Source organism: Streptomyces sp. SUK 48 (assembly GCF_009650765.1).
Taxonomy (GTDB): domain Bacteria; phylum Actinomycetota; class Actinomycetes; order Streptomycetales; family Streptomycetaceae; genus Streptomyces.
In genome coordinates this window covers 5700746-5756404 of record NZ_CP045740.1, presented here as the reverse complement: position 1 = coordinate 5756404, position 55659 = coordinate 5700746, and the positions used below count along the sequence as shown (strand labels likewise).

The window sequence follows — 55659 nt, the reverse complement described above, 5'->3', positions numbered from 1 at the left end:
ACCCGCAGGTCCCAGCCGTGGCGGTCGGAGATCTCGTCGAGCTGGCCGGCGGCCTGCTCGCACCAGGGCCACTCGGTGGCCCAGTGCGCCGCGTCGAGGAGCGCGAGCGGGGACTGCGCGACGGCCTCGGAGGCCGGGTGGTGGCGCAGGTCGGCGGTGAGGAAGGCGTCGGCACCGGCCGCGCGCACCTGCTCGAAGAGGCTGTCGCCCGAGCCGCCGCTGACCACGAGGGTGCGCACGACGGTGTCGGGGTCGCCGGCCACCCGGATGCCCTGCGCGGTGGCGGGCAGCCGCTCGGCGGCGCGCGCGGCCAGTTCCCGCAGGGTGAGCGGATGATCGAGCTCGCACACCCGGCCGAGGCCCCGGCGCCCGTTCGGGTCGGTGGGGTCCGGCACGAGGGGGCGTACGACCCGGACGTCGAGCGCGCCCGCGAGGGCGTCGGAGACGCCCGGGTCGGCGGTGTCGGCGTTGGTGTGGGCGACGTGCAGCGCGATGTCGTTCTTGATCAGCGTGTGCACGACCCGGCCCTTGAAGTGCGAGGCCGCGACCGTGGTCGTGCCGCGCAGATAGAGCGGGTGGTGGGTGACCAGCAGGTCGGCGCCGAGCCCGACGGCCTCGTCGACGATCTCCTGGACGGGGTCGACGGCGAACAGGACCCGGGTGACCTCCTGGCCGGGGTCGCCCACGACCGTGCCGACCGCGTCCCAGGACTCGGCCCGCTCGGCGGGCCACAGGTTCTCCAGCGCGGCGATGACTTCAGACAGACGGGGCACGGGAAAAGGCTACCTGGCTGTTCGGCGGGGCCGTACCGCGTCCGCCCCTTCCGGCCCACCCGCAGCACAGTCATGCCCGCTCCCTCGGAGGAATCGGTTCTGCGCCACCCATATGTGTGAAGCGACGGTCGGCCCCCCGCACGGCCGTGCGTTCAAAACTAGCTTCGTCGCCGGAGGTGACCGAACGATGACGGTCTGTGCCATCGAGTCCCCGTCCGCCGGTACGGACGACCGCTCCCCGGCGCGCGGTTGCGTGCTCACGGCGGACGGCGCGTACGCCGCGCGGCTCACGCGGGACGGTGACTCCTGGTTCCCGGAGCGCTGGACACTGGACGGCCCGGAGCCGTACGCGGTGCCGCTGCCCGGCAACCAGCCGGAGGAGCCCGGCACCGAGTTGCAGCCGCTGGGCGACGGACGGGTCCTGATCCACCGGCGGGCGGGGGTACGGCACCTCTTCGCGCTGCTGTATCCGACCGGGCCCGGCACCGGGGAGCTGCCGCTGGGCGCCATGGAGTGCGCCGGGCCCGGGGTCCGGCTCGACCTGCTGCCCCCGGCGCCGGGGGGCGCGCGGGCCTACGCCGTCACGGTCGGCCCCCGCAGCAGCGCGGTGTGGCAGGTGACGGGCGGGCCGGGCGGGCCCGAGCGGCTGGCGGAGGTGCCGGGGCGCTGCTCGGGCGGGGTCTGGCTGGACCGCACCGGGCGGCTGCTGGCGCTGGACCGGGAGCTGGAGGGGTGCGTCAAGACGGTCGTGGTGGACCTGGAGCTGGGCGAGGTGACGCCGCTGCTCCAGATCACGCCGGGCAGCGACGACCGGCTGCTGATGGCCGACCCGGACAGCGGGCTGCTGCTGATCTCCTCCGACGCGCCCTCGCCGGGGCGGGAACGACTGGGCTGGGGCGTCCTCGGTTCCACCCTGCCGGTGCGCTTCCCCACCTCGCTGCTGCTGCCGGAGTGCACGGCGGTGCCGTTCGCGATCCAGCCGGGGCAGGTGCTGGAGCCGGAGAGCTGCGCGGTGGCGCTGCGCATCGAGGGGCCGGTGGGCACCTGGGTGGGCATCTGGCGGCCGGCCGAGCGGCGGGTACGGCATCTCGCCGCGCCCAAGGGCTGGCTGACCGGGTCGGGGCTGTGGACCCCGGAGGGGGTGCTGCGGCTGCCGTACGCCACCCGGGAGACGCCGTGCGGGGTGGCCGAGCTGCGGGCGCCCGCGGGCGAGCCGCGCACGCGTCCGGGCGGGGCGGACCGGACCCGCGCCGGGGCCGCCGGGGCGCCGGCCGACGCGCTCGCCGACGCACCCTCCGGGGAGATCGCCGAAGCGGCCGGTGCGGGCGCGGCGGAACCGGTGGCGCCGCGTCCGGTGCCCTTGGCGCAAGCACCTCTGGGACGTCTTGTAACGAACTAGTGCCGGTTGGCGTGTGCGCCTGGATTGGGCCCGTGGTGTGCCGGTTACACTCCTCCGGCTGTACGAAAGATGATGTTGACGGGGTGAATACGTCCAATGAGCGACACCAGCACGACGGAGCAGCTGTCTGCCGACTCTCTGGAAGACGCCGGCCACGGCCGGCACCGCGGCCAGGTCTCGGCCACGGAGACGGACACGTCTCCGCACGGCCGGCACCGCAAGACCGCCGAGGAGACCACCGAGGCGGCTGCCTGAAAGCAGTGAGAGGAGGAGGGGGCACCCGCCAGGGTGCCCCCTCCTCGCGCTTCCCGCGCCACCGAGCGCTATCGCCCCCGTTTCAGGGCCAGCACCTCCGCCGCCGCGAACGTCTCCTCCGGCGGCCTGCGCGCGTAGTGCGGGGTGAGCAGCGCGTCGAGTTCGTCGTACGTGAACGTCTCCTGCTTGCTGTCGAACCGCTCCCGGACCCTGGGCCGTTCGACGATCGCCACCATGCCGCCGTGCACCACGAGCAGCTGTCCGTTGACGCGGGCGGCGGCCGGTGCGGCCAAGTAGCCGACGAGCGGGGCGACATGCTCGGGGGCGAGCGGGTCGAGACCCTCGTCCGGTGCCTTCAGGCCCGCGAAGACGTCCTCGGTCATCCGGGTGCGGGCGCGCGGGCAGATGGCGTTGGCGGTGACGCCGTACTTGGCGAGGGCGAGGGCCGTGGAGGTGGTGAGGCCGACGATCCCGCCCTTGGCCGCCGCGTAGTTGGGCTGCCCCGCTGATCCGGCGAGGAACGCCTCCGAGGAGGTGTTGACGATCCGCCCGTAGACCGGTTCCCCGGCGGCCTTGGAGCGCTCCCGCCAGTGCGCGGCGGCCCAGCGGGTGGTGTTGAAGTGCCCCTTGAGATGGACGCGGAGCACCGAGTCCCATTCGTCCTCGGTCATGGAGAAGATCATGCGGTCGCGCAGGATGCCCGCGTTGTTGACGAGGATGTCCAGCTTGCCGAACGCGCCGATCGCCAGCTCGACGAGTTCCTCGGCCTGTCGGGAGTCCGCGACGTCCCCGGTGTGGGCGACGGCGGTGCCGCCGAGGGTGTCGCGGATCTCGGCGACGACCTGTTCGGCGGGTCCGGCCGAGGCGTCCCCGGTCCCGTCCCGGCCCGGGCGGCCGTAGTCGTTGACGACGACGGCGGCGCCGAGGCGGGCGAGTTCGAGGGCCTCGGCCCGGCCGAGCCCGCGCCCGGCCCCGGTGACGACGGCGGACAGCCCCTGAAGTGGCAGTGTCATGGGCGGTGTTCCTCAGATCTCGATGCACGTACGCAGGGCGGTCCCGGTACGCATCTGGTCCAGTGCCTCGTTGACCGCGGCGAGCGGGACCCGGTGGGTGATCAGCCCGGCCAGGTCGATGCGGCCGGCCCGCCACAGGGCGATGGCACGCTCGTAGGAACGGACCACGTCCCCGCCGCCGTAGAGGGACGGCAGGATGCGCTTCTCGTCGAAGAACAGCTCGAACATGTTGAGTTGGAGGAAGTCGTCCATGGCGCCTGCGCCGACCACCACGAGGGTGCCGCCGCGCCGGGTGTTCTCGTAGGCGGTGCGGGCGGTCGCGGACCTGCCGACGACCTCGAAGACGTAGTCGAAGCCCTCGCCGCCGGTGACCTGCTGCTTGGCCTCGGTCAGCCCGTCGGGGGAGACGGCCCTGGTGGCGCCGAACCCGAGGGCGGCCTCACGGCGGGCGGGGACCGGGTCGACGGCGACGATCTCGGCGGCGCCCTTCAGCCGGGCCCCCTGGATCGCGGAGATGCCGACGCCCCCGCAGCCGATGACGGCGACCGACGAACCGGCCGCCAGATCGGCGGTGTTGAGGGCGGCGCCGAGTCCGGTGGTGACCCCGCAGCCGATCAGGGCGGCGATGTCGTACGGCACGTCGTCCGGGAGGGGGACGGCGCAGCCGGCGTCCAGCACGACCTCCTCGGCGAAGGTGCCGGTGCCCGCGAAGCCGAAGACATCGCCGCCGGGGCGGCGGAAGTTGGGGGTGCCCGCGTTCAGGAACCCGGCCAGGCACAGCTCGGTCTGGCCGCGCCGGCACGCCGGGCAGGCGCCGCAGGCGGGCAGCCAGCAGACGACCACCCGGTCACCGGGCTTCACGTGCCGTACTCCCTCGCCGACTTCGAGCACCTCGCCCGCGCCCTCGTGGCCCGGCACGAACGGCGCGGGCTGGGGCAGTACGCCGTTCATCGCGGACAGGTCCGAGTGGCACAGCCCGGTGGCCCGTACCCTGACGCGGACCTTGCCCGGGCCGAACCCGGCCGCCTCGATGTCGTCGAGGACGTCGAGCTTGTCCTGGCCGATCTCGTGCAGTACGGCTGCGCGCATGCCGAAACTCCCCTCGCGATCATCGCGGTACTGGCGTACCGGCGGTACTGGCGTGCTGGGTCAAGGAGTGCTTCAGGAGTGCTCGACGACGGTGTCAGCGAGCACCGGTGCCTCGTCCCGCTCGACGGCCGCGACGGCGACCCGCACCCGGTCCCCCGGCTCGCGCCACATGCGGATGCGCAGGGTCTCGCCGGGGAAGACGACGCCCGCGAACCGGGTGGTGTACGAGCGCACCCGGCCCACGTCGCCGTCGAGGAGGGTGTCGGTCACGGCCTTGAGCGTCATGCCGTAGGTGCACAGCCCGTGCAGGATGGGCCGGTCGAACCCGGCGAGCTTGGCGAACTCGGGGTCGGCGTGCAGGGGGTTGAGGTCGCCGGAGAGCCGGTAGAGCAGGGCCTGGTCGGGGCGGACCGGGCGCTCGACGGTCCGGTCCGGCTCGCCGTCCGGCTCCGGCAGCCGGGCAGATGGGCCGCGGTCGCCGCCCCAGCCGCCCTCGCCGCGGACGAAGATCTGCGCGTCGTTGGTCCACAACGGGCCCTCGGCGTCGGCCGCTTCGGTGCGCAGCACCAGGACGGCGGCCTTGCCCTTGTCGTACACGGCCGCGATACGGGACGTGGCCGTGGCACCGCCCTCGACCGGGATGGGCCGGTGCACCCGCAGGGTCTGCCCGCCGTGCAGCACCCGGGCGAGATCGACGTCGACGCCCGGCATGGACAGCCCGCCGGTCACCCCGGGTTTGCCGGCGCCCGCGACGGTGGCGAAGCTCGGCAGCACGTGCAGCCGGGACTCCAGCGTGTAGCGCAGCTCGTCCGGGTCGGTTGCGGGGCGGCCCGCGCCGATGCCCAGGTGGTAGAGCTGGACGTCCTTCGCGGTCCAGGTGATCGCACCCGAGCGGGGTTCGGCGGCGAGGGCCTTGGCTGCGTCGATGGGCATAGGGCTCCCAAGAGGTATCGAGACCTCGGCGCGGTCGTCCGCACCGTCGGCCGCGCCGAGGTCGTCCACGGGCGGACGCGGAACGCCGTACGGCCGACGGGAGTGCGCCGCACGGTCGACGGGCCTAGAACTCGTTCCAGTCCGGCGCCCCTTGTATAGCCCAGCCCTCCGCAGTTGTGAAGGCTCCTGACGGTACGTCAGCTCGGCTGGAGCCGTGGCCCCAGGACCCGTGACATTTGTCCTGCCCGAGTCCGTACAACCGCCTCTGCCGGTGCGCCGGGCCCGGCTTCTACCGTCGTAGGCATGACACAGAGGGACGAGGACACCGCCGCCGTGTCCTTCACGGGGGCGGTCCGCGCGTTCGGGTCCGTGCGCGCCGTGGACGGGGTGGACCTGAGGATCGGGCGCGGCGAGACCGTGGCCCTGCTGGGCCGCAACGGCGCCGGCAAGTCGACCACCATCGGGATGCTGCTGGGGCTGTACCCGCCGGACGCCGGCCGGGTGGAGCTGTTCGGGACCGAACCGGAGCGCGCGGTGCGGGCCGGCCGGGTGGGCGCGATGCTCCAGGACGCCCGGCCGGTGCCCCGGGTCACCGTGGGCGAGCTGGTCGGCTTCGTGGCCTCGCGCTATCCGGCGCCGATGCCGGTGGCGCGGGCCCTGGAGCTGGCCGGGATCTCGGCGCTGGCCGGGCGCCGGGTGGACCGGCTGTCCGGCGGGCAGGTGCAGCGGGTGCGGTTCGCGGTGGCGCTGGCCGGCGATCCCTCGCTGCTGGTCCTGGACGAGCCGACGGCGGCGCTGGACGTGGCGGCGCGGCAGGTGTTCTGGGAGTCGATGCGGGGGTACGCCCGGCGCGGGCACACCGTGCTGTTCTCCACCCACTATCTGGAGGAGGCGGACTCCTTCGCCGACCGGATCGTGGTCATGGACCGGGGCCGGATCGTGGCCGACGGCACGGGCGAGGAGCTGCGGCGGGCCGCGGGCGGCAGCCTGGTCTGTGTGGACCTCGCCGGACGCGCCCCGGACGACCTCGCCCTGCTGCCCGGCGTCCGCTCGCTGGAGGTGGACGGCGACCGGGCCCGGCTGCGCACGGACGACTCCGACGCGACGGTGATCGCGCTGGCGGAACGGGGCGCGATCCGCCGCCTGGAGGTGGCTCCGGCCTCGCTGGACGACGCGTTCCTGACGCTGACCTCCCCGGCGCGGCACCCCGCCGGCCCCGAGAGCCGGGTATCCGTTCCCCTCGACACCGTGAAGGCTCTGTGATGCTCGCCTACGTCCGGCTGGAGATCCGTCGCACCCTGCGCGACCCGGGATTCGTGATCGGCGGGATCTTCATGCCCGTCATGATGTATCTGCTGTTCACCAACGTCGGCGAGAACGACGGGACATGGCGGACCGCGGCGATGGTCGGCATGGCGGCGTACGGCGCCGTCGGCTCCGCCCTGAACACCGGCGGCGCGGTCGCCGAGGACCGCGCGGTGGGCTGGCTGCGGCAGCTGCGGGTGACGCCGATGACCCCGCGCGAGGTGGTGGCCGGGCGGACGCTGACCGGTGTGGTGACGGTGCTGCCCGCGATCGTCGCCGTGCTGGCGGCGGGCGGCCTGGTCGACGGGGTGCGGCTCGCGGTGTGGCAGTGGGCGGCGATCGCGCTGCTGCTGTGGGTGGGCTCGGTGCCGTTCACCCTGCTGGGCCTCGGCAACGGCTACCGGCTGACCGGTCCCGCCACGGGCGTGGCCAACATGGCGTGCAATCTGGGCCTGGCCGTGCTGGGCGGGCTGTGGTTCCCGACCACACTGTTCCCGGGGTGGCTGCGGTCGGTCTCGGGGTACACACCGGCCAACCGGTTCGCCGAGCTGGGCGGCGCGGTCGCGGCCGGGCACGCCCCCGGTGCCGGTGCGATCATCGTGCTGACGGGCTGGCTGCTGGTGTTCGGATCGTACGCCGTGCTGTCGTACCGCCGTGCGGCGGGGACCGTCTGACCTGGGGGAACGTGGATATGACGGGATGGCGGAGGATGCGCTGCCAGGCGCGGTCCTGGCAGACGGCGCGGCGGGAGTGGAAGGCGGACCTGGCGCGCTGGAAGGCGGAGCACGAGCGGTTCAAGGCCGCCGCGCGCGCCGCCCGGAAGCGGGGCGAGACACCGGCCGTCAGCGATCCCGGGCCGCCGCCCACCGGCTTCGCGCTGCTGCCCTGGCTGCTGATGGGGATGGGGGCCTTCGCCAATCTGCTCCAGGGGCGGACCCCGAACCCGCTGATCGGCGGGCTGGGCCTGTTCGCCTTCAACTCCCTGTACATCTACGTCACCTTCCGCTCCTTCGACCGCGCCAAGCGCGAGGAGCCGCGCACCCGGGTGGCGCTGCTGCTCATGGGCCTGCTGACCACGGGGCTCGCGCTCGGCTACGGCGGCAACTGGCTGATGTTCTTCCCGCTGCTGGGCCTGGCCGCGGGCGCCGCCCTGCGCGGACCGTGGCTGGGCCGCTCGGGAATCCTGCTGGCCGTCTACGCGGCCGCGCTCTCCGGGGCGCACGGCGGCTGGTCGGACGCGACGAACATCGGGTACGCCACCTTCCTGTCCACCATGGTGACCGCCGCGATCCTCGGACTGGCCGAGGCGGTACGGGAGTTGCGTGCCGCCCGGGAGGAACTGGCCCGGCGCGCGGTGGAGAAGGAGCGGCTGCGCTTCTCCCGCGATCTGCACGATCTGCTGGGCCACACCCTGTCGGTGATCGTGGTGAAGTCGGAGGCGGCCCGGCGGCTGGCCCCGCGCGACATGGACGCGGCGCTGGGCCAGATCACGGACATCGAGTCGGTGGGCCGGCAGGCGCTCACCGAGATCCGCGAGGCGGTCACCGGCTATCGCGAGGGCAGCCTGGCGACCGAACTGGACCGCGCCCGCTCGGCGTTGACGGCGGCGGGCGTCGAGCCGGTCGTCCGCCGGTCCGGCACCCCGCTCGCGCCCCAGCCGGAGGCCCTGCTGGGCTGGGTGGTCCGCGAGGCGGTCACCAATGTGATCCGGCACAGCGACGCGGGCCGCTGCGAGATCGCCGTGACCGGTGCCGCGGAACGCGTCCGGCTGACGGTCACCGACGACGGCTCCGGCACCCCGGTCAGCCGCCCCGCCCCGGGCATCGGCGGCACCGGTTTGACGGGCCTCACCGAACGCCTGGCCGCCGCGGGCGGCTCCCTCACGGCCGGACCCGCGCCCCGCGGCGGCTTCACGGTGACGGCGGAACTCCCGCTGCCGGCCGGGGAACCGGCGGCGGCCGGGGTGACGGCGCCGGATCCCTCCTGAGGCGGTCGGCCGTACGCTGCCCCCATGAACGAGACACCCCGGGGGACGGTCCGGGTCCTGCTCGCCGAGGACCAGGGCATGATGCGCGGCGCGCTCGCCCTGCTGCTCGGGCTGGAGGAGGACATCGAGGTCGTGGCGCAGGTGGCCGCGGGGGACGCCATCGTGGCCGCCGTGCTGCGGCACGAGCCGGATGTCGCGCTGCTGGACATCGAGCTGCCCGGGATGAGCGGCCTCGACGCGGCGGAGGAGCTGCGGGCGCGGGCGCCGGGCTGCCGGGTGCTGATCCTGACGACCTTCGGGCGGCCGGGGTATCTGCGCCGGGCCCTGGAGTCCGGGGCGGCCGGGTTCCTGGTCAAGGACGGGCCGGTGGAGGAGCTGGCGGTGGCGATCCGGCGGGTGCTGGCCGGGGAGACCGTGGTCGATCCGGCCCTGGCGACGGCCGCGCTCAGCGCCGGGCCGAACCCGCTCACCCCGCGCGAGCGCGAGGTGCTGAAGGCGTCCGTGGACGGCGCGACGGTCGCCGATGTCGCGGGCCGGCTGCATCTGTCCGAGTCCACCGTGCGCAACTACCTGTCCTCGGCGATCGGCAAGACCGGCACCCGCAACCGCGCGGAGGCGGTGCGGGAGGCCCGTCAGCAGGGGTGGTTGTGAGACCGGAGGCGGTGCGACGTGCGGTCGTGGGACTCGTGACCGTGGGACTCATGGCCATGGGACTCGTGGCCGTGCGGCCGGAGGCGGCGGAGGCGCCCCCGGCGGACGCTCACCTGTGCGGCAGATGGCGCGGCAGCCACAGCGCCATCAGCAGCGCCCCGCCCAGCAGCACCGCCGTGGAGGCGCGGAAGGCCAGCGCGTAGCCGTCGGTCAGGGCCTGCGGTCCGGTGCCGGTGCCCGTGCCGGTGGCGGCGATGGTCGACATCACGGCGAGACCGAGCGAACCGCCCATCGTGCGCGAGGTGTTGACCAGCCCGGAGACCACCCCTGCCTCGCCGGGCGCCGCCCCCGAGGTCGCCAGCGCGGCCAGCGGCGTCATCGCCAGACCGCCGCCCAGCATCATCAGGATGCCCGGGAACATGATCGCGGTGACGTACGCCTCGTGCGCGCTCATCGTGGACTGCCAGGCGAACCCGCTCGCGCCGATCAGCGTGCCCAGCACCGCCACGAGGCGCGGTCCCGCCGTGCGCATCAGCCGGGGCGCCACCTTGGAGCCGATGATCACGGCCAGCGAGCTGGGCACGAGCGCGGCACCGGCCGCCAGCGGGGAGTAGCCGAGCACGTTCTGCGCGTACAGCGTCATGAAGTACCACATGCAGAACATCGCCGAACCGGACACCAGCATCGCCGCGTTCGCCGAGGCCACCGAGCGCCGCCGCAGCAGCCCGAGCGGCATCAGCGGGGCCTGGGTGCGCGCCTCGACCAGCAGGAACAGGGCGATCAGCAGCACTCCGGCGGCCAGCGGCAGCAGGCTCGCCGGGGCGGTCCAGCCCGTCTCCTGGGTGCGCGAGATGCCGTACGCGAGCGTGGCGAGACCGGCGGTGACCAGCAGTGCGCCGGGCAGGTCGAGCCGGCGCCGGTTCCCGGCGCGGCTCTCCACCAGCCAGCGCAGCGAGCCGGCCAGCACGACCGCGCCCACCGGCACGTTGATCAGCAGCACCCAGCGCCAGGACAGCACGTCCACCAGGACCCCGCCGACGAGTCCGCCCGCGGCGCCGCCGCCCGCGCCGACCGCGGCCCAGGTGGCGATGGCCCGCGCGCGTGCGGCGCCCTCCGGCACCGCGGCGGTCAGCAGGGTGAGCGTGGAGGGCGCGAGGACCGCCGCGCCGAGGCCCTGCACGGCGCGGGCGAGCAGCAGTTGCCAGCCCTCCTGGGCGAGGCCGCCGCCCAGCGAGGCCAGGGTGAACAGGCCGAGGCCGACGAGGAACATCCGCTTGCGGCCGTACAGGTCGCCGGCCCGGCCGCCGAGGAGCATGAACCCGGCGAAGGCGATCGCGTACGCGTTGACCACCCATTGCAGGCCGGAGGCGCTGAGACCGAGGTCGGTGCGCATGGACGGCAGCGCGACGTTCACCACGGAGACGTCCAGCACCACCAGGAACTGTCCGGCGCAGGCCAGAGCCACCACCAACCAGGTCGGGGGCGTCGTACGTCGGGATATGAGGGGCGGGGTGTCGGCGGTCTCCAGCATGAATGTCATGGTCTCAGGCCGGTTGCGGTCCTTGCATCGGCATTTCGGACCAGGGGTCCTACTCCGCGCGGACTACGTCACCCGGCCCGGCCTGATCACACCGCCCTCAGTACGGTCACCACCGCCGCCCCGCCGAGACCGATGTTGTGCGCGAGCCCCACCCGCGCCCCCTCGGCCTGCCGCAGGCCCGCCTCGCCCCGCAGCTGCCAGACCAGTTCGGCAATCTGGGCGAGGCCCGTCGCGCCCAGCGGATGCCCCTTGGAGATCAGGCCCCCGACGGGTTCACCACCCACCGGCCGCCGTACGTCGTCGCGCCGGACTCGGCCAGCTTCCCCGACTCCCCCGGCTCGCACATGCCCAACGCCTCGTACGTGAGCAGCTCGTTGACCGAGAAGCAGTCGTGCAGCTCGATCACGTCCACGTCCTCGATGCCGAGCCCGGCGCGGTCGTACGCCTGCCGGGCGGCCGCGCGGGACAGCGGCTGCCCGACGACGTCGATACAGGAGCCGGACGCGAAGGACTCCTCGGTGTCGGTGGCCATCGCCTGCCCGGCGATCTCGACGAGGCCGGTCAGGGACCGCCGCTCGGCGAACCGTTCGGAGACGACCACGGCGGCCGCGGCGCCGTCGGAGGTGGGCGAGCACTGGAGCCGGGTCAGCGGCGGGTGCACCATCGGCGCGGCGAGGATGCCGGCGATGTCGTACACCTCCCGGAACTGGGCGCGGGGTTGTGCGCGGAGTGCCGGTGGTTCTTGGCGGCCACGGCGGCGAGCTGCGCGTCGGTGGTGCCGTACCGCTCCCGGTGCTCGCGGGCCGCGGCGGCGAAGAGCTGGGCGGTGGGCGGGGTGCGCGCGAAGCCGTGCCGGGCGGCCAGGACGCCGTAGTGCCGGGCGACCGGGGACGCGGCGAGGTCGCCGGAGCCGGCTCCGCCGCCGAGCGAGCCCCTGCTCATCTTCTCGAAGCCCAGGGCGAGCACGCAGTCGGCGGCGCCGCCCTCGACCAACTGGCGGGCGAGCATCAGCGCGGTGGCGCCGGTGGCGCAGTTGTTGTTGACGTTGTAGACGGGGATGCCGGTGAGCCCCAGTTCGTAGACGGCGCGCTGGCCCGCTGTCGAGGGCTGGAAGCAGTATCCGACGGGAACGTGTTCCACCTCGTCGTATCCGATCCGGGCGTCCGCGAGCGCGGCTCCACCGGCCTCGCGCACCATGTCCCAGTACTGCCAGTCACGGGTCTCGGGCTTCTCGAACCTGGTCATCCCGACCCCGGCTACATAGGCCGTCATGGCCCGCAGACTAGAACGTGTTCCACAATATGGCCATCCCTGACGACGACTCAGAAACCCATGGGATGGTCAAATAAACATTAGAGGCCCGAAGCAACGGAATAGTTGCCTGTGCATACGAGGTTTACCCCGCACTTATGTCTACGGGAGGCCGCCCTCAATGACCCACACGACGACCGACGAACCGCGCCGCGAGGCCAGCGGGGCCGTCGTCCCGGTGCTCGCCTTCGCGGGCATCGTGGTCGCGGTGATGCAGACCCTGCTCGTGCCGGTCATCAAAGACCTGCCCCAACTGCTGCACACCGCGCCCAGCAACGCCACCTGGGTGCTCACCTCGACCCTGCTGTCCGGCGCCGTCGCCACCCCGATCATGGGCCGGCTCGGCGACCTGTACGGCAAGCGGCGCATGCTGATCGCCAGCCTCGCCGTGATGGTGATCGGCGCGCTGGTCAGCGCGCTCACCAGCCAGCTGCTCGTCATGATCGCGGGCCGTACCCTCCAGGGCTTCGCCATGGGCGCGATCCCCCTCGGCATCGGCCTGATGCGGGACATGCTGCCGCGCGAGCGGCTCGGCTCCGCCATGGCCCTGATGAGCTCCTCCATAGGCGTGGGCGGTGGCCTCGCCCTGCCCGCCGCCGCGCTGGTCGCCCAGCACATGAACTGGCACGCGCTGTTCTACGGCGCCGCCGGTCTCGGCGTGCTCGCCATCGCCCTCACCCTGCTCACCGTCCCCGAGTCCCCGATGCGCGCGGCGGGCTCCTTCGACCTGCCCGGCGCGCTCGGGCTGTCCGCCGGTCTGGTGCTGCTCCTGCTGCCCATCACCAAGGGCAGCGACTGGGGCTGGTCCTCGGCGACCACGCTCGGCCTGTTCGTCGCGTCCGTCGTGGTCCTCCTCCTGTGGGCCTGTACGAGCTGCGCGCCGAGGCGCCGCTGGTCGACCTGCGCACCACCGCGCGCCCCGCGGTGCTCTTCACCAACCTGGCGTCGATCATGGTCGGCGTCGCGTTCTACGTCGTCTCGCTCGTCCTGCCCCAGCTGCTCCAGCTGCCGAAGGCCACGGGGTACGGGCTCGGTCAGTCGATGGTCGTCGCCGGTCTGTGCGTGGCGCCGCTGGGCCTGACGATGATGTTCACCGCGCCGGTGTACGCCCGGCTCTCCGCCCGCTACGGCCCCAGGACCACCCTGATCATCGGCCTCCTGATCATCGCGATCGGCTACGGCGGCGGGCTCGGCCTGATGCAGGCGGCCTGGCAGACGATCCTCACGTCCGTGATCCTCGGCGCGGGCATCGGGCTCGCGTACTCCTCGCTGCCCGCGCTGATCGTCGGCGCGGTCCCGGCGTCGGAGACGGGCGCGGCGAACGGGCTCAACACGCTGATGCGCTCGATCGGCACGTCGGTGTCGAGCGCCGTCGTCGGCATGGTGCTCGCCAACACGGCGCACACCGTGGGGGCATGGCGATCCCGACGATGCACGGGTTCCGGGTGTCGTTCCTCATCGCGACGGGCGCGGTGGCGGCGGGCCTGGTGCTCGCCCTGTTCCTGCCGAAGGCGGGCCGCCCGGTGCGGGAGGTGCGGCTGCGGGCCAGCAGCGCGCAGGACGATGCCGTGCTGGAGCTGGCGGAGGAGGTGCTGCGGGGTTCCGGGGCGGGTGCTGGACGCCACCGGTGTGCCCGTCGCCCGGGCCAAGGTGACGCTGATCGACCACCGGGGGCGGCAGGCCGGGTCGGCCGTCTCCGACGAGGCGGGCCGGTACGCGCTCGCGGTGCCGATGGAGGGGGCGTACGTCCTCGCGGCACGGGCCCTCGGCCATGGACCGCTCGCCTCTTCGGCGACGCACCACGGCGAGGAGCGGGCGGTCGAACTGGACCTCTCGCTGCCGGGTGAGACGGTGAGTCTGTAGCCGATCTCGTAGCGGATCGCCGTGGTGCGACCGGCCGGGGCGCGGCGTGCGCCGCGTCGTGGCCGATCGCGCCGTTCCTCGTGCCCCGCGGAAGGGCGCCCCACGTCACGCCCGTTCACGGCGGTGCGGCAGCATGGGCCCGAACAGCCGTGCCACCCCGAAAGGCGTCCTATGGCCATCGCCCCCAGCCCGAGACACTCGCCGCGTTCGAGGCGGCCAAGGGGTTCATGCCCGTGGACGAGGGGCTCGCCCTGTACGCGGCGGCGGTGGAGGCGGGGGCGCTGGGGCTGCCCCTGCTGGAGGTGGGGACGTACTGCGGGCGGTCGACCCTGCTGGTGGCCGACGCCGCGCGGGCGGCCGGGGTGACCGCGCTGACCGTGGACCACCACCGGGGCAGCGAGGAGCAGCAGCCGGGCTGGGACTACCACGACCCGGAGACCGTGGACGCCGAGGTCGGGCTGATGGACACGCTGCCCGCCTTCCGGCGCACGCTGTTCAGGGCGGGTCTGGAGGAGCACGTGGTCGCGCTGGTCGGCCGGTCGCCGCAGGTCGCGGCGGTGTGGGGCGGCCCGCTCGGCTTCGTGTTCATCGACGGCGGCCACACCGACGAGCACGCGAGCGCCGACTACGAGGGCTGGGCCCCGCACCTCGCCGACGGCGGACTGCTCGCCATCCACGACGTGTTCCCCGACCCGAAGGACGAGTTCACCGGCCAGGCCCCCTACCGTATCTACCTGCGCGCCCTCGCCTCCGGCGCCTTCACGGAAACCTCGGCCACCGGTTCCCTGCGCGTCCTGCGCCGAACGGGGACGGGGATCTGAGGTCCCTCACCCCGCCGTCGTCACGCGTTCGGGCAGCAGCGCCCGTGCCCGTGCCGTCAGCTCCGGATCGCCCAGCGTGAACCGGCCCGCGTGCACCCGATGGTGCCCGTAGTAGGAGCCGTCGAGGTCGACGGTCCGTGCCATGTCCAGCGTCCAGGCCGCCTCCTGCGCGTCGATCGTGTCCGGCTTCCGTACCGTGCGGGAGCCCGACCCGGTACAGGCCAGCCAGCAGGCGGCCCGCTGTTCGCGCGCCCCTTTCCACTCCCCGACGAACCCGTGCCGTACGGCCGTCGCGAACAGATCGCCCGGCTCGAAGACATTGCCTGCCACGGGGACACATCCGAGGACGGCGGTGAGGCCGTTGTCGGCGGTGGTGTAGGCGAGGACGCACCGCGAGGCGGTCTCCCAGTCGTGCAGCAGGCTGAAGATCGTCACTCGCCCGGTCCCCGTGATGGTCCTTGCCACGTGTTCGCTCCCGGTGCGGTCGCACCCCGTCAGACGCCGTGCCCGCAGTCGGGCGGATTCCCGGGCACGCCGTCGTCGCCGCAGGTGTCCCCGCAGTCCGTGCCGGCCGTCCACAGCCCGGGCTCCACCCGGTAGCCCGCGGCCTCGATCGCCGCCACGGTCGGGGGAAGCGCCTCGGTCCCCGGCGGGTAGACACGCGCGCCGTCCGGACCTCCGTCGCAGGGCTGGTGGTGGACCTTGGGCCAGCCGTGGCGCTCGAAGAACCGGTCGTACTCGAAGGTGTCGTGCATGAACTCGTGCCAGGCCGGGTCGACGGCCGCGCTCATGTACAGCGTGGGAGCGCCCGCGGGCTTCCGGGCGGCGGTGGCGAGGTAGGCGAGGGCCTGGTCGGTGATCTCCTCGGCCCTGGTCATGTCCAGTCCGTGGTTCCTGGCCACACGGCGGCTGAGCCGCCCGAAGAAGAGGGCGTCCACGAGGGACCTGCCGAGCACGGCCTCGATGACGGGTGCGGACAAGGCTCACTCCTCTGGTCGGAGGGCTGCTGAAATGCCCTGGCCCCGACCGTATGCGGAGAGATCGCCCGGCCTCGCGGCGATTGCGCGGGATTGCGCGCACCGTCGGCGGAGTTGGCGGTGATTGCCTACGAAAGGCCGAGGGCGGCCCGGGCACGGCCGATCAGGCGCCGTGCCGGGGGCCCGTACTCGGCGGATTCGGCGAACCAGTCCCATGCCCGCTCGTACAGCGCCACGTCCTCGTCGCCGGTCAGCCAGAGTTCCTCGCCGATGGTCTCCACGATGACCAGCCGGCGGTCGTAGATCCAGAACGCGTGCGGTGCCGTGCGGCGCAGCTGCGCGCCGAACGGGATGATCCCGAGTTCGACGCGCTTCTGCCCGACGAGGTTGTAGAGGCGGTCGAGCTGCTCGGCCATCACGTCGGCCGGGCACGGGCGGTGGTACAGGGCGGCCTCGCAGACGAGGAAACGGAACGTCTTCTCCGGGTCGTACAGGGCCTCTTGCCGGCGCATCCGCCGTTCGACGGCCGCGTCGGTGGTCGAGGGGATGCCCCGGAACTCGGCGAGCGAGTCGAAGACGACCCGTGCGTATTCGGGCGTCTGGAACAAGCCGGGGACACGGGAGACTTCGAGGCCGCGGATCTGCCGGGTGTTCTCGGTGAGCCGGACGGCGATCTCCTGCCGTCCTCGGTGGCCGCCGGCCAGCTGCTTGCGCCAGGACCGATTGCGCTGCTTCATGTCCAGGCCGGCCAGCAGCCCGTGCAGTTCGTCCGCGACGCCCGGCCGGCCGACGGCGCCGGCCCACGCGGTCAGATCACCGCGAGTGGGTGTCTGCTTGCCGTTCTGCAAGCGGCTGACCTTCGACGTCTGCCAGCCGATGCGGGCGGCGAGCTCCTTGCCCTCCAGTCCGGCCTCGGTGCGCAGCTCGCGCAGCCGGGCACCGAGAGCTTCACGGGCCGTCTGGAAGTCGGTGGTCACACGGTCGAAGCTACCCCGCGGGCGAACTCCCGTGTGGGCACGGCGTGATGCCAGGCGGCATCCCGGGCCTGGCAGGCCGCGAGCACCTCGGCGGGGTCCTCGGTGACGTACACGCCGAGGGTGACGTCGTCCTCGTCGAAGGCGAACCGGGCCAGGGTCTTCGCGTCGAACAGCCAGAAGTCGTCGTCGGGCAGGCGCAGCCGCGCGGCCTGTGCGCGGGTCAGGTTGCGGATGTCCTCGCCGACGGCGACGTTGGCCGGCGCGCACGCGAGCAGGAAACGCTGGCCCTCGGTGGCCGGTTCGTCGACCAGGCGCACCCGCTCGAACCGCTTCCCGGCCGCCGTCTGTTCGGCGACGTTCTCCAGCCACCCGCTGGTCCCGGCGGTGATGTCCGCACCGGCCTGCCAGCGCGTCCATTTCGGGCCGTGCCGGTCGGAGGCGTACCCGCGGCGGGTCTCCAGCCGCCAGGCCGTGTGCCGGAACTCGCGGAAGAGGTGCGAGATCGCCGAGAACGGCCGGAGCTCGGGGGCCGGACTTCTCGGCGCGTAGCGGGCGAGGAGATCGCGGGGGACGCGGACGAACGTCTCGCAGGGCTTCACGTCCCGCAACCGTGCCAGGTGCCGGGGATCGGTCTCGCGATCCCCCTGGACGAGGATCTCGTCGGTGCCTTCGATCTCGTACAGGGTGGGGCAGTCACCTTCGTCACTGGTGGTGCCGATGAACCTGAGGGCCATGCCGTCTCCGTCTTCGGCGGTCGGGGTCCCAGGATGCGCGGGACGGGCGAGGCGACGCCGTGCGATTGCGGGAGATTGCGCACGGCCAAGTGAAATCAGCGATTGCGCGCAAGCGGCTGCCGCGCGGGAGCCCCGACGCGGGGCCCGGATGCGCGGGTCACCCGTAGGGCCCGCCTGAACCGTCCGGGCACTCCGGACTGCCGTTAGGGTGGCTGACGTGTCATACACAGGTCCGGAGTCCGAACCCCCGAAGCAGCGTCGTTCCTGGCGGGTGCCGATCGTCGTGGCCGGGGGTGCCCTGGTGGCCGGGGGGCTCGTCGGGTGGGGGGCGTACGCGGCGGGCGGCGGGGCGGGCGAGGACGCGGCGAAGCCGGCCGGGCGCAGTGCGCCGGCCGCTGCCCCGGGCGCCGATGACAAGGCGGCCGCCCCGCTCGCGGGGAAGGTCGTGGTCGTCGATCCGGGGCACAACGTCGACAACTTCCGGCACCCGGCCGAGATCAACCGCCAGGTGGACGTCGGCAACGGCCGCAAGGAGTGCGACACCACGGGTACGTCCACGAACGACGGTTACCCGGAGGCCCGGTTCACGCTCGATGTGGCGCACCGGCTGCGCGCGCTGCTGGAGCGGCAGGGTGCCACCGTGCGGCTGACCCATGACGAGAAGGGCCCGGAGTGGGGGCCGTGCGTGGACGAGCGGGCGGCGATCGGCAACAAGGCGCACGCGGACGCGGCGATCTCGATCCACGCCGACGGGGCGCCGGCGGGCGACCGGGGCTTCCATGTGATCCTGCCGGGCGCCGTGCACGCGGGCGGCGCGGACACCCGGCCGATCGTCGGGCCCTCGCGCGCGCTGGGCGAGCGGATCGCGTCGGACTTCCGCCGGGTGACCGGTGAGCCGCCGTCCAACTACATCGGCCACGGCACCGCGCTCGACACCCGCACCGATCTCGGCGGTCTCAATCTGTCAACGGTTCCCAAGGTGTTCATCGAGTGCGGCAACATGCGCGATACCAAGGACGCGGCACTACTGACCAGCGGGACCTGGCGGCAGAAGGCCGCGCAGGGGATGTCTGAGGGAATCGTGAGTTTCCTGCGCGGGTCCTGACCGGCGCCTCGACCGGCCGGACAGCCGGATCTTGCGGACGGTAGGGTCTAGCGACGACGAGACGACTCACGAAGGACCTGAAGTGAACATCCGCTCCCTCACTAGAGGCGACGGCGTGGTGATCGGAGCAGCGGTGTTGCTGTTCATCGCGTCGTTCCTCGATCTCTACTCCTACTCGGCCGCCGGATACTCGGGCAGCCAGAGCGTGTGGGACAACCTCGGGACGGGCCTCGGCACGTACATGGGGGCCGTCATCGGTGCCGCGCTGATCGTGCTCAACCGCTGCCTGCCGCAGCCGCGCAAGGTGCTGGGCCTGGATCTCGGCGTGGTGGGCACGGCCTTCACGATCCTCGCCGCCTGGACCCTGTTCTGGACGCTGGTGGACGTGCCGAACGGGGTCGACGCGGGCGCCGGGCTCGTGCTCGGGTTCATCGCCGCGCTGGTCCTCGCCGGTGCCGCCGTCGCCACCCCGCTGGTCCCGGCGCTCCAGGGCGCGCTGATCCCGGCGCCCAAGCCGGCCGCTCCGAGCCCGTACGGCGCCCAGCAGCCCAGCGGTTACGGCTACCCGGGTGCCCAGGGTGCCCCGCAGCAGCCGTACGGCGCCCAGCCGCAGCAGGGCCAGCCGTACGGCGCGCCGCAGCCGGCGCCCACGCAGGGTGCCGCGCCGCAGCAGGCCGCGCCGGCGGACTTCTCGCCGTTCTGGTTCGCGGTGCCGGTGACCCGTCCGCTGTTCGCGGAGGACGGCTCGCCCACCCCGATCGCCGAACTGGCGCCGGGCACCTGGTACTTGGCGGTCGAGCAGCGTGGTGCCACGCTGATCGCCCAGACCCAGGACGGCCGTCGCGGCGTGCTCCAGGACACCTCGGGCATCCAGCGCGGCTGACCGACCCTCCAGGGCCACGGCCCCTCGCCCTTCCGGGCGGGGGGCCGTTGTCGTACAGTCGCTCCCCTGCACGGTGAACTGACGGTACGTCAGGAGGAGTGCGCATGCGGCTCGGTCTCGCGCTCGGGTACTGGGGACGCGGCCCCGACGCCGCCCATGTGCCGCTCGCCCAGGAGGCGGAACGGCTCGGTTACGGCTCCGTGTGGACGGCCGAGTCCTGGGGCTCGGACGCCTTCACCCCGCTCACCTGGATCGCCGCGCGGACGTCCACGATCGAGCTGGGTACGGCGGTTGCCCAGATGGCAGCGCGCTCCCCGGTCACCACCGCGATGCACGCGCTCACCCTGGACCACCTCTCCGGCGGCCGGATGACGCTGGGGCTCGGGCTGTCCGGGCCGCAGGTGGTGGAGGGCTGGTACGGCCGCCCGTTCCCCGCGTCGCCGCTGACCGCGACCCGGGAGTACGTGGACGTCGTACGGCAGGTGCTGCGCCGCGCCGCGCCGGTGTCGCTGGACGGGCGGTTCCATCCGCTGCCGTACCGGGGGCCGGACGGCACGGGGCTCGGCAAGCCGCTCAGGCCGATCACGCATCCGCTGCGGCCGGACCTCCCCGTGCTGCTCGGCGCGGAGGGCCCCCGGAACGTGGCGCAGACCGCGCGGATCGCCGACGGCTGGCTGCCGCTGTACTGGGCGCCGGACCGGCCCGAGGTGTACGGCGACGCGGTGCGCGACCTGCCCGAGGGGTTCCGGGTGGCGCCCATGGTCCGGGTGAAGGTGTGCGAGGACGTGGCCGAGGGGCTGCTGCCGGTGAAGGCGATGCTGGGCTTCTACATCGGCGGCATGGGACACGCCTCCCGCAACTTCCACGCCGACCTCATGGCCCGGATGGGATATCCCGAAGCGGCCCGCCGGGTACAGGAGTTGTTCCTGGCGGGGCGGCGCGAGGAGGCGGTGCTCGCCGTGCCGGACGCCTTCGCCGACGAGATCTCGCTCATCGGCCCGCGCGAACGGATCGCAAAGCGGCTGGAGTCGTGGCGAAGGGGCCCGGTGACCGACCTGCTGGCCCTGTCACCGGACCCCTGCACACTCCGCGTACTGGCGGAGCTGAACTCCTAGGCTCTCCGGGGGACTTACTGGCTGCCGCTGCGGAGCTGGCCCGCCGACGGCACCTTGTTCTGCACGGGTGCGCCCGCGCTCTTCCCGGCGTCCTTCACGTTGTTGATGACGTCGTTGAAGCCGCCCGCCGCGCCGGTGTCACCGTGCCGCAGCTTGGTCGACAGGTCCTTCAGGCTCTCGATGCTCTTGCTCAGCGGCGCGAGGGCCTTGGAGAGCAGCGGGTCGCCCTTGGCGTTGCGCTCGGCGGCCTTCAGCCGGTTGTAGGTGAACAGACCGGCGGCACCGGCCTTCACCAGGGCCAGCTTGCGGCCATGGGCGCCCTTCTTGAACTTGCCCGCCTTCCACGGCTTGTAGATCCACTGGTAGGTGGCACCGGCCGCGAGGCCCGCGTTCGCCACGAACCTGGTCTTGGCGAACTTCTGCTTCTCGGCGGAAGTGGTGGGACTGGGCTCGGCCGCGGGCTGGTTCAGCGCCACGGTGGTGACCGCCGTCTTGGTGCTGGGGTGGGCACCGGCGTTGCTGTTTCCGCAGGCCGTGCCACCGGCCACCAGGGCGCAGCAGACGGCCAGCGCCAGACAGAGACGCCGTATCGGTACAGGCACGAGGTCCTCCCGACGTGTCTTTCCGAGTGGGGAGCTTCCTTCTCCACCGTCACTCCGCACACGCGGTTACGCCACTCGGGGCAAACGCCGGGGGACCACGCCAAGGACCGGACGGGACCGGGTCAGGCCAGGTCAGGTCGGGTCAGCGGTGGGGTCGGGTCGGGTCAGCGGCAGCAGTCCGGGTCCAGGCCCGCCGGGAGGTACGTGCCGCCGAAGACCGCGCAGGTCGCCTCGTGACCGCCGAGCGCGGCGACCGCGAGCAGCAGCGAACCCGCGGTCCAGGTGGTCAGTTCGCGCGGCCAGATCGCCTCGTCGTCGAAGACGTAACCCGTCCAGTACAGACCGGAGTCGGCGTCCCGCAGATGCTGCACGGACTTGAGGATCTCCAGCGCCCGGTCCGACTCCCCCACCGCCCACAGCGCGAGCGCCAGTTCGCAGGACTCGCCGCCGGTCACCCAGGGATTGGGGACGACGCAGCGCACCCCGAGGCCCGGGACCACGAACCGGTCCCAGGAGCCGGCTATCCGCGCCTCGGCCTCCGCGCCGGTCAGGGCGCCGCCGAGGACCGGGTAGTACCAGTCCATCGAGTAGCGGTTCTTGTCCAGGAACCGCTTTGGGTGCCTGCGGATCGCGTGCCGCAGCGCGCCGGCCGCCAACTCCCAGTCCGGCTGCGCCTCTTCACGCTGCTCGGCGATGGCGAGCGCACAGCGCAGCGCGTGGTGAATGGAGGAGCTGCCGGTGAGCAGGGCGTCCGCGGTGGGCGTTCCGTCCTCGTCGCGCCGCCAGCCGATCTGGCCGCCGGGCTGCTGGAGGCCGAGCACCCACTCCATGGCCGCGTAGACGCAGGGCCACATGCGGTCCAGGAACGTGTCGTCGCCCGTGGACAGGTAGTGGTGCCAGACGCCGACGGCTATGTACGCCACGAAGTTGGACTCGCGGCCGCGGTCGGTGACCTCGTCGTGGGCGCCGTCCGCGTAGGCCGCGTACCAGGAGCCGTCCTCGTTCTGGTGCCGGGCGAGCCACAGGTAGGCGCGCTCGGCGGCCTCGTGCTCACCGGCCGCGTCCAGGGCCATCGCGGCCTCGGTGTGGTCCCACGGGTCCAGGTGGTGACCCCGGAACCACGGGATCGCGCCGTCCTCCCGCTGCACCGCGAGGATGCCGCGTACGGTCGCGGCGGCCTGCTCGGCGGTGAGGACCCCGGGCAGGACGAGGTGTTCTGTCCGGGGGGTGGTCACTGGGCGGCCGCCTCCTCGGCGAGCCGGGGCAGGTGGGGCTTGGTCGCGTAGACCACGAAGCTCTTGCCCATCACCGGGTTGAGGGTGCGCTCGGCGAGCCGGGTGGCCAGCGGCTTCTTCATGATGTCCCAGACCAGGAGCTTGTGGTACGCGCGCACCGGCAGCGCCTTGTCGTTGTCGACGCCGAAGGCGCACTTCAGCCACCAGTACGGCGAGTGCAGGGCGTGCGCGTGGTGGCTGCCGTACGGCTTCAGACCGGCCCCGCGGACCTTCGCCACCAGCTCGTCCGCCTTGTAGATGCGGATGTGGCCGCCCTCGACCTCGTGGTAGGCGTCGGACAGCGCCCAGCAGACCTTCTCCGGGCCGTAGCGGGGCACGGTGACCGCGATCCGGCCGCCGGGGCGCAGCACGCGCACCATCTCGGCGAGCACGCCCTTGTCGTCGGGGATGTGCTCCATCACCTCGGAGATGATCACCACGTCGAACGAGTCGTCCGGGAACGGCAGCGCCAGCGCGTCGCCCTCCATCGCGGTGGCGGTGGCGCCCTCGGGGGCCTCGCCGGCCTCCTTCATCGCCGCGAACCACTTGGTGACCTCGCGGATCTCCTCGGGGTTCTGGTCGAGGGCCACGACCCGGGCGCCGCGCCGGTAGCACTCGAACGCGTGCCGGCCGGCTCCGCAGCCGAGGTCCAGCACGCGGTCTCCCGGGGCGATCGGGAACCGGGAGAAGTCGACGGTCAGCACGTGGCCCTGCTTTCGGGATAGACGCTGGTGTCACTCGGGGCGGCCGCGGAGAGCGCGGCGACCGAAGGGGCCGCGGAGCGGCCGGGGGTCTCGGGCGCGGGGCGGCGGGTGCCGGCGGCGGAGCCGCGGGCGGCGATGGCCTCGCGGTACCTCGCCACCGTGCCCTGGGCCGCCCGGGCCCAGGTGAAGTTGGCCAGGACGCGCTCGCGGCCCGCCGCGCCGAGCCGGGCGCGCAGTCCGGCGTCGCCCAGCAGCCGGCCGAGGCCCGCGGCCAGCGCCCCCGCGTCGCCGGGCGGCACCGCGAGGCAGGTCTCGCCGTCGCGGCCCGCGACCTCGGGGATCGCGCCGCCGGTCGTGGCGAGCAGCGGGGTGCCGGTGGCCATGGCCTCGGCGGCGGGCAGCGAGAACCCCTCGTACAGCGAGGGCACGCAGGCGACCTCGGCGGAGCGGATCAGGTCGACCAGTTCGGCGTCCGAGATGCCCTTGACGAACTCGACGGCGCCATCCAGGCCGTACCGCTCCATCGCCTGGGCGACCGGCCCCTCCTCGGGGCGCTTGCCGACGACGACGAGATGCGCGGCCGGGTGCTCGGTGCGCACCTTGGCCAGCGCCTCCACGAGGAACACCAGCCCCTTGAGCGGCACATCGGCGCTGGAGGTGGTGACGATCCGCCCCGGCACCTCGGGCACCGCCGGATTCGGCGCGAACAGATCGGTGTCGGCGCCGATGTGCACCACATGGACGCGGTCCTGCCGCACCCCGAGGTGGTCGACGATCTCCTGCCGGGAGCTGCCGGAGACGGTGAGCACCGAGGGCAGCCGGCGCGCGACCCGCTTCTGCATCCGGGTGAAGGCGTACCAGCGCCGCACCGAGTACCGCCGCTGCCAGCCCTCGGCCGCGTCCAGCTCCAATTGCCGGTCCACGGTGATGGGGTGGTGGATGGTGGTGACCAGCGGGGCGCCGACGTCGCCGAGGAGGCCGTAGCCGAGGGTCTGGTTGTCGTGGACGACGTCGAAGTCGCCGCGCCGGGCCCGCAGCAGCCGGCGGGCGCGCAGCGAGAAGGTGAGCGGCTCGGGGAAGCCGCCGGTCCACATCGTGCCCACTTCGAGGGCGTCGATCCAGTCCCGGTACTCGCCGCGGCCGGGGGTGCGGAAGGGGTCGGGCTGGCGGTAGAGGTCGAGGCTCGGCAGCTCGGTCAGGGTGAGCGCGGGGTAGCCCTCGTCGAGCACGGGGTAGGGCTGGGAGCCGATGACCTCGACGCGGTGTCCGAGGCGGGCCAGTTCGCGCGAGAGGTGCCGTACGTAGACGCCCTGCCCGCCGCAGAACGGGTTCCCCTTATAGGTGAGGAGCGCGATGTCGAGCGGTCGCTCCCCGTCGGCGGCGAAGTCCTCACGGGCACCCGCTTGCCGGGCCTCGGCGGTCACTCTGTGCCCCCTTCTGCCTGCACTGTCCCGCGAGACTACGACGGGACGCTAATCTAGAACAAGTTTCAGACTTGATCGTTCAAGAGCCTCTGAATCTACCGGCAGGTAGGGGTGCTGTGAGCAGTGGATCAGGTGATTCGCGCCACGGCGCGCGGCCCTGCCATGCTGTCCGATCACGTGCCCTACCGACACCCTCACCGATTGTCACGGAACGGGACCCATGCCTGCGGAAGCCAGTACGTCGCGCACTCCCCCGCCGCCCCTGACGGAGCGTCAGGAAGCCCGCCGTCGCCGCATCCTGCACGCGAGCGCGCGGCTGGCGGGCCGGGGTGGTTTCGACGCGGTGCAGATGCGCGAGGTGGCCGAGTCCTCCCAGGTGGCCCTCGGCACGCTGTACCGGTACTTCCCGTCCAAGGTGCATCTGCTGGTGGCCACGATGCAGGACCAGCTGGAGCGCATGCACGGCACCCTGCGCCGCAAGCCGCCCGCCGGTGACACCGCCGCCGAGCGGGTCGCCGAGACCCTGATGCGGGCCTTCCGGGCGTTGCAGCGCGAGCCGCATCTGGCCGACGCGATGGTCCGCGCCCTGACCTTCGCGGACCGCAGTGTCAGCCCCGACGTGGACCAGGTCTCCCGGCAGACCACGGCGATCATCCTGGACGCGATGGGCCTGGACGACCCGAGTCCCGAGCAGCTCTCCGCCGTCCGGGTCATCGAGCACACCTGGCACTCGGCCCTCGTCACCTGGCTCTCCGGCCGTGCCTCCATCGCCCAGGTGAAGATCGACATCGAGACGGTCTGCCGGCTGATCGACCTGACCGGCCCGGCTCGATAGCGCCCGGCGCGCTCACTCCTCGGGCGGGAACACCGGCTCCCCGCTGCCTTCGAGGGTGAGGGAGATGGCCTCCGCCGGGCAGGTCTCGGCCGCCGTGAGGACGGGTTCGGCGGCGTCGGTGTCGGGGTCCACCGGGTGGGACTGGCGGGCGGAGTCGAGGCGGAAGCGGCCCGGCGCGTGGTGCAGGCACTGGCCGGAGCCGACGCACAGGGACCGGTCGACCTCGATGTGCCAGCGGTCGGCCATGGTTCACGCCCCCGCCGGGAGGTGGATCATCTTGTGCTCCAGATAGGCGCCGTAGCCCTCGGGCCCGAACTCCCGCCCGATCCCGGAGTTCTTGTAGCCGCCGAAGGGGCCCAGCATGTCCAGGCTGAAGGTGTTGACGCTGTAGGTGCCGGTGCGCACCCGGCGGGCGACGTCGATACCGCGCTCGACGTCGGAAGTCCACACACTGCCGGAGAGGCCGTACTCGGAGTCGTCGGCGATCCGTACGGCCTCCCGCTCGTCGCCGTACGGCAGCAGGCAGACGACCGGCCCGAAGATCTCCTCGCGGGCGATCCGCATGGAGTTGTCGACGTCCCCGAAGAGCGTCGGCTCGACGTACCAGCCGCGCTCCAGGCCGACCGGACGGCCGCCGCCGCACAGGACCTTGGCGCCCTCCTCCTGGCCGAGGCGGATGTAGTCGAGGCTGCGCGCCTGCTGGCGGCGGGCGACCAGCGGGCCGATCTGGGTGGCGGGGTCCAGCGGGTCGCCGACCACGAGCCCGTCCGCGGCGCGGGCGAGGGCGTCGGCGAACTCGTCGTAGCGGGCGCGCGGCACGAGGACGCGGGTCTGGGCCACGCACGCCTGCCCGTTGTTCATCCAGGCCGCCGGTACGATCCCCGCGACCGCCGTCGCGAGGTCCGCGTCCGGCAGCACGATCGCCGCCGACTTGCCGCCCAGCTCCAGGGTGACCCGGGTGAGTTGCCGGGCCGCGACCGCCATCACGCGTTTGCCGGCCGCGACCGACCCGGTGAAGGACACCTTGTCCAGGCCCGGATGCCCGACCAGGTACTCGCCGACCTCCCGGTCGGCGGGCAGGATGGACAGCACCCCTTCGGGCAGCCCGGCCTCGCGGGCGATCTCACCGAGCAGGTAGGCGTCCAGCGGGGATTCCGGGGACGGTTTGAGTACGGCGGTGCAGCCGGTCAGCAGCGCGGGCGCGAGCTTGGCGGCGGCGACGAACTGGGGCACGTTCCACGGCACCACGGCGGCCACCACGCCGACCGGCTCCCGGCGCACCAGCAGCGGCCCGAGGGCGCCGTCGCGCCGCTCCTCGTACACGTACTCCCGGGCGACGCGGATCGCCGAGTCCCACACCATCATCGCGCCGAGCGCCTGGGCGAGGACGCTCCAGGAGTACGGGGAGCCGTTCTCGGCGGAGATCACCCGGGCGATCTCCTCGTGCCGGGCGGCGATGCCGTCCTTGATCCGGGTGACGACGCCGATCCGTTCCTCGGGGGTCATGCGTGGCCAGGGCCCCTCGTCGAAGGCCCGGCGCGCCGCGGCCACCGCCCGGTCCACGTCCGCGCGCGAGGCGTGTGGCACCCGGCCGATGACCTCCTCGGTGTGCGGGGAGATCACCTCGATGACGTCCTCGCCCAGCGGCTCCGTCAACTCCCCGCCGATGTAGAGCTGTCCGTGTTCCACGAGCCCGGTCATGGCTGCCTCCCACCGCGCCGCCTGCCGCACACCACTTCTGGCGATGCACTTTCTGACGCTGCATCAGAACTGATATCAGTTCCGGTAATGGTGGGCAATGGGCGGGTCGGAGACCGGCGGGCGAAGGGGCGGACCATGGCGCGGACGTTCGATCACGGCGGGGGCGTGCGGTCGATCCGGGTGCCCATCCCGGACAACCCGCTCGGCTACACGCTGGTGTACGTGGTGGACACCGGCCGGGGGCCGGTGCTCGTCGACACCGGCTGGGACGACCCGGACTCCTGGGACACCCTGGTGGCGGGCCTCGCCGCCTGCGGCACCGGGGTGTCGGAGGTGACCGGGGTGGTCGTCACCCATCACCACCCGGACCACCACGGGCTGTGCGGGCGGGTGCGCGAGGTGTCCGGGGCGTGGGTGGCGATGCACGCGGCGGACGCGGCGATCGTCCGCAGGACGCGCGAGGCGCGGCCCGAGCGGTGGTACGCGTACATGGCCGCCAAGCTGACGGCGGCGGGGGCGCCGCGGGAGCAGGTGGCACCGCTGCGGGCGGCCGCGGCGGGCGGCCGTGCGCTGCCCCGCTTCTCCCCCGCCGCGCCGGACCGGGAGATCGTCCCCGGTGAACTCCTCGACCTGCCGGGCCGCCGGCTGCGCGCGGTCTGGACCCCGGGGCACACCCCCGGCCATGTCTGCCTGCACCTGGAGGAGGCGCACCCGGGCGGACTCCCGGGCCGGGGCCGCCTGTTCAGCGGCGACCACATGCTGCCCGGGATCACCCCGCACATCGGCCTGTACGAGGATCCGGACGACGCCACCGTGACCGACCCGCTCGGCGACTACCTCGGCTCCCTGGAGCGGGTAGGCCGCCTCGGCCCGGCCGAGGTGCTGCCCGCGCACCGGCACGCCTTCACCGACGCGCCCGCCCGGGTACGGGAGTTGCTGGACCACCACGAGAAGCGGCTGCGGGGCCTGCTCGCCCTGCTGGCCGTCCCGCTCACCCCCTGGCAGCTGGCCGAGCGCATGCGCTGGAACCGGCCCTGGGCCGACATCCCGCCCGCCTCCCGCACCATCGCCGTCTCGGAGGCCGAGGCCCATCTGCGCCACCTCCTCGAGCGGGGCCGGGTGGAACAGGTGCCGGGAAGCGATCCGGTGACGTACGCGGCGGTGTGAATTCCTTTCGCGGCCATGGTTCCTGGACTGGTACACGGGCACATGAACGCTGTGCGGCAGCTGCTCGCCTTCCGGGTGCTCCACCTGCCCTTCGGCGGTCCTACGACCCGGGTGTGAGGTCGGACAGGAAGGCGCGTTCGGCGGTCGTCAGCGGGGGGCCCGACAGGGCGGGGAGCGGGGGGCCGGTGAGGGCGTGGAGGAGGGCGTCGGGGCGGAACAGCCGGGCGGGCGAGGTGCGCAGGGTGGTGACGTCCCAGAGGGCGGAGGCCGCGCTGTAGGAGCCGGTGGCCGCGTGGTTCAGGCGCCGGGAGTAGGCGGCGGCCAGCCGGTCCCCGAGCGTCGCGCGGGCGCCCTGAACCCCCGGGTAGAGGACATCGGTGCTGACGGCCGCCGTCCACGCCCCCTGCCCCGCGCGGGCCACCGCGCGCTGCACCCGCCGCGCCAGCCCCGGCGCCTCGACGCCGTACGCGCGCACCGCCTCCGCCAGGGCGCGGGCGCCGAACGCGGCGGCGGACATGCCCTGCCCGTAGATCGGGTTGAACGTGGCCGCCGCGTCCCCGATCGCCACCAGGCGCTCCGGCCACCGGCGCGCGTCCTCCAGGTACCGGCGGGAGTTGCTGGTGCTGCGGCTGACGTGCACCGGGCCGAGCGGCTCGGCGGCCTCGATCAGCCGGCCCACCAGGGGACTCGGCAGGTCCAGCGCGTAGGCCACGAAGGCGTCCGGGTCCTTCGGCGGCTCGCTGCCCCGCATCCCGCCGAGGCTCACCATCCACTTGCCGTCCTCGATCGGCACGATCATGCCGCTGCGTCCGGGCCGCCCGCTCCAGGGGTCGGCCTGCATCAGGGTCATCGGCCAGTCGCGGGCGCCGGGCGGGGTGCGGTAGACGCGGGTGGCGTTGGCCAGGCCGCTGTCGACATGGCGCTCGCGGATGCCGCCCACGCCGAGGGCGTCGAGCCAGGGCAGCAGCCGGGTGCCCCGGCCGCTCGCGTCCACCACCCAGTCGGCGTCCAGGTCCTCGGGCGGGCCGCCGCCCTGCCCGGCCAGGCGGACGCCGGTCACCCGCAGGGCGCTGCCGCGCAGCCCGCTCACCCGGGCGCGGCGCACCCTGACCTGGGGGTGCGTGTCCAGTACCGCCCGGCGCACACCCCACTCCAGCAGCGGGCGGCTCGCGGTCATGGTGATGAAGGTGCGGTGCCGCCAGCGCCGGAACCAGCCCATCGGGGCGAGGGTCAGCAGGTCCGAGCTCAGCGCGGTCTCCCTGGCCCCGGCCGCCACCAGCCGCCCCCGCAGGTCGGCCCCGGCGAGCAGTTCCTCCATCACCGCCATGCCCCCGGGCATCAGCAGATGGGCGTGCCGGGACTGGGGCACCCCCTTGCGGTGCCCGGGCGTCTCGGGCAGTTCGTCGTGGTCGAGTACGACGACCTCGGCCACGGCCGGCGCGAGCGCGGCGGCGGCCAGCAGACCGGCCGGTCCGGCCCCGATGACAACGGCTCTTCGTGCGTTCACGGTTCCCCATTCTTCTGGTGAGACGTCCGGATTCTCCTGGTCGGACGTCCCGGTGGGACGCCCGGTGGGACGTCAGGTGACACGTGCGCATGGACCTCGCTCCCGGCGCCCGCACCGGCGGGCGCCGGGTTCCGGACCGGCCCCTCAGCCGCGGGCGGTGCGGGCCGCGCCCTCCCGGGCCGCCCGGACGACCGGCGAGCCGGCCAGCGCCCGGGCCAGCCGCACCAGTTCACCCGTGTCGGAGAAGAGCGCGGTGTGCAGCCGGGAGCCGCCCGCCTGCTCGGGGCCCGCCGGGGGCCGCGGACTGCCCGCCTGGTGGGCCGCGTCCACGACCATCGCGGCCGCCGCGATGAAGTGCGCCTCGCCCGGCGGGCTGCCCTGGCCGCGGGCCTGCCGGTACGCCGTCTCGCGCACCCGGCCGTCGCAGCGGGACTGGAGGGCGAGCAGCGCGTCGAGGATGCGCAGCTCGCGGTAGTAGAGCCGGCCGCGCGGCAACTGCCAGCGCGGCGGGGCGGGTTTGGGCGCGGTCGGCACGTTGCGCAGCTCCGCCCACAGGGGACCGAGCGCCCGGTAGTCCCAGATGCTGCGCCACTGGGCGAGGGTCGCGGGCAGCAGCCGGGGCAGCACGAAGCCCGCCGCGCACAGCAGGGCGCCCAGCGCGGCGGCGCGCGGGGCCAGCCCGGTGGACAGCCGGTCCAGGTCGTACCCCGCCCAACGGGCCATCACCGCGGTCGCCTTGGCGCCCTCGAAGCCGAGCACGTCCACGGCCAGGCCCGCCATGATGAGCCGCAGCCCGGTCCGCAGGATGCCGGTCACCTCCCGGGACCAGCGCAGACACACATAGATGGTGATCACCGCGCAGGCGCCGTGCCCGAGGAGGTACAGCACGATCATCTCGCGCATGTACGGCGTGTTCGCGTAGTAGGTGTCGAGGTCCCGCAGCCGTTCGACGGGCGCGTGGGCGAGCGCGAACAGCGTGATCACGGCGATGATCAGCAGGCTGTACACGGTGGCGACCCGCACCACCTGGCCGCGCACCCGCTCGGCGGGGCCCCCGCGCCAGTTGATCAGCAGGATCAGCAGGGAGGCGCTGTAGGCGGAGATGACGCTGTAGGTCATCGGGGCGCCGAAGTTGGGGACGTGGGTGAGGTCGTTGACCGCGCCCAGGGTGACGGGGGCCGAGCAGAAGAAGCAGAGCCCGCCGAGGAAGATCGACACACAGGTGGAGGCGGTCAGCGGGTCCCGCAGGGCCAGGCGCGGCCGGCGGAAGATCAGCAGGGCGGTCACGGTGAACAGGCTCGCCACCGTGTACACGATCAGGCTCATGGTGCGGCGGGCCCCCTCAGCACACGGCCAGGGCGCGGTGGCCGGTGCCCTCGGCGAGGGCGTCGGAGATGCGCAGCAGCACCGGGAGGTCGGGCCGGCCGGTGAGCGGGACGACCGTCTCCGGCCCCCCGTCGCGCGGTGCCCGCAGGGCGGCGGCGATGACGGCGGCCCACGCGGCGGCCTCCGCGTCCTGCGGATCGGCGCCCGCCCGCGCCCGGTCGGCGTACGTCTGCCGGAACAGCCCCTCGTCCAAGTGGCGCCCCAGGTGGTGCAGTCCGTTGTAGATGGAGCTCTGCCGCCAGGTCAGCCAGCGGGTGGCGGAGGGCCACAGCGGGCGCGGCGCGCGCAGGCCCTCGCGGGTGAGCAGCCCGGTCAGCGTCCGCTCCAGCGGACCGAGCCGCGCGAACGCCCGCCAGCAGCGGGCCCGTACGGCCAGGAAGGGGGCGAGCAGCGGGATCACGATGCCGATCACGGTGATCGCGGCCCCGAGTCCGGCGCAGGCCGCCGGGAACGTCGTACCGAGCACGACCCAGTCCCGGCCGCACCAACGGGCGCCCACGGCGAGGAGTTTGGCCACGCTGTAGCCGCAGCCGACGAGGTTTCCCGCGCCCATCGTGACCAGTCCGGCGCGCAGCGGGCCGCGCAGCTGCCGGGCCCAGGACAGGGAGCGGCACGCGGTGACGACGACGGCGGTCAGATGCGCGCCGAGGTACAGGACGATCATCTCGGCGATGTACGGCGTGGTGGCGTAGTACGTGTCGAAGTCCGTACGGCGCTCCACGGCGGCGTCGCCGAGCAGGAACAGGGCGGCGACGCCCGCGAGTACGGCGGTGTAGCCGAGGGTCCAGCGGCGGATCGCGCGGCCGGTGCCGGGGCCGCCGCGCCAGCGCATGACGAGCGCGAGGGAGGCGGCGCCGTACGCGGTGACGGACCCGTAGGTCAGCGGCGCGGCGAGGTTGGGCACGCCGCTCGCGTCGTTGACGAAGCCGACCGTGCCGGGGGCGCCGAGCAGGAAGCCCAGCGAGGCGAGGGCCAGCACCGCGCTGAGGGTGAGCAGGAAGGGGTCCCGCCAGCGGCGCGCCAGGTCGGGCGCCTTGGTCAGCAGGCCGAGCCAGAGCAGCCCGCAGCTGGCGTAGTTGATCACGTCGCTCATCTGGCCCCGCGGTAGTTGAGGGCCGCGCCGATGCGTCCGGCGAGGTCGTCGTGGCCGGAGGTGTGCGCCGCGTACACGGAGTCGGGGGACGCTTTCAGCCAGGGCCGCAGCCGGTCGCCGATCAGCATGCCGAAGAGGTCGGCGCGCTGCTCGGCGGCCTCCAGGAAACGGGTGCGGGCGGCGGTCGCCACGGTGCCGTCGGGCGCGGGGGCGGCCTCGGTGTGCGCGGCCCGGTGGGCGGGGTCGTCGTCGGCCATGTGCCACAGCTCGTGGCCGAGGATCACGAGCTTCATCCAGGGCGGGGCGTCGGCCTCGATGACGATGTCGTCGCGGCCGGCGCGCTCGATCCACAGTCCGGTCGCGGAGGTCCCCGGCGGAAAGTTCGCCTGATGGACGACGATGGGGCGCCCGCGCCAGCGGATCGCGGACTCGACCAGGGCGTCCAGCAGGTCGGCGGGGTCGGCGGGGATCGACACGCGCAGGGGGTCGATCAGCTCGTTGGCGAACCGGCGCATCTTCCTGGTTGTCCGCACCATTCCCCCGGAGGCTGCGAGCGGTCACGTCTGACCGCAATATGCCAACTCCGCGCCGCTCGGGCCACCTTCACCCGGGGAGCCCGGCCGGCACAAATGCGATGTACCTCGCCAACGGGACACCACCCACCCCACCCTCTGGCCGAAACAGCCATGCGCGCTCCGGTGGGGTACCCGTACTTTCAGCCAACACGCAAGTCCGCTCAGGTCAGTTGTGCCACCTTTCGCACCAACTCGCCCGCTTCTCGGAGCGATTCCGTCTCCTCCGCGCTCATCGTCGGATTCGCCGCCCTGCGCCGCAACGCCTCCGCGACCGCCTCCCGGCCGAGCGGGGACGGTCCGGCGAGCAGTGCGACGAGCGAGGCGCGGGCCGGTTCGGCCAGCGCGGTGGAACCCACGGCGACCTGGCCGAGGATCACCGCCGACATGCCCCAGTCCAGGCCGGGGCCGCCGTCCTCGGCGTTGGACCAGTCGATGACGCGGGGCCCGTCCGGGGTGAGCATCACGTTGTCGGGATGCAGATCCAGGTGCAGCACCCGCGCCCCGGGATCGGCCGGGTCCCGTCCGGGCAGGGCGTGCAGCCGCCGCAGCAGCCCGGCGAGCAGCGCGCCCGCCTCCGCCGGACCCACCCGGCCCGCGACGAGGGCGGCGAGCAGGGTCGGCCCGGACAGCCGCTCCAGGACCAGTTCGGTGCGCGAGCCGGTGGGGCGCACCCGGGGCGCCGGGTAGCCGTGCCGTCGTACGTACGTCATCACGGCCGCCTCGGCCGCCGCGTCCCCCCGGCCCTCGCGGTCGCGGCGCAGCACCCACCCCGTGTCGAGCACGTAGACGTCGGCCGTGCGGCCCGATCCGAGGAGCTCTCCCGGTGTTGTCATGGCCGTGACCCTAGTCACCGTCACGGTGTGCTCACGGGCACTCCCCGGCCTCCGCCGGGCTGCCGGTAAAGTGGCGGGGTCGTCATCACACCCGTACGGGGGGAAGCCGGTGCAATTCCGGCGCTGGCCCTTCCCCGCTTCTCGGCTTCGCTCGAAGCGGGGAGGCCCCAATCCGTGAGCCGTTCCCGCGGGAACCGGTGAGCCGGAACGCCCCGGGGCGGACGTGACCGGCTCGCGTGCGTCGGCCCCCGCCGCGCACGGCACCGTCGAGGTATACGGAGTCGAGCCGCCCGGGTCCCTCCCCGTGCGCTGCCCGGCTCCCCGCAGGGAGAGGCAGTCGCCGACCATGAACGTCCGCCGCAACGCCGCGGCTCTCGCCGCCATAGGTGTGCTGGCAGCCGCCGCACCCGCCGTGGCCGCCGGCCCGTCCCCTTCCCCCAAGGCATCGGTCCCGGCCGGTCTCTACGGCAAGTCGGACCCCACCTACGACGGTGTGTGGCGCCAGTCGCTCACCCTCGTCGCGCAGCGCACCCTCGGCTACCGCCCGGCCGCCGCCGCCGTGGACTGGCTCACCGGCCAGCAGTGCGCGAACGGCTCCTTCGCCGCGTTCCGCGCCACCCCCGCCGCGTCCTGCGGCGCCAAGACCATGGTGGACACCAACAGCACGGCCGCCGCGGTCCAGGCCCTGCACGCGACCGGCGGCCACGACGCCGCCGTCACCAAGGCCGTGGACTGGCTGAAGTCCGTGCAGAACAAGGACGGCGGCTGGGGCTACAACCCGGGCAGCCCCAGCGACACCAACTCCACCTCCGTCGTCATCGGCGCGCTCGCCGCGACCGGCGCCGACCCGGCGGGCGTCGAGAAGGACGGCAAGTCCCCGTACGACGCGCTGGCCACCTGGTCCATCCCGTGCGGCCACGACGGCGGCGGCGCGCTCGCCTACCAGCCGGACAAGAAGGGCGAGCTGGCCGCCAACGCCGACGCCACCGCGGCCGGTGTGACCGCCGCGCTCGGCAAGGGCTTCGTGGCGGAGGCCGGCAAGGCCCCGGCGTCGGACGCCTGCGCCAAGGCCGGGCACCCGGCCCCGGCCCAGCTCGCCGACAACGGCGGCGCGTACCTGGCGGCCGCGATCGCGAAGAGCGGCCACCTCATGTCCGCGATGCCCGGCGCCACGGACCAGCCCGACTACGGCAACACCGCCGACACCGTCGTCGCCCTCGCCGCCGACGGGCGGACCGCGGCGGCGAAGAAGGCGTACGCCTTCCTGGAGAAGAGCGCCGGACCCTGGGCCGCCCGGACCGGCCCGGCGGCGTACGCGCAGCTGATCCTCGCCGCGCACGCCGTCGGCGCCCAGCCCGGCGACTTCGGCGGCACCAGCCTCGTCACCTCCCTCAACGCCCTCGGCCCCGAGCCGCGGATGCAGGCCGCCGCGCAGCAGGCCAAGGCGTCCGACGGCGGCTCGCACGCCGGGGTCTGGTGGAGCGTCGGCATCTGCCTGGTCGCGGGCATCGGCATCGGCTTCCTGCTGAGCACCCGCAAGAAGCGGCAGCCGTGACGGCCGTCCGCCGTGCCGTGCCGGTGCTGCTGGCCGCGCTCGCCCTGCTGCTCGGCACGGGCGCCGGGCAGGCGGCGGCCACGGGGTACCGCTACTGGTCGTTCTGGGAACGCTCCGGCGGCCACTGGACGTACGCCACCCAGGGCCCCTCGCTCGCCCGCCCGAGGACGGCTCCGTGGAGGGCTTCCGCTTCTCCGTGAGCGCGGACTCGGGCGACGCGAGCAAGCCGCGCGGTACGGCGGACTTCGCCACGATCTGTTCGGGGACGGCCGCGAAGCCGGGCACGAAGCGGGTGGCGCTGGTCGTCGACTTCGGCGTCCGGGCGGACGCGCCCTCCGGCGAGACCCCGCCGGCCGGCCGCACGGCGTGCGCGCGCGTCGCGCCGTCGGCCTCCGCCGCCGAGGCGCTGGCCGCGGTGGCCAAGCCGCTGCGGTACGACACGAACGCGCTGCTGTGCGCGATCTCCGGGTATCCGCGGCAGGGGTGCGGGGAGCAGGTCGGCTCCGCCGGTCCGGCCGCCTCCGCAAAGCCCGCCGCTTCGTCCGGTGGCCCGTCGTTGGGGCTGCCGATCGGGGCCGGTGTCGTCGCCGTCCTGGCGGGCGCGGCGGTGTGGCAGTTCCGGCGGCGTCGCGGATGACTCCGCCGGAGCGGCCGGTGGGGGCGGAGCGCGCGGTTTCGCGCGGGCGGGAGGGCGTCGGGAGCGGCGGCCGTCCCGCCCCGGCCGCCGTGCCCGGCCGCGGGCCGTCCGTGGCCGAGCGCGGGCCGTCCGTGGCCGAGCGCGGGCCGTCCGTGGCCGAGCGCGGGCCGTCCGTGGCCGAGCGCGCGGTTCCCCGCGCCCCCTCGGGACGGGAGCGGCGCCGGAGCGGCGTGCACCCCGGGGCCTGGTGGATCTGGGCGATATCCCTGGGTACGGCGGCCACCCGGACCACCAACCCGCTGCTGCTCGCCCTGCTCATCGCCGTGTCGGCGTACGTCGTGGCGACGCACCGCTCCCCCGCCCCCTGGGCGCGTTCCTACTCCGCGTTCGCCAAGCTCGCGTTCGCCGTGCTGCTCATCCGCCTGGTCTTCGCGGTGGCCCTCGGCTCCCCGATCCCCGGCACCCATGTCCTGCTCACCCTGCCGGAGATCCCGCTGCCGCACTGGGCCCAGGGCATCCGGCTCGGCGGCGAGGTCACCGCGGAGGCGCTCGTCTTCGCGGCGTACGACGGGCTGAAGCTGGCCACCCTGCTGATCTGCGTCGGCGCCGCGAACGCCCTCGCCAGCCCGTCCCGGCTGCTGAAGTCGCTGCCCGGCGCGCTGTACGAGACCGGTGTCGCCGTCGTCGTCGCCCTCACCTTCGCACCGCATCTCATCGCCGACGTCCAGCGGCTGCGCGCCGCCCGCCGGCTGCGCGGCCGCCCGGACCGGGGCGTCCGGGGGCTGCTCCAGGTCGGACTCCCGGTCCTGGAGGGCGCGCTGGAACGCTCCGTCGCCCTCGCCGCCGCCATGGAGGCCCGCGGCTACGGCCGCACCGCCGACGTCCCGGCCCGGGTCCGCCGTACGACCGCCGCCCTCACCCTCGGCGGCCTGCTCGGCGTCTGCGCGGGCACGTACGGGCTGCTCACCGCGGCGGGCGGCGGCTACGGCGCCCCGCTGCTGCTCGCCGGGGTCCTCGCCGCCCTCGCCGGACTGCGCCTCGGCGGCCGCCGTTCGCCGCGCACCCGGTACCGGCCCGACCCCTGGGGCCCCCGCGCCTGGCTGGTCGCCGGTTCCGGCATCGCCGTGGCCGCGCTGCTGACGCTCGCCGCGTCCCGCGCCCCGGACGCCCTGCACCCGGGCGTGGTCCCGCTGGCCGCCCCCACCCTGCCGCTGTGGCCGGCCGCGTCGGTCCTCCTCGCCCTGCTGCCTGCCTTCGTCGTCCCGAGGGAGCACTCGTGATCCGCTTCGAGAAGGTCAGCGTCACGTACGACGGTGCCCCCGAACCCACCGTCCGCGACGTCGACTTCGAGGTGCCGGAGGGCGAACTGGCGCTGCTCGTCGGGCCGTCCGGGGTCGGCAAGTCCACCGTGCTCGGCGCGGTCAGCGGGCTCGTCCCGCACTTCACCGGCGGCACCCTCGGCGGCCGTGTGACCGTGGCCGGGCGCGACACCCGCACCCACAAGCCCCGTGAACTCGCCGACGTGGTCGGCACGGTGGGCCAGGATCCGCTCGCCCATTTCGTCACCGACACCGTCGAGGACGAACTCGCCTACGGCATGGAGTCGTTGGGCCTGGCGCCGGAGGTGATGCGCCGCCGGGTCGAGGAGACCCTCGATCTGCTGGGCCTCGCGGGGCTGCGCGACCGCCCCATCGCCACTCTCTCCGGCGGCCAGCGCCAGCGCGTCGCCATCGGCTCCGTGCTCACCCCGCACCCCCGGGTCCTCGTGCTCGACGAACCGACCTCCGCGCTGGACCCCGCCGCCGCGGAGGAGGTCCTCGCGGTGCTCCAGCGTCTCGTGCACGACCTCGGTACGACCGTCCTGATGGCCGAGCACCGCCTCGAACGCGTCATCCACTACGCCGACCGCGTCGTCCTCCTCCCCACCCCCGGCGCACCCCCCGTCACCGGCGCCCCGTCCGACATCATGGCCGTCTCCCCGGTCCACCCCCCGGTCGTCGCCCTGGGCCGGCTGGCCGGCTGGTCCCCGCTGCCGCTGACCGTGCGCGACGCCCGCCGCAAGGCCGGTGACCTGCGCGACCGCCTCGCCCAGGCACCCGCGGGCGGCCCGGCGGCCCTCGCGGCACCCCGCCCGCGCGGACAAGCGGCCCCGCCCCCGGCCACCAGCAACGCCGGGCGCCGCTTCCGGCGCCGTCCCACCCCCGAGGACCGACCGCCCCGCACCGCCGACGCCCACGACCTCACCGTCCGCCGCGCCCAGGTCACCGCCCTCCACCGCGTCAGCCTCACCGTCACCCCCGGCGAGACCATCGCCCTCATGGGCCGCAACGGCGCCGGCAAGTCGACCCTCCTCAACAGCTTCGTCGGCCTCCTCGAACCCTCCACCGGCACGGTGACCGTCGGCGGCCGGACCCCCCACCGCACCCCGCCCCGCGACCTGATCCGCCACGTCGGCCTGGTCCCCCAGGAACCGCGGGACCTCCTCTACGCCGACACCGTGGCGGCGGAGTGCGCCGCCGCCGACCAGGACACCGCCGCGGCCCTGGGGACCTGCCGCGCCCTGCTGGACCGGCTCCTGCCGGGCATCGCCGACGACACCCACCCCCGCGACCTCTCCGAGGGCCAGTGCCTCGCCCTCGCGCTGGCCGTCGTACTGACCGCCCGCCCGCCCCTGCTCCTCCTGGACGAGCCGACCCGCGGCCTGGACTACGCCGCGAAGGCCCGCCTGGTCACCGCGCTGCGCGAACTCGCCGCCGAGGGGCACGCGATCGTGCTGGCCACGCACGACGTGGAGCTGGCCGCGGAGATCGCCCACCGGGTGGTGCTGCTCGCCGAGGGCGAGGTGATCGCGGACGGTCCGACGGCGGAGATCGTCGTGTCCTCCCCCTCCTTCGCCCCCCAGGTGACCAAGATCCTCGCCCCCCAGCAGTGGCTGACCGTGTCCCAGGTCCGGGAGGCCCTGGGATGACCCCGCCCTCCCCCACCACCCCGCACGCTCCCACCACCGCGCCCGCCGCGACCGCCGCACCCCCGCGCGTCCGCGCCGTGCGTGCCGTCCGCCTCGGCCCCCGCTCCGTCGCCGCCCTCGCCCTCGTCACCGCCGTCGGCGTGATCGCCTTCGGCTGGCCCTTCCTCGCCCCGCCCGCCTCCCAGCTGAGCGCGCACGCCCAGGACGCCCCCTGGCTGTTCGCCGGTCTGCTGATCCTGCTGGTGGCGGTGGTCGCGGCGACGATCTCGGAGTCGGACCTCGGTCCGAAGGCGGTCGCGATGCTGGGCGTGCTCGCCGCCACGGGTGCCGCGCTGCGCCCGATCGGCGCGGGCACGGCCGGGATCGAGCCGATGTTCTTCCTGCTGGTGCTCAGCGGCCGCGTCCTGGGCCCCGGCTTCGGCTTCGCGCTGGGCTCGGTGACGATGTTCGCGTCCGCGCTGCTGACCGGCGGCGTCGGCCCCTGGCTGCCGTTCCAGATGCTGTCGATGGGCTGGTTCGCGATGGGCGCGGGCCTGCTGCCGGGACCGGTGCGGCTGCGCGGCCGGGCCGAGCTGCTGCTCCTGGCCGGGTACGGCTTCCTCGCCTCCCTCGCCTACGGCACGGTCATGAACCTGGCCGGCTGGCCCTTCATGGGCGCCACCGCCTCGGGCATCTCCTTCCACCCGGGCGGCTCGGTCGCCGCCAACCTGGCCCGCTTCGTCGCCTACTGCCTGGCCACCTCCCTCGGCTGGGACCTGGGCCGGGCCCTGTGCACGGTGGTGCTGACCTTCGCGCTCGGCCCCGCCGTGCTGCGCGCGCTGCGCCGGGCCACCCGCCGGGCCGCGTTCGAGACGCCGGTCACCTTCGACGACCCCGGGGCGTGAGGGGCCGTACCCACGCGGTGAGCGGGCCGGTGAGGCACCCCACATGACGCAGCTCACCTACGAACCGGGGTCGTAGTGGGTTATGTCCGATACGTTCCGTGCCGCACCCCCGCCGACCTGGGGTTTGAGAGCTGCGCCACAGAACGCTCATTCCCGCTCCATCCGGCCACAACTAGTAAAAGGGGTGATTGCGGACGGATTTCCGGGCTGCTTATCTGGTCGGCGTCGCCAGGCACCACGAGCCCTCAGGGTTCACGCCGGCCATCCCCGTCCCCGACGCAAGAGGTGCTCCGTGTCCGTCATCCGTCGCTTCGCCTCCCCGAAGAAGGCCCTCACCGTCGCCGCCGTGGCCGCCGCCACCGCCGGCATGGCGCTGTCCGCCGCCCCCGCCCAGGCCGCCGCCCCGGCCTCGGCCTCCTCGGCCCAGGCGATCGCGCACAAGATGATCCCGGACGCCGCGCAGTTCAACGCGTTCAGCCAGATCGTCCAGCGCGAGAGCGGCTGGAACCCGAGCGCCACCAACGCCTCCTCCGGCGCCTACGGCCTGGTCCAGGCGCTGCCGGGTTCGAAGATGTCGTCCGCCGGCGCGGACTGGAAGACCAACCCGGCCACCCAGATCAAGTGGGGCCTGGACTACATGAACTCCCGCTACGGCAGCCCCGCCAAGGCGTGGGCCTTCTGGCAGGCCAACCACTGGTACTAAGCCGGCCCCCGGCAGCCAGAACTTCGGAAAGCACCCTCGCCCCGTTCGGCGAGGGTGCTTTCCGCATGTCCGGGCATGGCCGGGCGGCGCGTGGTGAAGTGGTTCCCGCCCCTGTCCGTCCGGCGCACCGGAGGAACCGTGACGACACCGCCGCCACCCCCGACACCCCCGACGACGCCGCCGCCCGCCCCCGAAGCCGCGCCGGACCCGGAGGCGCGCGGGCTGCGGCTGGTGCTCGTTCTGATCACGCTGACCGTGGTGAGCGGCCTGATCGACGCCGTCAGCTATCTGGGCCTGGGCCGCGTCTTCACCGCGAACATGACCGGCAACGTGGTGGTGCTGGGCTTCGCGGCGGCCGGGGCGCCCGGGTTCTCGGTGCCGCGCACCGCGACCTCGCTGTGCTGCTTCCTCGTCGGCGCGGTGGCGGGCGGCCGGGTGGCCACCCGGTTCGGGGACGGCGGGTCCCGGCGCCGCTGGGCGCGGCTGACGCTGGCGGCCGAGGCGGTCCTGGTGGGGCTGTCGGCGGCGGCCGCCTTCGCCTGGCCGGGCCGGGGCGGCACGGTCTACGCCCTCATCGCCCTCACCGCCTTCGCGATGGGCGTGCGCAACGCGACGGTCCGCAGGCTCGGGGTCCCCGATCTGACCACCACGGTCCTGACCATGACCCTGACCGGCCTGGCCGCCGACTCCCGCCTCGGCAACGGCACGGGGCACCGCTCCCCGCGCCGTACCGCCTCCGTGCTCGCCATGCTCGTCGGGGCCTTCGCCGGGGCGTGGCTGGTGCTGCACCACGGCCTGGGCATCCCGCTGCTGATCGCGGCCGCCGCCTCCGCGGTGCTCGCGGTGTCCGCCTCCGGGAAGGAGTGAGGCCCGGGTGACCGTTCTCAGCCGGTGGTCACCTGGAGCTGCTTGATGCCGTTGATCCAGGCCGAGCGCAGCCGGCGCGGGGCGTCGACGAGCCTGAGGTCCGGCATGGCGTCGGCGAGGGCGTGGAAGATCAGGTCGATCTCCAGGACGGCGAGGGACTTGCCCAGGCAGTAGTGGGGTCCGCCGCCGCCGAAGCCGAGGTGGGGGTTGGGGTCGCGGGTGATGTCGAAGGATTCGGGGTCGGTGAAGACGGCCGGGTCGTGGTTGGCGGAGGCGTAGAAGAGGCCCACCCGGTCGCCCTTCCTGATGGGCGTCCCGCCGAGTTCGGTGTCCTGGGTGGCGGTGCGCTGGAAGGAGTTGACCGGGGTCGCCCAGCGCACGATCTCCTCGGCCGCGGTCGCCGGGCGCTCCCGCTTGAAGAGGTCCCACTGCTCGGGGTGGGTGAGGAAGGCGTGCATGCCGTGGGTGATGGCGTTGCGCGTCGTCTCGTTCCCGGCGACCGCCAGCATCAGCACGAAGAAGCCGAACTCGTCGGAGTTCAGGTTGCCCTCGTCCTCCGCCGCGACCAGCGTGGTGACGATGTCGCGGGCCGGGCAGCGCTTGCGTTCGGCGGCCATGTCCATCGCGTAGGAGATGATCTCGGCCGCGGACCGGGCGCCGATCTCCTCGGTGATGGCGTACTCGGGATCGTCGTAGGCGATCATCTTGTTCGACCAGTCGAAGATCTTCGCGCGGTCCTCCTGGGGCACGCCGATCAGCTCGGCGATGGCCTGGAGCGGCAGTTCGCAGGCGACCTCGGTGACGAAGTCGAAGGGCCCCGTACGGCTGCGGGCCGCGCCGACGATCGCCTCGGCGCGGGCGCGCAGCCGGTCCTCCAGGGCGCGGATCGAGCGTGGCGTGAAGCCGCGCTGCACGATCTGCCGTACCCGCGTATGTTCCGGGGGATCCATGTTGAGCAGGATCAGCCGCTGTACGTCGATGGCGTCGCGCGAGATGTGCTCGTCGAAGCGGATGACGGCGGTGTTGAGGAAGGAGGAGAACAGCTCCGGGTGCGTGGAGACGTACTTGACGTCCGCGTGCCGGGTCACGGCCCAGTAGCCGGCGTCGGCGAATCCGGCGATGCCGTGCGGTTGCGGTATCCAGCGGACCGGCTCGGTGCGGCGCAGCTCGGCGAACTCCGGCAGGGGCACCCGGTGGTGCAGCAGGTCGGGGTCGGTGAAGTCGAACCCGTCGGGCAGCGCGGGGCAGTGCATCGGCGGCTCCAGCCATCCATTCTGCGACATCTGACGAGGCATCTGACGAGGCATCCGACAAGGTATCTGACGAACCATCAGGTGATGTCCCGAACGTAATAACCCGTTCTAGAAGTGGCAAGGGGCGACGTCCGGCCAATCCGTGCGGAATTCGTGCAGATCACGACTTCGGCGGTTGCACGCCCCTTGCGGTGACGGACGACACGTCCCCAGACTGCACCACAGAACTAGTACGCGTTCTAGTTCTGGAGGAGCGCCCCGCTCGGAGAGGACCCGCACGCATGGCCGCGGAACCCGTGATCGTCGAAGCCGTCCGAACCCCGATCGGCAAGCGCGGCGGCGCGCTCGCCAACCTGCACCCCGCCTATCTGCTGGGCGAGACCTACCGTGAACTCCTCGGCCGTACCGGCATTCCCGCCGACGCGGTCGAGCAGATCGTCGGCGGCACGGTGACCCATGCCGGCGAGCAGTCCATGAACCCCGCGCGCACCGCCTGGCTGACCGTGGGACTGCCGTACGAGACCGCCGCGACGACCGTGGACTGCCAGTGCGGGTCCTCGCAGCAGGCGTCGCACATGGTGGCCAACATGGTGGCGGCGGGCGTCATCGACGTCGGCATCAGCTGCGGTGTCGAGGCGATGTCCCGGGTGCCGCTGGGCTCCGGCTCCAAGCACGGGCCGGGCAAGCCCTTCCCCGACGAGTGGAACGTCGATCTGCCCAACCAGTTCGAGGCGGCGGAGCGGATCGCGCGCCACCGGGGGCTGACCCGCGAGGACGTGGACGCGTTCGGGCTGCGGTCCCAGGAGCGGGCGGCGCTCGCCTGGGCGGAGGAGCGGTTCAAGCGGGAGACGTTCGCGGTGCAGGTGCCCACCACGGAGGAGGAGCAGTACGCCGGCCAGGGCATGTGGCGGCTGGTCGACCGGGACGAGGGGCTGCGGGACACCTCCATGGAGGCGCTGGCCCGGCTCAAGCCGGTGATGCCGACCGCGGTGCACACGGCGGGCAACTCCTCGCAGATCTCGGACGGTTCGGCCGCGATCATGTGGGCGTCCAAGCGGATGGCCCGCGCGCTGAAGCTGCGGCCCCGGGCGCGGATCGTCGCGCAGGCGCTGGTGGGCGCCGACCCGCACTTCCATCTCGACGGGCCGATCGACGCGACCCGGGCGGTGCTGGGCAAGGCGGGGATGTCGCTGAAGGACATCGACCTGGTGGAGATCAACGAGGCGTTCGCGTCGGTGGTGCTGAGCTGGGCGCAGGTGTTCGAGCAGGACCTGGCGAAGGTCAACGTCAACGGCGGCGCGATCGCGCTCGGCCACCCGGTCGGTTCGACGGGCGCCCGTCTGATCACCACGGCCCTGCACGAACTGGAGCGCACCGACAAGGAGTTCGCGCTGATCACGATGTGCGCCGGGGGCGGCCTGGCGACCGGCACGATCATCCAGCGGCTGTAGCGGACCGCCGGGCGCGCCCCGGCGGCCCGGCCGCCCCCGTCGCCCTACTTCACCGGCACCGGTTCCATCAGCCCCGACTCGGTGAGCGCCGGGGCCCGTGCCGCCCGCGGCCCCTGGACCACGTACGACAGGGCGAAGCCCGCGGTGACCACCACGGCGCCGCCGACCGCGTCGAGGACCCAGTGGTTGGCGGTGGCGAGGATGGCGGAGATGGTGCACAGGGGGTGCAGCAGGCCGAGGGCCTTCATCCACCACTTGGGGGCGAGGACCACGATGACGATGCCGCACCACAGGGACCAGCCGAAGTGCAGCGACGGCATCGCCGCGTACTGGTTGGTGAGGGCCGTCATCGCGCCGTAGTCCGGGTGGGCGAGGTCCTGCGCGCCGTGCACGGTGTCGATGAAGCCGAGGCCCGGCATCAGCCGCGGCGGGGCCAGCGGGAAGAGCCAGAAGCCGATCAGGGCGAGGAAGGTGGCGAAGCCGAGGGAGGTGCGGGCCCAGCGGTAGTCCACGGGGCGGCGCCAGTACAGGACCGCGAGGACCGTGAGCGGCAGCACGAAGTGGAAGGACTCGTAGTAGAAGTCGAAGAAGTCCCGCAGCCAGCCGATCCCCGCCACCGTGTGGTTGAGCCAGTGCTCGATGTCTATGTGCAGGAACCGCTCGATGTCGACCACGATCCGCCCGTGGTGCTCCGCGGCCGCCCGCCCCCGGTCGTCCCCGCTCGCGCCCGCGGCCAGCCGGACCTTCGCGTACGCGGCGTACACGACGCGGATCAGCAGCAGCTCCAGCAGGAGGTTCGGGCGGGTGAGAACCCGGCGCAGGAAGGGCAGCAGCGGGATGTGCCGGAAGCGGGCGGGGACCGCGGGGGCGTACTCGGTGGGGACGGGCTCCCGGTAGTACGGCGAGGTGCGCGACAGGAACGGTACGGCGACGGCGGCGGCCAGCGCCGCGACCAGCACCAGGTCGTCGCGGAGCGCGTACAGCGCCGGGGTGTTCGGCAGCATCATCTTCGCCGGCAGGGTCATCACCAGCACCACCGCGACCGGCCACACACTGCGGTCCGAGGCCCGGCGGCCGACCCGGCCGACCACCGCGAGCAGCAGCCACAGCAGCTGGTGCTGCCAGGTGGTGGGCGAGACGGCGACCGCGGCGCAGCCGGTGATCGCCACGGCGAGCAGCAGCTGCCCGTCGTGCGCGTAGCGGACCGCGCGGCGCAGGGCGAGGACGGAGACGGCCGCGCCGAGCAGCAGGAACAGCGCGATCTCCAGCGGGCCGGTGAGGCCGAGGCGGAGCAGGGCGCCGTGCAGGGACTGGTTGCCGAGGGCGTCGGCCTTGCCGCCGAGGCCCACGCCCGCGGTGTGCTGGAGCCAGTAGGTGACCGAGTCGTGCGGCAGCGCGGCCCAGGCGAGCGCGGTCAGCGCGGCGAAGGTGCCGGCGCCGCTGAGCGCGGCCCGGCGGCGGCCGGTGAACCACAGCAGCGGCGCGAACAGCAGCACGGTCGGCTGGAGCGCGGCGGCGAGGCCCAGGCACAGCCCGGCGGCCCGCTGCCCCCGCACGGCGAAGCAGGCGAGCAGGACCAGCAGGACCGGGATGATGCTGGTCTGGCCGAGCCAGAGCGCGTTGCGCACCGGGAGCGACAGCATGAGCAGGCTGATCGCGACCGGCGCGGCCAGCAGGGAGGTGCGCCGGCTCACCGGCTGGGGCAGCGCGCGGGCGGCGATCATGCCGAGCGCGACCACCAGCAGCAGGCTGGCGAAGGTCCAGCTCCAGCCGAGGGCGGCCTCCGCGGCCCGGGTGAGCGGCTTGAGCACGAGCCCGGCGAAGGGGGTGCCGGTGAACTGCGTGGAGTCGTACAGGGAGCCCTTGACGTGCAGCACGCCGTTCGGTCCGACCCAGGTCTCCAGGTCGGTCAGGCGTTTGCCGCTCGGGGTGGTGAGGACGGCGGTCAGCTGCCGGACCGCGAGGACTGCGGCCACCGCCCACAGCGCGAGCCGCGCCGCCCGCAGCCGTCCTTCGGCGTCCGGGGTCCCGAAGCCGTCGCTCGGTCCCCCACCGTGTTCCACGTTCGCCACGCCTCGTCGGCCTCCCGCCCCGTTTTCGTCCCGGTCGTGTGTCGTTCACGCCGGGTCACCTCTGCGCAACCCTACGAGGCTCGCAGACCCCCTGGAAGGGGAAGCGGGCAACCCCCGGTTCACCCGCCCCACCCTCCCCTTTTGTCCGGATGACGATAGTGCGCGGGGGGTTCGGTTGCGGCACGGGGGCGCGAGAAGCATCACAGCGGGAGCGGGGATCAGATGGCCGCGAGGGGGCAGAGTTACCAGCTGACGCGCCCTTTAGCTGCACTATGCACGCATCCGTGCACGTCACGTAACGGCGCTTTCCGCGCCTATGGTCGATTTTCGGCCCTTCGCACGTCCGGTGTTCCCACGCCGTCGTCGGGGGCCGTGCCCTTGTCCCCGACGAAAGGCAGGCGAGCCCCGTTTTGGCGACCGTCACAGCCGTCACTCCCCCGATGAAGGCCCGCGGGGCCGCTCCGGCAGCCGCCCGCGACGTCACCGTCACCGATCCCGCGCTCGTCAAGCGCGCCGTGAAGGCCGCCGCGCTCGGCAACGCCATGGAATGGTTCGACTTCGGTGTCTACAGCTACATCGCGGTCACCCTCGGCAAGGTCTTCTTCCCCTCCGGCAACCCGACGGCCCAGCTGCTGTCGACGTTCGGCGCCTTCGCGGCGGCGTTCCTGGTGCGCCCGCTCGGCGGCATGGTCTTCGGACCGCTCGGCGACCGGGTCGGCCGGCAGAAGGTCCTCGCGCTCACCATGATCATGATGGCGGCGGGCACGTTCGCGATCGGGCTGATCCCCTCCTACGCCTCGATCGGCGTGGGCGCACCGCTGCTGCTGCTCGCGGCACGGCTGGTGCAGGGATTCTCCACCGGTGGCGAGTACGCCGGCGCCTCCACCTTCATCGCCGAGTACGCCCCCGACAAGAAGCGCGGCTTCTTCGGGAGCTGGCTGGAGTTCGGCACGCTCGCGGGGTACATCGGCGGCGCGGGCCTGGTGACGCTGATGACGGCGCTGCTGTCCTCCGCCGACCTGCTCTCCTGGGGCTGGCGCATCCCGTTCCTGATCGCCGGTCCGATGGGCATCATCGGCCTGTATCTGCGGATGCGCCTGGAGGAGACCCCGGCGTTCGCGGCGGAGGTCGAGAAGGCGGAGGCGTCGCGCCCGAAGGTGCCGCTGCGCGAGATGGTGGCGGGCCAGTGGAAGGCGCTGCTGCTGTGCGTGGGCCTGGTGCTGGTCTTCAACGTCACCGACTACATGCTGCTGTCGTACATGCCGAGCTACCTCACCAGTGAGCTGAAGTACGACGAGACGCACGGCCTGCTCGTCGTGCTCGCCGTGATGGCGCTGATGATGATCGTCCAGCCGTTCGCCGGTGCGCTGACCGACCGGATCGGCCGCCGCCCGGTGATCGCGGCCGGGTGCGCGGGCTTCCTGTTCCTGTCCGTCCCGGCGCTGCTGCTGATCCGCCAGGGCAGCCTGCTCGCGGTGGGCCTCGGCATGGGCGCGCTGGGCCTGCTGCTCGTCTGCTTCACGGCGGCCATGCCGGCGGCGCTGCCCGCGCTGTTCCCGACGCGGGTGCGGTACGGGTCGCTGTCCATCGGCTTCAACGTGTCCGTGTCGCTGTTCGGCGGCACGACGCCGCTGGTGGTGACGGCGCTGATCGGGGCGACCGGCAACATGATGATGCCCGCGTACTACATGATGGGCGCGGCCGTGGTCGGCGGGTTCGCGGTGTGGCGGATGTCGGAGACGGCGGGTCGCCCGCTGCCCGGTTCCGCCCCGGCGGTGGAAGGCCGCTAGGCGCCGCGGGGGTGCGGGTGCGTCGCCGGTCGCGGGTCCGCCGTGGCCGGCCGCGCGGTTCCCCGCGCCCCCTTTCGGGTACCGCCCCCGCCGAGGGAACCGAGACCTCACCCTCCTCGTCCGTACCGGTCGTAACCGCACGACGGGGGACGGACATTGCGCACGCCAAGAACCGGACGAATCCTCTCGGTCGTCCTCGCACTCCTCGGCATCCAGCTCACCTGGCTGATCTCGCCCGCCTGGGCCTGCGGCTGCGGTGCCATGGTCGTGGACCCGGCCCAGCGGATCGCCGTGTCGGACGAGGAGTCCGTGCTGCGCTGGGACGGCCGCCAGGAACAGATCGTGATGCGCCTGACCGTCACCGGCGACGCCCGCGACGCCGCCTGGATCATGCCCGTCCCGCACCGCGCCACCGTCCGCCTCGGGGACCCCGCCGTCTTCGACCAGCTGGCCCGCGCCGTCGCGCCCGTGCACCGCGTCCGGCACCATTTCTGGCCGCAGGACGGCGACTGGCCCTTCGACGACCGCGCGGCCGGCGCCGCGGCCGGCGCCCCGGCGCCCGGCGCCGCCGTGGGGGTCGTCGGACGCCAGCGCCTCGGCCCGTTCGACGTGGCGCGGCTGACCGCCACCGACCCGGCCGCCCTGGCCACCTGGCTGCACGCGAACGGCTTCACGCTCCCCGCCCGGCTGCGGACGGCCCTCGCGCCGTACGTGGCCGAGCACTGGGAGTACGTCGCCGTCCGCCTCGCCCCCGGCACCGCGGGCACGGCCCTGCACGGCGCCCTCGACCCGCTGCACCTCACCTTCGCCGCCGACCGCGCCGTCTACCCGATGCGGCTGTCCCGGCTGGCCGCCACCCCGCAGTCGCTCGGCCTGTACGTGCTCGCCGCGCACCGCATGGAGCCGGCCACGGCGATCGGCGGGCTGCCGCCCCGCACGGTCTACGCCGGCCGCCTCACCGCCCCCGGCGGCGCCCTCGGCACCCTCGCCCGCGGCACGCCGTACCTGACCGCGCTCACCCAGCGGTTCCCCCGGCCCGCCCGGATCTCCGGCGACCACGAACTGCGCCGGGCCGCCTCGGACACCCCCGTCCAGCAGGTGGTCCACGAGGACGAGCTGGACCGGGTGGCGGGCGTCCCGGCCTGGCTGCTCACGGCCGGCGGCCTCGCCGTGCTCCTCGCGGGCGCGCTCGCCGCGCTCGCCGTACGACACGCACGGCGGCCCGTGCCGCCCCCGCCGCCGCTCGCCCCACCCCCGCCCCTGGCCTGATCCCGGCGGGCCGGCGATCCCGCGCGCCCGGCCGATTCCCTGTCCCTCCCCGCCGCCCGGCTGAGATGATCGGGTCGACGGCTGCGACGCGGCCTCGGCAGGCACTCGGGAAAGGCAGCAGGCGCATGAGCGGGCAGCAGCTCTGGGACGACGTCGACGACTACTTCATCAGCAACCTCTCGCCCGACGACGAGGCGCTGCGGGCGGCCCTGCGGGAGAACGACGCCGCCGGGCTGCCGCCCATCGGGGTCACCGCGGCCCAGGGCAAGCTGCTCCAGCTGCTCGCCCAGGTGCAGGGCGCGCGGACCATCCTGGAGATCGGCACGCTCGGCGGCTACAGCACCATCTGGCTGGCCCGCGCCCTGCCCGAGGACGGCAGGCTGGTCACCCTGGAATACAGCGCCCGGCACGCCGAGGTGGCCACCCGCAACATCGCGCGCGCGGGCCTGGACCGGATCGCGCAGGTGCGGGTGGGCCCGGCCCTGGAGTCGCTGCCCAAGCTGGCCGACGAGAACCCGGCCCCCTTCGACCTGGTCTTCATCGACGCGGACAAGGCCAACAACGCCCACTACGTGGAGTGGGCGCTGCGTCTGACCCGGGCGGGCAGCCTGATCGTGCTGGACAACGTGGTGCGCGGCGGCCGGGTCGTCGACCCGGGCGCCACCGAGCCGGACGTGGTCGGCACCCGTACGGCCATCGAGCTGATCGCCTCCCACCCGAGGCTCAGCGGTACGGCCATCCAGACGGTCGGCGCCAAGGGGTACGACGGCTTCGCGCTCGCCCGGGTGCTGGGCTGACGCCGGGCGCTCAAACCTCCTGGTAGAAGCCGACGTTGACGATGCGCGGGCCGCTGCGGTCCTGGACGACTATCTCGCCGGAGCCCCCGCGCGGCAGTGGCACGGTGGCGCCGTAGCCCAGCGGCTGGGTGCTCCCCCCGGCCGTCAGCCGCACCTCGGACGCCGGGTCGGGCTGGGAGCCGCGCAGCCAGGTCAGCCGCCAGGTGCCGTCGGGGCCGCAGCGAAACTCCAGATGGACACGGGAGACGAACAGCCAGTCCTCGGGGGTGACCAGCCGGCATCCGGCGGCGTCCCGGCCGACCCGCAGCACCGCGCCCGGCTCGCTCGGCGCCTGCGCCATCGTCATGCCGGCCGTGGCCCCCGCGTCGGCCGCGGAGATGGTGGCCATGGTGAGTTCGAGCACCTGCGTTCCCCCTGAAACCTCGTTGCGCGACGGGCCGTTGCCCCGCGCGCCGCCGCCGCATGATAGAACGCGCGGCCGGGCGCCGTCCGGCACAATGGGGGTCATGACCGAGCGAAAGCCACCTGGCGTGCCGTTCGAGAGCTGGGTCGACAAGCAGATCCAGGACGCGCAGGCGCGCGGCGAGTTCGAGCGGCTGCCGGGCGTGGGCGAGCCGCTGCCCACCGAGGTCGAGTCCGCCTACGACGAGCTGTGGTGGGTCAAGCGGAAGATGGCGCGCGAGGGCCTCGCGGTGCTGCCGCCCGCCCTGGCCCTGCGCAAGGAGGCCGAGGACGCGCTGACGGCGGCGTACGCGGCGCCCTCGGAGCGGATGGCCCGGAAGATCATCGAGGACGTGAACGTCAGGATTCGCGACATGATGTTCAAGCCGCCGCCCGGTCCCCCGCTGGGGAAGAAGCCGTACGACGTGGAAGAGGTCGTGACGGAGTGGCGGCGGCTGCGGGAGGCCCGGGCCTGATCCGGACACGCGACCCCGGCCCCGTCGCGCGGGCGCCCGACGCGCTCGGACGGGCGGCGTGCCACCGTCCGCCGCCGGGCGGATGAGCCACTCGCGCAGCACCCCGGCGTCGTCGGGGAGGGCGGCGCGCAGCGCGCGGGCCGCCCCGGCGGGACCGGACTCCGCGGCGGGGACCGCCTGGTTCGGCGCGGGTGACGGCCGCGACCAATGACCCCGCGCAGGACGGTCGGCAGCACCGGATCGCGGCGCTCGGCAGGGATGGAGCAGCGCCAGGTGGTGACCCCGCCCAGGCCGGCCGCCCGGATGACCTGGGCGGCCGGTCCCTCGCCGACCCGCGGACACCCGCCGGCCGGCGCGGGTGACGGCCGCGACCAATGACCCCGCGCAGGACGGTCGGCAGCACCGGATCGCCGCGCTCGGCAGGGATGGAGCAGCGCCAGGTGGTGACCCCGCCCAGGCCGGCCGCCCGGATGACCTGGGCGGCCGGTTCCCCGCCGACCCGCGGACACCCGCCGGCCGACGCGGGTGACGGCCGCGACCAATGACCCCGCGCAGGACGGTCGGCAGCACCGGATCGCCGCGCTCGGCAGGGATGGAGCGCCAGGTGGTGCCCCCAGGCCGGCCGCCCGGATGACCTGGGCGACCGGTTCCCCGCCGACCCGCGGCCACCCGCCAACCGGCGCACCCGCCCGTGCAGGATCTCCAGGCCGCACCGTCGGACGCCTCCTGGAGCGCGTCCCCGCCGAACGCGCCGGTGTCAGCGTCCGCGACCCCCGCAAGGCCGAGGACCTCGCCGCCGCGCGGCGCCCCGGCGCCGGTCGCCGCCCTGATGCCCGGCGTCTTCGCCGCCGCGCGCGACGGCGAGTTCGCCGCGGTCGACCCGGCGCTCGCCGAACGGATCGGCCGCGGGCCCGCCGCCTTCCGCACCGAGCTGGAGCGTGCCTGGGCCGCGTAGATCCCGCCGCCCGACGTGGCTCAGCCGCCCTCGGCCGCGCCGCCCGGGACGAGGGCTCGTACCGCCTCGACGCAGGCCGCGACCGGGGGCTCCTGGCTCGCTCCGTGCCGTACGGCGACCTCGATGGTGCGGGCGAGCGAGGGATCGGCCACCGGCCGGACGGCGAGCCCGGGCGGGAGGTGGGCCGCCGCCATGCGCGGGAGGACCACGGGGAGGCCGCAGCTCGCGGTCAGGGCGATCATGGCGGTGAAGTCGGTGCAGGTGTGCCGCACCCGCGGGGTGAACCCCGCGGACCGGCAGGCGTGCAGGACGGCCGCCCCGCACGCGGTGTGCGCGGGGGCGGAGATCCACTCGCTGTCCGCGAGCTCCCGCAGCGCGACGGGTGAGCCCTTCGCGCGGGCCGCCGGGTGGTCGCGCCGCAGGACGGCGACCAGCGGGTCGACCCCGAGGACGAGGGACTCGACACCGGAGGGGGTGGGGTCGGCCAGGTTGGTGTAGCGGTAGGTCAGCGCGAGGTCGGCGCGCCGCTGGAGCAGCAGGCGCGCCGCCGGCTCGGGCTCGGCCTCGGTGATGTGCAGGTCCAGGCCCGGATGGGTGGCCCGCAGCGCTTGGGCGAGCGGCGCGGCCAGCGGGACGAGAGCGCTGGGGAAGCAGGCGAGGTGGAGCGGCCCGGCCGGTTCCGCGGCCGCGCCGCGCAGGTGGCTCCGCGCCTGTTCCAGGGCGTCGAGCACGTGCTCGGTGTCCTCGGCCAGGCGGCGCCCGGCGGCCGTGAGGTGGATGGAGCGCCCGGTGCGTTCCAGCAGACGGGTCCGGGTCTCCTCCTCCAGGAGCCGGAGCTGCTGCGAGACGGCGGAGGGGGTGACACGGTGCAGTTCGGCCACGGCGGTCACGGTGCCGTGGGCGGCCAGATCGCGCAGGAGGACGAGCCGTCGGACATCGAGCATCAGCTGAGCTTAAACCCATGGTGAAGACGATGTAGCTGGACAGAAGGAACCCCGGGCGGCGACGCTGGGCGTCTCCCCCCGTTCCGTCCCGCAGCACCAGGAGTTCCCCGCATGCGCGCCACCGTGATCCACGGCCCGAACGACATCCGGATCGAAGAGGTACCGGATCCCCGCGTCCAGCATCCTTGCGACGCGGTGGTGCGGGTGGTGAGCGCCTGTATCTGCGGCAGCGACCTGTGGGCCTACCGGGGGGTCGCCGCGCGCGTACCGGGGCAGCGCATCGGGCACGAGTTCCTGGGCGTCGTCGAGGAGACTGGCTCCGAGGTCACCGGCTTCGCGCCCGGCGATTTCGTGGTCGCGCCCTTCGTCTGGTCCGACGGCACCTGCGACCACTGCCGAGAGGGCCTTCAGACTTCCTGCCCGCACGGCGGCTTCTGGGGCGAGGTCGGCTCCGACGGCGGCCAGGGCGAGGCTGTGCGCGTGCCGTACGCCGACGGAACCCTCGTCCAGCTGCCCAGGGACGCCGCCACCGACGACAAGCTCCTGCCCGGCCTGCTGGCCCTGTCCGACGTGATGAGCACCGGGCACCACGCCGCCGTCTCGGCGCGGGTCCGGCCCGGTGCCACGGTCGCGGTCGTCGGTGACGGCGCCGTCGGCCTGTGCGGTGTGCTCGCCGCCCGCCGCCTCGGCGCCGACCGGATCATCACCCTCGGCCGCCACCAGGCCCGCACGGACATCGCCCGCTCGTTCGGTGCCACCGATGTCGTCGCGGAGCGGGGCGAGGCGGCGATCGAGGCGATCCGTGAACTGACCGGCGGGCAGGGCGCCCACGCCGTGCTGGAGGCGGTCGGCACCGAGGAATCGATGCGCACCGCCCTCTCCATCGCCCGCGACGGCGGCGCCGTGGGCTACGTCGGCGTGCCCCACGGCGGCAGCGCGGGGGTGGACATCAGCCAGATGTTCAACCGCAACATCACGCTGGCGGGCGGCGTCGCCCCGGCCCGCGCCTACATACCCGAGCTGCTCACCGACGTACTGGCGGGCGTCATCGACCCCGGCCCGGTGTTCGACCGGACCGTCGGCCTCGACGGCGTACCGGACGGCTATCGCGCCATGGACGACCGCTCGGCGCTGAAGGTCCGGATCGCCTTCTGACGGACCGCCCGCCTCCGGCGCGGGACCGCGTCACCGGCGCGCCGCCAGGGCTGTCCGCCGGATCATCTCGGAGCGGCCGGGGCCGGCACGCCCGTCCGAGGCGTGCCGGCCTGATCCAAACGGAAGACCCTAGCCGTGCAGCAGCCGTTCCGCCAGGTCGCGGTAGTCCCGCATCGCCAGCCGCAGCTGCTCGGTGTCGGTCTCGTTCCCCGCGCTCCGCTCCTCGCCATTCTCCCAGGACATCCGCAGGCTGCGCCGGCGCCGGGTCACGGCCTCGCCGAACCGGGCGGCGATCTCCTCCAGCGCCCGGTCGGCCTCCTCCACGGCCGCCCTGGGCCGGTCCACGAACCCGGCCGCCAGCTGCCGTATCCGCTCCTCCCACCGCTCGGTCTCCTCGTGCGGCAGCAGCGGGGCGGCGGCTTCCGAGGACGCGCCCGCGGCCCCGTCGCCCGCCGTCGCCGGCCAGGCGTCCGGCGCGGTGCCCTCCGTGGTGCGCGCCTCGCGCCCGCTGAGGTCCCCGGGCGAGGGCGCGCCGAGCCCGTCGTCCTGCATCCGCGCCGCGTCCGGGGCGGCCGCAGGCGTCCCGAGGCCGGGCTCACCGCGCCCGGTCATGGACGCCTCACGCCCGGCCATCTCCGGGTCGTACCCGGCCATACCCGGCTCGCGCCCAGCCGTCTCAGGGTCGTACCCGGCCATCCCCGGCTCCTGCCCGGACCCAGCCATACCCGGCTCACGCCCGGCCATCTCCGGGTCGCGCCCAGCCATACCCGGCTCACGCCCGGCCATCTCCGGGTCGCGCCCAGCCATACCCGGCTCGCGCCCGGCCATCTCCGGGTCGCGCCCAGCCATACCCGGCTCGCGCCCGGCCATCTCCGGGTCGTACCCGCCCATCCCCGGCTCGCGCCCGGCCGTCTCGGGGTCACGCCCAGCCATCCCCGGGTCCCGCCCAGGCCCGGCCATCCCCGGCTCACGCCCGGCCGTACCGGCGGGATCGCGTCTGGCCGTCCCCAGGTCCCGTCCGGGGCCTGCCGTCCCCGGCTCACGCCCCGCCGTCCCGGGGTCGCGCCCCGCCATCCCGGGGTCGCGCCCGGCCATCCCCTCGGTACCGGGGCGCAGCCCCTCCGTACCGTGTTCTCGCTGCTGCTCGGTCTCCGGCGCCCACTCGCCGTCCGGCGGGCGGGCGTAGCGGCTGCTGGAGTACCGCTCGTCACCAGGGCCGTTCTTCCTGTCCGGCATGGTGTTCGTCCCTTCCTTCTTCGCTGAGGCTTGGTGAAGCTTCGCCGGGGCGGTCCCGGTCAGGCGGCGCGGTGCCGCCCGGCCGTCGACGCGTCGCTCCCGGCGCCGGTCAGGTCGTCGAACAGCTCGTGCGCGCCGACCAGGGCCGACCGCATCTCCTCGGTCCCGGCACCCGGCGTGGCGGGACCACCCGCCGCCTGTGCCATCCGGTGCACCCGGCGGTAGCCGTCGACGTGGTCGGCGTGGTGCACGGACAGCGCGGCCAGCTGCTCGTCGTACCGTCCGCCGTCGGGATAGCCGCGCACCGTGGCGACCTCGCCGAGCAGCTGGTCGGCCTCGGCCACCGCCTGCCGCGGGGACTCCACGAAATGTTC

Annotated in this window: 51 protein-coding genes and 3 pseudogenes (2 of these 54 only partly in view); 27 read left to right on the top strand and 27 right to left on the bottom strand. The window is 73.9% G+C overall.

Going from position 1 to position 55659, the window contains the following annotated elements:
• Positions 1 to 773, bottom strand: the 5' portion of a protein-coding gene (locus GHR20_RS25330; protein ID WP_153814464.1) for a Nif3-like dinuclear metal center hexameric protein. 67 nt of this gene lie to the left of the window's left edge; only the first 773 of its 840 coding nucleotides appear in the window; the start codon lies at positions 771 to 773; its stop codon lies off the left edge, out of view.
• Positions 774 to 960: 187 nt separating this feature from the next.
• Between GHR20_RS25330 and GHR20_RS25325 the strand changes: the two genes are divergently transcribed.
• Positions 961 to 2172, top strand: a complete 1212-nt coding sequence (locus GHR20_RS25325; protein WP_148024004.1) for a hypothetical protein — start codon at positions 961 to 963, stop codon at positions 2170 to 2172.
• A gap of 96 nt (positions 2173 to 2268) precedes the next feature.
• Positions 2269 to 2427, top strand: coding sequence for a hypothetical protein (locus GHR20_RS36895; protein ID WP_181516083.1), 159 nt, complete (start codon positions 2269 to 2271; stop codon positions 2425 to 2427).
• 68 nt (positions 2428 to 2495) lie between these two features.
• Here the strand turns inward: GHR20_RS36895 and GHR20_RS25320 are convergent, their stop codons facing one another.
• From GHR20_RS25320 to GHR20_RS25310, 3 genes are all read right to left on the bottom strand, one after another.
• Complete coding sequence (locus tag GHR20_RS25320) at positions 2496 to 3440, bottom strand: 3-oxoacyl-ACP reductase (RefSeq protein WP_153814463.1); 945 nt, start codon at positions 3438 to 3440, stop codon at positions 2496 to 2498.
• Positions 3441 to 3452: 12 nt separating this feature from the next.
• Positions 3453 to 4529 carry a Zn-dependent alcohol dehydrogenase gene (locus GHR20_RS25315; RefSeq protein WP_153814462.1) on the bottom strand — a complete coding sequence of 359 codons (1077 nt, stop codon included), beginning with the start codon at positions 4527 to 4529 and terminating at the stop codon, positions 3453 to 3455.
• Between the two features lie 72 nt (positions 4530 to 4601).
• Entirely contained in the window at positions 4602 to 5462 is an 861-nt protein-coding gene (locus GHR20_RS25310; protein ID WP_111582220.1) for a MaoC/PaaZ C-terminal domain-containing protein, read from the bottom strand.
• Between the two features lie 303 nt (positions 5463 to 5765).
• Between GHR20_RS25310 and GHR20_RS25305 the strand changes: the two genes are divergently transcribed.
• From GHR20_RS25305 to GHR20_RS25290, 4 genes are read left to right on the top strand one after another with little or no spacing between them, the layout of a single operon-like run.
• Complete coding sequence (locus GHR20_RS25305) at positions 5766 to 6725, top strand: ABC transporter ATP-binding protein (RefSeq protein WP_153814461.1); 960 nt, start codon at positions 5766 to 5768, stop codon at positions 6723 to 6725.
• The gene (locus GHR20_RS25300; RefSeq protein WP_111582218.1) at positions 6725 to 7441 is read left to right on the top strand and encodes an ABC transporter permease; all 717 of its coding nucleotides are present in this window, start codon (positions 6725 to 6727) and stop codon (positions 7439 to 7441) included. The genes GHR20_RS25305 and GHR20_RS25300 overlap by 1 nt, the downstream gene beginning before the upstream one ends.
• A gap of 17 nt (positions 7442 to 7458) precedes the next feature.
• The gene (locus GHR20_RS25295) at positions 7459 to 8754 is read left to right on the top strand and encodes a sensor histidine kinase (protein ID WP_153814460.1); all 1296 of its coding nucleotides are present in this window, start codon (positions 7459 to 7461) and stop codon (positions 8752 to 8754) included.
• 24 nt (positions 8755 to 8778) lie between these two features.
• On the top strand, positions 8779 to 9405 hold the full coding sequence (locus GHR20_RS25290) for a response regulator transcription factor (RefSeq protein ID WP_111582216.1): 627 nt from the start codon (positions 8779 to 8781) through the stop codon (positions 9403 to 9405).
• Positions 9406 to 9514: 109 nt separating this feature from the next.
• Here GHR20_RS25290 and GHR20_RS25285 read toward each other — a convergent pair whose 3' ends face one another.
• Together GHR20_RS25285 and GHR20_RS25280 are read right to left on the bottom strand one after the other, a co-directional pair.
• A complete protein-coding gene (locus GHR20_RS25285; protein ID WP_194858983.1) occupies positions 9515 to 10936 on the bottom strand; it encodes a DHA2 family efflux MFS transporter permease subunit in 1422 nt (473 codons plus the stop codon).
• A 95-nt stretch (positions 10937 to 11031) separates the two neighbouring features.
• Positions 11032 to 12217 (bottom strand): annotated as a pseudogene (locus GHR20_RS25280) (beta-ketoacyl synthase N-terminal-like domain-containing protein).
• Between the two features lie 160 nt (positions 12218 to 12377).
• On the opposite strand from GHR20_RS25280, the pseudogene GHR20_RS25275 reads away from it, so the two are divergent.
• A pseudogene (locus GHR20_RS25275) lies at positions 12378 to 14119 on the top strand (MFS transporter).
• A gap of 227 nt (positions 14120 to 14346) precedes the next feature.
• Positions 14347 to 14940: a class I SAM-dependent methyltransferase gene (locus GHR20_RS25270; protein WP_153816127.1), complete on the top strand. Its 594-nt coding sequence runs from the start codon at positions 14347 to 14349 to the stop codon at positions 14938 to 14940.
• 6 nt (positions 14941 to 14946) lie between these two features.
• On the opposite strand, the gene GHR20_RS25265 is transcribed toward GHR20_RS25270, so the two are convergent.
• The 4 genes from GHR20_RS25265 to GHR20_RS25250 form a co-directional block, all read right to left on the bottom strand.
• Positions 14947 to 15375: a hypothetical protein gene (locus GHR20_RS25265; RefSeq protein WP_153814458.1), complete on the bottom strand. Its 429-nt coding sequence runs from the start codon at positions 15373 to 15375 to the stop codon at positions 14947 to 14949.
• 59 nt (positions 15376 to 15434) lie between these two features.
• Positions 15435 to 15920 carry a hypothetical protein gene (locus GHR20_RS25260; protein ID WP_153814457.1) on the bottom strand — a complete coding sequence of 162 codons (486 nt, stop codon included), beginning with the start codon at positions 15918 to 15920 and terminating at the stop codon, positions 15435 to 15437.
• A 125-nt stretch (positions 15921 to 16045) separates the two neighbouring features.
• Positions 16046 to 16894, bottom strand: a complete 849-nt coding sequence (locus GHR20_RS25255) for a helix-turn-helix transcriptional regulator (RefSeq protein ID WP_153814456.1) — start codon at positions 16892 to 16894, stop codon at positions 16046 to 16048.
• A complete protein-coding gene (locus GHR20_RS25250; RefSeq protein ID WP_153814455.1) occupies positions 16891 to 17628 on the bottom strand; it encodes a DUF6879 family protein in 738 nt (245 codons plus the stop codon). Before GHR20_RS25250 ends, GHR20_RS25255 begins: the two co-directional genes overlap by 4 nt.
• 217 nt (positions 17629 to 17845) lie before the next feature.
• Between GHR20_RS25250 and GHR20_RS25245 the strand changes: the two genes are divergently transcribed.
• From GHR20_RS25245 to GHR20_RS25235, 3 genes are all read left to right on the top strand, one after another.
• Positions 17846 to 18733, top strand: a complete 888-nt coding sequence (locus GHR20_RS25245; protein ID WP_153814454.1) for an N-acetylmuramoyl-L-alanine amidase — start codon at positions 17846 to 17848, stop codon at positions 18731 to 18733.
• Between the two features lie 82 nt (positions 18734 to 18815).
• Positions 18816 to 19616, top strand: a complete 801-nt coding sequence (locus GHR20_RS25240) for a DUF5336 domain-containing protein (RefSeq protein ID WP_187279050.1) — start codon at positions 18816 to 18818, stop codon at positions 19614 to 19616.
• A 104-nt stretch (positions 19617 to 19720) separates the two neighbouring features.
• The gene (locus GHR20_RS25235) at positions 19721 to 20731 is read left to right on the top strand and encodes an LLM class F420-dependent oxidoreductase (RefSeq protein ID WP_111582209.1); all 1011 of its coding nucleotides are present in this window, start codon (positions 19721 to 19723) and stop codon (positions 20729 to 20731) included.
• A gap of 14 nt (positions 20732 to 20745) precedes the next feature.
• On the opposite strand, the gene GHR20_RS25230 is transcribed toward GHR20_RS25235, so the two are convergent.
• From GHR20_RS25230 to GHR20_RS25215, 4 genes are all read right to left on the bottom strand, one after another.
• A complete protein-coding gene (locus tag GHR20_RS25230) occupies positions 20746 to 21333 on the bottom strand; it encodes a hypothetical protein (RefSeq protein WP_153814453.1) in 588 nt (195 codons plus the stop codon).
• 164 nt (positions 21334 to 21497) lie between these two features.
• Positions 21498 to 22568 (bottom strand): prenyltransferase, encoded by a 1071-nt coding sequence (locus tag GHR20_RS25225; RefSeq protein ID WP_153814452.1) that lies wholly within the window; start codon positions 22566 to 22568, stop codon positions 21498 to 21500.
• The gene (locus tag GHR20_RS25220; protein ID WP_111582206.1) at positions 22565 to 23311 is read right to left on the bottom strand and encodes a class I SAM-dependent methyltransferase; all 747 of its coding nucleotides are present in this window, start codon (positions 23309 to 23311) and stop codon (positions 22565 to 22567) included. Before GHR20_RS25220 ends, GHR20_RS25225 begins: the two co-directional genes overlap by 4 nt.
• Positions 23305 to 24735, bottom strand: coding sequence for a glycosyltransferase family 4 protein (locus tag GHR20_RS25215; protein ID WP_111582205.1), 1431 nt, complete (start codon positions 24733 to 24735; stop codon positions 23305 to 23307). The genes GHR20_RS25220 and GHR20_RS25215 overlap by 7 nt, the downstream gene beginning before the upstream one ends.
• A gap of 220 nt (positions 24736 to 24955) precedes the next feature.
• Between GHR20_RS25215 and GHR20_RS25210 the strand changes: the two genes are divergently transcribed.
• Positions 24956 to 25570: a TetR family transcriptional regulator gene (locus tag GHR20_RS25210; protein WP_153814451.1), complete on the top strand. Its 615-nt coding sequence runs from the start codon at positions 24956 to 24958 to the stop codon at positions 25568 to 25570.
• 12 nt (positions 25571 to 25582) lie between these two features.
• Here the strand turns inward: GHR20_RS25210 and GHR20_RS25205 are convergent, their stop codons facing one another.
• Together GHR20_RS25205 and GHR20_RS25200 are read right to left on the bottom strand one after the other, a co-directional pair.
• Positions 25583 to 25816, bottom strand: coding sequence for a ferredoxin (locus GHR20_RS25205; protein WP_148024015.1), 234 nt, complete (start codon positions 25814 to 25816; stop codon positions 25583 to 25585).
• A 3-nt stretch (positions 25817 to 25819) separates the two neighbouring features.
• Positions 25820 to 27271, bottom strand: coding sequence for an aldehyde dehydrogenase (locus GHR20_RS25200; RefSeq protein ID WP_153814450.1), 1452 nt, complete (start codon positions 27269 to 27271; stop codon positions 25820 to 25822).
• A gap of 135 nt (positions 27272 to 27406) precedes the next feature.
• Between GHR20_RS25200 and GHR20_RS25195 the strand changes: the two genes are divergently transcribed.
• On the top strand, positions 27407 to 28438 hold the full coding sequence (locus GHR20_RS25195; protein ID WP_153814449.1) for an MBL fold metallo-hydrolase: 1032 nt from the start codon (positions 27407 to 27409) through the stop codon (positions 28436 to 28438).
• Between the two features lie 100 nt (positions 28439 to 28538).
• Here the strand turns inward: GHR20_RS25195 and GHR20_RS25190 are convergent, their stop codons facing one another.
• From GHR20_RS25190 to GHR20_RS25170, 5 genes are all read right to left on the bottom strand, one after another.
• Complete coding sequence (locus GHR20_RS25190) at positions 28539 to 29945, bottom strand: FAD-dependent monooxygenase (RefSeq protein WP_153814448.1); 1407 nt, start codon at positions 29943 to 29945, stop codon at positions 28539 to 28541.
• 144 nt (positions 29946 to 30089) lie between these two features.
• The gene (locus GHR20_RS25185; RefSeq protein WP_153816126.1) at positions 30090 to 31271 is read right to left on the bottom strand and encodes an MAB_1171c family putative transporter; all 1182 of its coding nucleotides are present in this window, start codon (positions 31269 to 31271) and stop codon (positions 30090 to 30092) included.
• A gap of 16 nt (positions 31272 to 31287) precedes the next feature.
• Complete coding sequence (locus GHR20_RS25180) at positions 31288 to 32424, bottom strand: MAB_1171c family putative transporter (protein ID WP_181516079.1); 1137 nt, start codon at positions 32422 to 32424, stop codon at positions 31288 to 31290.
• The gene (locus GHR20_RS25175; protein ID WP_237520712.1) at positions 32421 to 32960 is read right to left on the bottom strand and encodes a toxin; all 540 of its coding nucleotides are present in this window, start codon (positions 32958 to 32960) and stop codon (positions 32421 to 32423) included. The genes GHR20_RS25180 and GHR20_RS25175 overlap by 4 nt, the downstream gene beginning before the upstream one ends.
• A 200-nt stretch (positions 32961 to 33160) precedes the next feature.
• On the bottom strand, positions 33161 to 33832 hold the full coding sequence (locus tag GHR20_RS25170; protein ID WP_153814447.1) for a phosphotransferase: 672 nt from the start codon (positions 33830 to 33832) through the stop codon (positions 33161 to 33163).
• Between the two features lie 346 nt (positions 33833 to 34178).
• Here GHR20_RS25170 and GHR20_RS25165 point away from each other — a divergent pair, with 346 nt between their 5' ends.
• The 7 genes and pseudogenes from GHR20_RS25165 (at position 34179) to GHR20_RS25135 (ending at position 41446) form a co-directional block, all read left to right on the top strand.
• The gene (locus GHR20_RS25165; protein ID WP_153814446.1) at positions 34179 to 35387 is read left to right on the top strand and encodes a prenyltransferase/squalene oxidase repeat-containing protein; all 1209 of its coding nucleotides are present in this window, start codon (positions 34179 to 34181) and stop codon (positions 35385 to 35387) included.
• Positions 35384 to 36024: pseudogene (locus tag GHR20_RS25160) on the top strand (SCO2322 family protein). The gene GHR20_RS25165 and the pseudogene GHR20_RS25160 overlap by 4 nt, the downstream one beginning before the upstream one ends.
• A 173-nt stretch (positions 36025 to 36197) precedes the next feature.
• Complete coding sequence (locus GHR20_RS25155) at positions 36198 to 37304, top strand: energy-coupling factor transporter transmembrane component T (RefSeq protein WP_153816125.1); 1107 nt, start codon at positions 36198 to 36200, stop codon at positions 37302 to 37304.
• On the top strand, positions 37301 to 38992 hold the full coding sequence (locus GHR20_RS25150; RefSeq protein WP_153814445.1) for an ABC transporter ATP-binding protein: 1692 nt from the start codon (positions 37301 to 37303) through the stop codon (positions 38990 to 38992). Before GHR20_RS25155 ends, GHR20_RS25150 begins: the two co-directional genes overlap by 4 nt.
• Positions 38989 to 39876 carry an ECF transporter S component gene (locus GHR20_RS25145; RefSeq protein ID WP_153814444.1) on the top strand — a complete coding sequence of 296 codons (888 nt, stop codon included), beginning with the start codon at positions 38989 to 38991 and terminating at the stop codon, positions 39874 to 39876. Before GHR20_RS25150 ends, GHR20_RS25145 begins: the two co-directional genes overlap by 4 nt.
• A 292-nt stretch (positions 39877 to 40168) precedes the next feature.
• Complete coding sequence (locus tag GHR20_RS25140) at positions 40169 to 40579, top strand: transglycosylase SLT domain-containing protein (RefSeq protein WP_111582193.1); 411 nt, start codon at positions 40169 to 40171, stop codon at positions 40577 to 40579.
• Positions 40580 to 40801: 222 nt separating this feature from the next.
• Entirely contained in the window at positions 40802 to 41446 is a 645-nt protein-coding gene (locus tag GHR20_RS25135) for a YoaK family protein (RefSeq protein WP_237520731.1), read from the top strand.
• A gap of 17 nt (positions 41447 to 41463) precedes the next feature.
• Here the strand turns inward: GHR20_RS25135 and GHR20_RS25130 are convergent, their stop codons facing one another.
• A complete protein-coding gene (locus GHR20_RS25130; protein WP_153816124.1) occupies positions 41464 to 42699 on the bottom strand; it encodes a cytochrome P450 in 1236 nt (411 codons plus the stop codon).
• Between the two features lie 281 nt (positions 42700 to 42980).
• Between GHR20_RS25130 and GHR20_RS25125 the strand changes: the two genes are divergently transcribed.
• The gene (locus GHR20_RS25125; protein WP_111582190.1) at positions 42981 to 44150 is read left to right on the top strand and encodes a steroid 3-ketoacyl-CoA thiolase; all 1170 of its coding nucleotides are present in this window, start codon (positions 42981 to 42983) and stop codon (positions 44148 to 44150) included.
• Positions 44151 to 44194: 44 nt separating this feature from the next.
• Here GHR20_RS25125 and GHR20_RS25120 read toward each other — a convergent pair whose 3' ends face one another.
• Positions 44195 to 46222, bottom strand: a complete 2028-nt coding sequence (locus GHR20_RS25120) for a bifunctional glycosyltransferase 87/phosphatase PAP2 family protein (protein ID WP_153814442.1) — start codon at positions 46220 to 46222, stop codon at positions 44195 to 44197.
• A gap of 440 nt (positions 46223 to 46662) precedes the next feature.
• Here GHR20_RS25120 and proP point away from each other — a divergent pair, with 440 nt between their 5' ends.
• The 3 genes from proP to GHR20_RS25105 all read left to right on the top strand — a co-directional run bounded on the left by proP (position 46663) and on the right by GHR20_RS25105 (position 50078).
• A complete protein-coding gene (gene proP / locus GHR20_RS25115; protein WP_148024027.1) occupies positions 46663 to 48012 on the top strand; it encodes a glycine betaine/L-proline transporter ProP in 1350 nt (449 codons plus the stop codon).
• 156 nt (positions 48013 to 48168) lie between these two features.
• Positions 48169 to 49281 (top strand): DUF2330 domain-containing protein, encoded by a 1113-nt coding sequence (locus GHR20_RS25110; RefSeq protein WP_243878129.1) that lies wholly within the window; start codon positions 48169 to 48171, stop codon positions 49279 to 49281.
• 125 nt (positions 49282 to 49406) lie between these two features.
• A complete protein-coding gene (locus GHR20_RS25105; RefSeq protein ID WP_111582187.1) occupies positions 49407 to 50078 on the top strand; it encodes an O-methyltransferase in 672 nt (223 codons plus the stop codon).
• Positions 50079 to 50088: 10 nt separating this feature from the next.
• On the opposite strand, the gene GHR20_RS25100 is transcribed toward GHR20_RS25105, so the two are convergent.
• Positions 50089 to 50481 carry an FHA domain-containing protein gene (locus tag GHR20_RS25100; RefSeq protein ID WP_111582186.1) on the bottom strand — a complete coding sequence of 131 codons (393 nt, stop codon included), beginning with the start codon at positions 50479 to 50481 and terminating at the stop codon, positions 50089 to 50091.
• 103 nt (positions 50482 to 50584) lie between these two features.
• Here GHR20_RS25100 and GHR20_RS25095 point away from each other — a divergent pair, with 103 nt between their 5' ends.
• Both GHR20_RS25095 and GHR20_RS25090 read left to right on the top strand, forming a co-directional pair.
• Positions 50585 to 50995 carry a DUF1992 domain-containing protein gene (locus GHR20_RS25095; protein WP_153814441.1) on the top strand — a complete coding sequence of 137 codons (411 nt, stop codon included), beginning with the start codon at positions 50585 to 50587 and terminating at the stop codon, positions 50993 to 50995.
• Positions 50996 to 51686: 691 nt separating this feature from the next.
• Positions 51687 to 51950 carry a hypothetical protein gene (locus tag GHR20_RS25090; RefSeq protein ID WP_153814440.1) on the top strand — a complete coding sequence of 88 codons (264 nt, stop codon included), beginning with the start codon at positions 51687 to 51689 and terminating at the stop codon, positions 51948 to 51950.
• 20 nt (positions 51951 to 51970) lie between these two features.
• Here GHR20_RS25090 and GHR20_RS25085 read toward each other — a convergent pair whose 3' ends face one another.
• The gene (locus GHR20_RS25085; protein ID WP_153814439.1) at positions 51971 to 52894 is read right to left on the bottom strand and encodes a LysR family transcriptional regulator; all 924 of its coding nucleotides are present in this window, start codon (positions 52892 to 52894) and stop codon (positions 51971 to 51973) included.
• Positions 52895 to 53005: 111 nt separating this feature from the next.
• Between GHR20_RS25085 and GHR20_RS25080 the strand changes: the two genes are divergently transcribed.
• Positions 53006 to 54049 (top strand): zinc-dependent alcohol dehydrogenase family protein, encoded by a 1044-nt coding sequence (locus GHR20_RS25080; protein ID WP_153814438.1) that lies wholly within the window; start codon positions 53006 to 53008, stop codon positions 54047 to 54049.
• 129 nt (positions 54050 to 54178) lie between these two features.
• Here GHR20_RS25080 and GHR20_RS37705 read toward each other — a convergent pair whose 3' ends face one another.
• Entirely contained in the window at positions 54179 to 55285 is a 1107-nt protein-coding gene (locus GHR20_RS37705; protein WP_243878128.1) for a hypothetical protein, read from the bottom strand.
• Between the two features lie 59 nt (positions 55286 to 55344).
• Positions 55345 to 55659: the 3' portion of a hypothetical protein gene (locus GHR20_RS25070; protein ID WP_237520709.1), read on the bottom strand. It continues 279 nt past the right edge of the window; only the last 315 of its 594 coding nucleotides appear in the window; its start codon lies off the right edge, out of view; it ends in the stop codon at positions 55345 to 55347.

Bases quoted from the DNA above. Each gene is read 5' to 3' on its own strand.
- GHR20_RS25320 (WP_153814463.1), bottom strand. From the start codon at position 3,440: ATGACACTGCCACTTCAGGGGCTGTCCGCCGTCGTCACCGGGGCCGGG.
- GHR20_RS25290 (WP_111582216.1), top strand. From the start codon at position 8,779: ATGAACGAGACACCCCGGGGGACGGTCCGGGTCCTGCTCGCCGAGGAC.
- GHR20_RS25285 (WP_194858983.1), bottom strand. From the start codon at position 10,936: ATGCTGGAGACCGCCGACACCCCGCCCCTCATATCCCGACGTACGACG.
- proP (WP_148024027.1), top strand. From the start codon at position 46,663: ATGAAGGCCCGCGGGGCCGCTCCGGCAGCCGCCCGCGACGTCACCGTC.
- GHR20_RS25130 (WP_153816124.1), bottom strand. From the start codon at position 42,699: ATGCACTGCCCCGCGCTGCCCGACGGGTTCGACTTCACCGACCCCGAC.
- GHR20_RS25315 (WP_153814462.1), bottom strand. From the start codon at position 4,529: ATGCGCGCAGCCGTACTGCACGAGATCGGCCAGGACAAGCTCGACGTC.
- GHR20_RS36895 (WP_181516083.1), top strand. From the start codon at position 2,269: ATGAGCGACACCAGCACGACGGAGCAGCTGTCTGCCGACTCTCTGGAA.
- GHR20_RS25235 (WP_111582209.1), top strand. From the start codon at position 19,721: ATGCGGCTCGGTCTCGCGCTCGGGTACTGGGGACGCGGCCCCGACGCC.
- GHR20_RS25205 (WP_148024015.1), bottom strand. From the start codon at position 25,816: ATGGCCGACCGCTGGCACATCGAGGTCGACCGGTCCCTGTGCGTCGGC.
- GHR20_RS25175 (WP_237520712.1), bottom strand. From the start codon at position 32,960: ATGGTGCGGACAACCAGGAAGATGCGCCGGTTCGCCAACGAGCTGATC.
- GHR20_RS25210 (WP_153814451.1), top strand. From the start codon at position 24,956: ATGCCTGCGGAAGCCAGTACGTCGCGCACTCCCCCGCCGCCCCTGACG.
- GHR20_RS25185 (WP_153816126.1), bottom strand. From the start codon at position 31,271: ATGAGCCTGATCGTGTACACGGTGGCGAGCCTGTTCACCGTGACCGCC.
- GHR20_RS25200 (WP_153814450.1), bottom strand. From the start codon at position 27,271: ATGACCGGGCTCGTGGAACACGGACAGCTCTACATCGGCGGGGAGTTG.
- GHR20_RS25310 (WP_111582220.1), bottom strand. From the start codon at position 5,462: ATGCCCATCGACGCAGCCAAGGCCCTCGCCGCCGAACCCCGCTCGGGT.
- GHR20_RS25145 (WP_153814444.1), top strand. From the start codon at position 38,989: ATGACCCCGCCCTCCCCCACCACCCCGCACGCTCCCACCACCGCGCCC.
- GHR20_RS25180 (WP_181516079.1), bottom strand. From the start codon at position 32,424: ATGAGCGACGTGATCAACTACGCCAGCTGCGGGCTGCTCTGGCTCGGC.
- GHR20_RS25095 (WP_153814441.1), top strand. From the start codon at position 50,585: ATGACCGAGCGAAAGCCACCTGGCGTGCCGTTCGAGAGCTGGGTCGAC.
- GHR20_RS25080 (WP_153814438.1), top strand. From the start codon at position 53,006: ATGCGCGCCACCGTGATCCACGGCCCGAACGACATCCGGATCGAAGAG.
- GHR20_RS25295 (WP_153814460.1), top strand. From the start codon at position 7,459: ATGACGGGATGGCGGAGGATGCGCTGCCAGGCGCGGTCCTGGCAGACG.
- GHR20_RS37705 (WP_243878128.1), bottom strand. From the start codon at position 55,285: ATGCCGGACAGGAAGAACGGCCCTGGTGACGAGCGGTACTCCAGCAGC.
- GHR20_RS25170 (WP_153814447.1), bottom strand. From the start codon at position 33,832: ATGACAACACCGGGAGAGCTCCTCGGATCGGGCCGCACGGCCGACGTC.
- GHR20_RS25195 (WP_153814449.1), top strand. From the start codon at position 27,407: ATGGCGCGGACGTTCGATCACGGCGGGGGCGTGCGGTCGATCCGGGTG.
- GHR20_RS25250 (WP_153814455.1), bottom strand. From the start codon at position 17,628: ATGGCCCTCAGGTTCATCGGCACCACCAGTGACGAAGGTGACTGCCCC.
- GHR20_RS25085 (WP_153814439.1), bottom strand. From the start codon at position 52,894: ATGCTCGATGTCCGACGGCTCGTCCTCCTGCGCGATCTGGCCGCCCAC.
- GHR20_RS25300 (WP_111582218.1), top strand. From the start codon at position 6,725: ATGCTCGCCTACGTCCGGCTGGAGATCCGTCGCACCCTGCGCGACCCG.
- GHR20_RS25270 (WP_153816127.1), top strand. From the start codon at position 14,347: ATGCCCGTGGACGAGGGGCTCGCCCTGTACGCGGCGGCGGTGGAGGCG.
- GHR20_RS25105 (WP_111582187.1), top strand. From the start codon at position 49,407: ATGAGCGGGCAGCAGCTCTGGGACGACGTCGACGACTACTTCATCAGC.
- GHR20_RS25125 (WP_111582190.1), top strand. From the start codon at position 42,981: ATGGCCGCGGAACCCGTGATCGTCGAAGCCGTCCGAACCCCGATCGGC.
- GHR20_RS25325 (WP_148024004.1), top strand. From the start codon at position 961: ATGACGGTCTGTGCCATCGAGTCCCCGTCCGCCGGTACGGACGACCGC.
- GHR20_RS25165 (WP_153814446.1), top strand. From the start codon at position 34,179: ATGAACGTCCGCCGCAACGCCGCGGCTCTCGCCGCCATAGGTGTGCTG.
- GHR20_RS25305 (WP_153814461.1), top strand. From the start codon at position 5,766: ATGACACAGAGGGACGAGGACACCGCCGCCGTGTCCTTCACGGGGGCG.